The following is a 54,437-nucleotide window of genomic DNA, read 5'->3' on the forward strand; positions in this document are numbered from 1 at the left end:
GCGCAAACCACCGCATCAACTACGATGCAAACCCTCGACCTCTAGATCAAAGTGCTACGAAAGCCGGGGGCAGCGCAGTTGCGTTCGCGCGGCGGCGGCCGTCATCGCCGTTTCTGCGGAATGACTCTGTGCCTTCGTCAGCGCGCCAATGAATTTTCGTCGGCCGGCGCGAAGGGTCGCCCGATCGGCGCTGCGTCGTGCCGGTCAAGCACGGCAGAATGCGACCAAAGGCCGGAACCGGCCGAGGCTGTGTGAAAACGCTTCGCCGTCGGCACTCATCTAAATAAAATCATGGCACCCGTTCTCAGCGAGGTGCCCATGAAGCGATTCATCGAAGGCGAGGATCGGCAGCAGGTTGCGCTGCTGCCGGAATGTTTGGATGACTATATCGGCGAAGACAACCCGGTGCGCGTCGTCGACGTCTTCGTCGAGGAATTGGATCTTCAAGCACTCGGCTTCAAAGGAGCAGATCCAGCCGCCACCGGCCGGCCCGCGTACCACCCCGCAGTGCTGCTCAAGCTCTACATCTATGGCTACCTGAACCGCATCCAGTCCAGCCGGCGCCTGGAACGCGAGGCTCAGCGCAACGTCGAGCTGATGTGGCTCACCGGCCGGCTCGCTCCGGACTTCAAGACCATCGCCGACTTCCGCCACAACAACGGCGTTGGCATCCGCAATGTCTGCAAGCGCTTCATCGCCATGTGCCGTGAACTCAAGCTGTTCACGCAGGCCATCGTTGCCATCGACGGCAGCAAGTTCAAGGCGGTGAACAGCCGGGACCGCAACGTCACGCCTGGGAAGATCGACAAGCGCCAGCAGCAAATCGAGCAGAGCATCCAGCGCTACCTCGACGCACTGGAGACGGCGGACCGTACACAACCCTCAGAGGTCGAAGCCAAGACCGAGCGACTGCAAGACAAGATCAGGAAGCTGCGCGATCAGATGCACCAGCTCGACGAAGCCAAGGAGCAGTTGAAGCACGAGCCTGATGGGCAGCGTTCAACCACCGATCCCGACGCGCGCTCGATGATCTCGCAGGCGAAGGGTTCTGGCTTGGTGGGCTACAACGTCCAGACGGCGGTCGATGCGAAGAACCACTTGATCGTGGCGCACGAGGTCACGAACGTCGGCAACGACCGCGCACAGCTCAACAGGATGGCGCGTGCTGCGCGCGAGGCGATGGACAAGCCCAGACTTCAAGCCTTCGCCGACCGGGGCTACTTCAATGGCACGGAACTCAAGGCCTGTGAGGACGACGGCATCACGGCCTTCGTGCCCAAGCCGATGACATCGAACGCCAAGGCCGCGGGTCGCTTCGACAAGACCGAATTCGTCTACATCGCGAAGGACGACGAATACCAATGCCCCGCGTGTCAACGCCGAAGTAAATCTGACCCACTTTCATCGTAGTCGCCGAAGTAAATCTGACCCACTCGGGTCCTTCTGCTTGCGCTGCTCGGGCGCGTAGGGCGAAGCCCGAAGCGGCCGAGCAGCGCGGCGTCGGTCATGCCGCCGCCATCCTCCTTGCTGCCTGGCCGGCCTTGCGCTTGTCCTTCAGCCTGAAGCTCTCGCCGGTGATCTGCACGATGTGGGCGTGGTGCAGCAATCGGTCAAGCATTGCCGCCGTCAGCGTCTGGTCGTCCGCGAAGGCGCCCGCCCACTGCGTGAACGGCAGGTTGCTCGTGAGCACCATCGAGCCGCGTTCGTATCGCTTGGCCACAACGTTGAAGAACAAGTTGGCCTCGTCCCGCCCGAAGGGCAAGTAGCCGATCTCGTCGACCACGAGCAGCTTGGGGCCGAGGACCGCCCGGTTGAAGTATTCCTTCAAACGGTTCTGTGCCTTGGCCGCTGCCAGCTGCATCATCAAGTCGGCCGCCGTGATGAAGCGCGCCTTATGCCCCGCCATGACGGCCCGCTGGCACAGCGCCAGCGCGATGTGCGTCTTGCCCACGCCGCTGGGCCCAAGCATCACCACGTTCTCGGCACGCTCGATGAAGGCCAGGTGGCCCAACTCGATGATCTGCGCCTTCGGTGCACCCCCCGGCTGTGCCCAATCGAACTGCTCGAGCGTCTTGATCGTCGGCATCGTTGCCAGGCGCATCAGCACCGTGCGCTTGCGCTCCTCCCTTGCCACTTGCTCGCTGGCCAGAACCTTTTCCAGGAAGTCGGCGAAGCTGGCGCCATCGCGTGCAGCATCCTGTGCAAGGGCGGGCCATTCGCTTCCCAGCCGTGCGAACTTCAGTTGCTCGCACAGCTCAGCAATGCGGTCGTGCTGCAGATCCATCACACCACCTCCAGCAGGGCGTCGTACACCGCCAGAGGATGCTGCAGGCTCTCCACTGGCAAGACCACGCGCTGGCGCACAGGTGCCGGCGCCTTAAGGGCTGGCGCGGCCAACATAACCGCGCGTTCCTCGGCCAGTCGCAACGCTGGCACCGCTTTGGTGGTGGCGTGTACGCGGGCGTTGGCGACTTCGTCGAGCCAGCGGCGCACGTGGACGTTGGCTAAGTGCGCGTCTAGTCGGAGGCCATTGGCTTCAAGCGTTGCCGCTAGCGGCACCAGGAAGCTTCCCTTGAGGTAGGAGTTGAATCGCTCGACCTTGCCCTTCGTCTTGGCGCGATAGGGGCGGCACAGCCGAGGCTTGAAGCCGCAGCTCTGCGCAAGCTCGCGCAGTTCGGCGTTCCAGCGATGTTGACCCTCGCCGTAAGCGTCACGCTCGATGACGACGGCCTTCGTGTTGTCGAAGAGCACGTGTTCGGGCACGCCGCCGAAGTAATCGAACGCCTCGCGCAGCCCTGTGCAGAGGGTGGCGACGTCCTCGCCCGAGCAGGCCACGAACTTCACGTAGCTCGCTCGGCTGTAGCCCAGGGTGGCGACCATCGCGAGCAACGGGTCGCGGCCACGGCGAACGTAGGTGAAGTCGGCCTGCATCTGCTGGCCTGGTGGCGTCTCGAACCGCACCAGCGGCTCAGGCTCGCTCTTCTTCAGTGGCGCCAGCCAGGCCTTGAGTTGGCTGATGCCGCCTGTGTAGCCGCGTTCCTGGATCTCGCGCAGCAGCACGGTGGCCGGAATCCATCTGGGCCTGGCTTGCCCGATACGTTCATGCAGATAGGTCTTGTAGTCGTCGAGCTTGCATGCACGCGGGTCACGCGGCCCGTACCGCTGCGCGGCCTCGTCTCGCAGGTACCTGCGCACTGTATTGCGCGAGCAATCCAACTGCCTCGCGATCGCTCTGACACTCTCGCCCCTTCGGGCCATCACTCGTATCTCCACTGCTTGCTCCTGAGTCAACATCAGCAGCCTCACAAAGGCTGCCATCGTGTCCCAGGTGGGTCACTTTTATTTCGGCGCAGTGGGTTAGTTTTACATCGGCGCTAACACCCGCGGGCGAACGAGCGATCTACAGGTTCAGCACGCTGGAGAAGAGCGACAACAAGCTGCACGTCTATTGGTCCAGTGCTTGCCCTGGTTGCGCCATGAGAGACCAGTGCACGACCAGCAGCTACCGCCGCATCCGACGCTGGGAACACGAAGCGGTGCTTGATCGGGTGCAGCAACGCCTTGACCGCAAGCCCGACGCCATGACCTTGCGACGACGCACCGTGGAGCACGTGTTCGGCACGCTGAAACACTGGATGGGATCAACCCACTTCCTGACCAGGACTCTGGCGCATGTGAGCACCGAGATGAGCTTGGATGTGCTGGCCTACAACCTCAAGCGGGTAATGAAGGTGCTGGGATTCGGCAGGACGATGAAGGCGATGCAATTGGCTGGGGCATGAGCCCTTGTAATCGCACTCCCGCCGAGTAAATCGGCCTGCCCTTGCGGCACTGGCCTGATGCCCGCGTTCTGTCTCTACTGCGCGTAGTCGAGCGGCCGACCTCGGCATACTCATGTGCCGAGTGCGTTTCCACACAGCCTCGGCCAAAGGCGGACGTCGGCGACAGACTGCTTTCGGCTAGGCGACCTGAGTACGAATTTTGTATAAGTCGCGAGCGTCTGAAGCAATAAAGCGTCTGGCAGGTTCGTCGGTTGTCCAGCCTGCTGTTTCTTGCTTAAGGTCAGGCCACGAGAGGTGAGAAGGCGCCGAGGTACGGTTTGATGGCGGCGACGACAGCGATGCGCGCATCAGTTCGCGCAAGGCGAACCACAAGCTCGACGAGCTCTCCTGCTTTTAGTCCCAATGCATTTCCGATCTGGTTCGGCAGAGACTTGCGGTTGTAGAGGCGCAGCAATCCTCGGTAATCTGTCGCATTGAGCACAGTCTGAAATTCCCCGTCGAACTGAGCGTACAGGGCAGAAATGTCGATGCCCTGGGCGAGTTGTTGCAAAGCGGAGGAGAGGGCAGGCACTCCACGGGCCGATGCATCAAAGCAATTGAGCTTGAATTTCACCTCCGCGATGACCCGCAAAGAGACCTGGGTGTCGAGTTCCGTTTTCAACTGCTTGAAGACCTGGGCGGCGGCCTGATTGAAATCGGCTTCGACGTCGCGAGCCAAGCGGGCGCTGACGAGTGCCAGAACCTCCTGTGTGCAGAAGAGGTTCTCAACCTCCGCAACGTCCAACGTGTAGATGTTGTCGGCCTGCAGCGATGCGATTTCTGGCGCCGTGCGCCGGTCACGATCGATGAGGCCGTAGACTTGCAGATGGTGAAGCTGAGTATTTGAACGCAAAGCTCGAACAGCTTGGATAACTTGGTCGCAGCTGCCGCGAGGGATGACCAAGAATCCTGCGAGTATCTCGCGGTAGAGCGAGACGTCGTGACTGCCATTCACACCCTCGACGAAGACAACAGGCTTTCGACTGCCGAGCACTTCAATCAAGAGATCGTCCGGGAGGTCGTCCTTGTCCTCGATGAGCTCCCAGTCCCAAGATGTTCCATCGAAAGACTTGAGCCAGACGCGCTGTGCGCCTTCCTGGGCTACGGCAAAGTCGACATCGTGAGTGAGGTACACGAACAGGCAATCGGGGCGCAGTCTCTCAATCTCGGCCCACAGAGGGGCTTGCACCGACTTGTGTAGGTGCAACTCGGGCTCGTCGATGACGACGATGCTGTCCCTGGGAGCGGCAAGACACTGCCCGATGAGATAGAAAATGACGCGTTCGCCATCGCTCATTTCAGATGAGTTGTAGATCTGGCTCGCGTCATCGCGGACTTGGGTCTGGATTCGTAATCCGCCGACCACGAGTTCGCGGTGAGGAAGAATCCGCTCCCATGTCTGCTTCACCTTGTCCATCCTAGTAGGCGGTGGCTCAATCTTGGTGGCTGATTGGCGCTGGGCGACCTTGTATTTGGCGTTCTCCTCAGTTTCATCTGAGAACAGAAAGACCATCAACTTCTGGTAGTCGTTTAGGAACGCCGTAGCAGGTTTGTCTTGCCATCGGAAGTACTTGTTTTGTTTCGCGTCTGGATTGCCGAAGATCAAGTCCTGCTCCGCTAGATCGATAGACATCGGCGTCGTCGTGTTGGGCATAGACAGCGACTTCTGCGCGGAGATTCTGAACACGCGGGCTTGGTCAGGCGAAGTCATGTCAAGCCAGGTTCCGAGGCGAGTTTTGCCTGAGCCATTGGCGCCAACAAAAAGCAGGTTCCGACTGGTCGTGATCTTCTGATCGGCTGCGCCGCGGCGCGGAAGGGTGATAGATCGCGTGACTGGAATGGTTGACATCGAATGTGCCGCGTTTAGGTTGATCGTCTAGGGCCGGCCAGCGCGAAGAGACCGCGGTTCGGTTCGCGGTTCGCGGCACAGTGCCTTCCTCGAGCGTAATCTATGCCCAGGGAGAATGGCCCCTGAGCCTTCCGGTGGCTTTGCCCCGACCAACTCGGGTGGACGAGTAGCGGCTGCTTTCGAGCAGCATGTTTCTTGACGCGAAGGGCTGCAGTGGGCCCAGCTGAGACATTGGGCCTCGCGCAAAGCAGCCGGTCGTGAGCCCACGGGTCGATGCAAAAGCGCGACACACGCGTGGATCCAATGGCTTGAAATCGAAACTTGCGAAAGTTCAACGGCGCGCTACGCGAAGGTCGGATGGCGCCAACTGCGCAATTGAAGGATGGTCCCCGGGGGTCAGACACTGAAGTCCATTGGTGTTCCGCAGCTTCGCCTTGTCCACCTAGCCGGGCACCTTTTCGAGTCCCTGCACGACCAGTGAAGTGAAAGGGTAGGGCTTGCGCATGCTGCGCGGTGCCGTCGCGCTCACTTCATCAACACCTTGAAGACGGCATCGAGGTTCTTGATCGCCGTCACGCCTAGTCGCTGCGGCTGGCCGGGAGCCCGCGGCCACGTCCGACGAAGGCATTACCAGCGAATACCGAGGCGCAGAAAAAGTCGCGAAAGTACGAAAAGAGGACCCACCCAGAGGTACTGGACGTCTTCGAAGAAGGAAGGTTTCCTGCCCTCGATCTTGTGCCCCACGAACTGGAAGACCCATGCCACCACGAAAATGCCGGCGGACAGCGGCGAAACAAGGTTTCCCATCGCGTGGACGGCCGCCAGCAGCAGGGCGGTGCCGCCCAGCATGGTCGCGAAGAAAACCGGTGAGCGCAGCGTGGCGTAGTAAACCAGGCTCGCCGCGACGAAACCGTACGCCACCCAGGCGTGCAGCGCGAACAGCAGCCCCACGAGGCTCAGCATGATGGCGGGGATCGCCACGTAGTGGATGAGTTCGTTGGTGGGATGCCGATGGCTCTCGCCATAGTGGGCCAGCAACCTGTCGACCTTGCGATCGGAACTGGCCATCGGGGCTTCGGCGGCGTGCGTCATGGGTCTCCGGATCGCCTGTCTGCGGCGAATCCCGCCATGGTGCACCCGTGCCCCTGCACTTGCAAGTGCTACTGGAACAATAGCAAATGGACGGCGCTGCCGCCGATTCTCAGCCGAGCAGCGCCTGCGCGAATTCGCGTGCGTTGAAGGTTTCGAGGTCTTCGAGCTTCTCGCCCACGCCGATGAAGTAGACCGGGATCGGCCGCTCGCGTGCAATGGCGCAGAGCACACCGCCCTTAGCCGTGCCGTCGAGCTTGGTCACGACCAGGCCCGTAAGGCCCAACGCCTCGTCGAAGGCCCTGACCTGCGCCAGCGCGTTCTGTCCGGTGTTGCCGTCGATCACCAGCAGCACCTCGTGCGGCGCGCTGGTGTCGGCCTTGGTGACGACGCGCTTGATCTTGCGGAGTTCGTCCATCAGGTGGATCTGCGTCGGCAGCCGGCCCGCGGTGTCGACCAGCACCACGTCCTTGCCGCGCGCCTTGCCCGCGGTAACGGCGTCGAAGCTCACGGCCGAGGGATCGCCGCCTTCCTGGCTCACGATTTCGACGGTGTTGCGGTCGGCCCAGACCAGCAGTTGCTCGCGCGCGGCGGCGCGAAAGGTGTCGGCCGCGGCCAGCAGCACCGACGCACCCTCGTTCGCGAGGTGCTTGGTGAGCTTGCCGATCGAGGTGGTCTTGCCGGCGCCGTTCACGCCCGCGACCATGATCACCGTCGGCGTGAACTGGCCGATGACGAGCGGCTTCTCGAGCGGGCGCAGCAGGTCGGCAATGGCGTCGGCCAGCAGCCGCTTCACTTGCGCTGCGTCGGTGGCCATCTGCCGCTTGACGCGGCCGCGCAGGTCGTCGAGCAGGTATTCGGTGGCCTTGACGCCGGCGTCTGCCATCAGCAGGGCCGATTCGAGCTCTTCGTACAGCGCCTCGTCGATCTGCGCGTTGACGAACACCGCCTGGATGCCGGTGCCGGTCTTGCGCAGGCCGGTCTTTAGCTTGTCGAGCCAGCCTTTGCGCTCGGCGGTGACGATGGCCTCTGCGACGGGTGCAGGCACCGGAGCCGGTACCGGGACTGGTGCGGGTGCGGGTGCAGGCACTGGGGCCGGGACTGGTGTCGGTGCAGGTGCAGGTGCAGGAACAGGGGCTGGTTCCGGAACTTGCACAGGAACTGGCACCGCGGGTGGCGGCGGGACTGGTGCCGGCTGCGGTTCCGGCTCGGCCACAGGCGCCGCCGGCTCCTCCACGGCAGGTTTCGAGCCGAACCAGCTCGAAGGAGAGAACACCGAACGCGCGGGGGGCGGCGCGGGCGCTGGCGGCGGCTCGGGCGCCGGCAACGGCTCGGCGGCCGGGGCATCGGTGGGTGGTTTTTTCTTGAAGAAACTGAACATCGGGCGCTTTTTACAATCCGACCCATTCTATGAAACACCCCTCGCCACGTCGTGTTGCGTCTGGTGCGGTGCTGGCGATGGCGCTTTCGGCGCTCTGGGCCATGCCTGCACTGGCGCAAAGCCCTCCGGTTTCCGCCGCCTCTCCCTCCAACGCCGCCGCCGCGGCATCCACTCCCCGGCAGTTCACCCTTGCCAACGGCATGACGCTGCTGGTGCAGCCCGATCGCCGCGCGCCCACGGCGGTGCAGATGCTGTGGGTCCGCGTCGGGTCCGTCGACGAGGTCGACGGCACCTCGGGCGTGGCGCATGTGCTCGAGCACATGATGTTCAAGGGCACCAAGGCGATCAAGCCGGGCGAGTTCTCGCGCCGGGTCGCGGCGCTGGGTGGGCAGGAGAATGCGTTCACCTCGCGCGACGCCACCGGCTACTACCAGCAGATTCCCGTGGAGAGCCTCGAGCAGATCATGAAGCTCGAGTCGGACCGCTTCGCCAACAACCAGTGGCCCGACGACGAGTTCAAGCGCGAGATCGAGGTGGTCAAGGAAGAGCGCCGCCTGCGCACCGAAGACCAGCCGCGCGCGCTGCTCGGCGAGCAGCAGAATGCGGCGGTCTTCATGGCCTCGCCCTACCACCGGCCCATCGTCGGCTGGATGAGCGACCTCGACGCGATGACGCCCGACGACGCGCGCGCGTTCTTCCGCCGCTGGTACGTGCCCGCCAATGCCGCCCTGGTGGTGGCCGGCGACGTCGACGTCGACAAGGTGCGCACGCTGGCCGAGAAGTACTACGGCAGCATCCCCGCGCGCGCCGTGCCCCCGCGCAAGCCGCGCACCGAACCCGAACAGCGCGGCATGCGGCGCATCGAGTTCAAGGCGCCGGCCGAGCAGGCCTACGTATCGCTCGCGTTCCGCATCCCGAAGCTCGAGGACATCGAGACCACCGACGGCGACGTGTGGTCGCTCGAGGTGTTGTCGGCCGTGCTCGACGGCTACACCGGCTCGCGGCTCGACCGCGCGCTGACGCAGGGCACCGATCGCGTGGCCGATTCCGTCGGGGCCTATTCGGGCCTGGTCGGCCGCGGGCCGCAGCTCTTCACGCTCGTGGGCGTGCCGGCACATGGCAAAACGCCCGAAGCGGTCGAGGCGGCGCTCCGGGCCGAAGTGGCGCGCGTCGCGAAAGACGGCGTGGGCGATGCCGAGCTCGCGCGCGTCAAGACGCAATGGGTGGCGAGCCAGACCTACAAGCGCGACTCGGTCATGGCGCAGGCGCGCGAACTCGGCAGCAATTGGGTGCAGGGCCTGCCGCTGGACGCCAGCGCGCAGATCATCGCGAAGCTGCAGGCCGTGACGCCTGCCCAGGTGCAGGCCGTGGCCGCAAAGTACTTCGGCGACGACCAGCTCACGGTCGCCACCCTGCGCCCGCTGCCGCTCGAAGCCAAACCCCGCGGCCGCGGCTTCGCGGCACCGCACGGCGAAATGCGCTGAAAGGCGTCGAACCCCGATGAACCGTATCAAGACTCTCCTGCGCACCGCGCTGTTCGGCGCCATTGCAGCCGTCGCAGCGATGAACGCCGCCCACGCGGCACTTCCGATCGAGCACTGGACGCTCCCGAGCGGCGCTCGGATTTACCTCGTCTCCACCCACGCGCTGCCGATCGTCGATGTGCAGATCGACTTCGACGCCGGTAGCCGGCGCGATCCGGCGGCGCAGGCCGGCCTTGCGAGCACGACCGCGACCATGGTCGAGAAGGGCGTGGCCGCCGGCCGCAACGGCGAGCCGGCGCTCGACGAAAACGCGCTCGGCGAGGCCTGGGCCGACCTGGGTGCGCAGTTCGACACCAGCGTCGGCAACGACCGGGCGAGCTATTCGCTGCGCACGCTGGCGGAGCCGGCCCTGCTCTCCAAGGCGGTGGCGCTCGCTGCGCGCGAGATCGGTGAGCCGGCCTTTCCCGACGATGTCTGGCGGCGCGAGCGCGAGCGCATCGGTGCGGCGCTGCGCGAGGCCAACACCAAGCCCGCGACCATCGCGGGCCGCGCGTTCTCGCAGGCCGTGTATGGCAGCCATCCTTACGGGCAAGAGGTCACCGAGGCCACGCTTGCGCGCATCGACACCGAAGCCATGCGCCAGCGCTACCGGCAACTCATCGTGCCGTGCCGCGCCAAGCTCAGCATCGTCGGCGCGGTGACGCGCGCCGAGGCCGAGGCCGTGGCCACCACCTTGCTCTCGCGGCTGCCCGGGCCCGAGGCCTGCACGCCGCTGCCCGCGATCGCGCCGGTCGAGGCGCTCGCAGCACCGAAGGACGAGCGCATCCCGTTCTCGTCGGCCCAGGCCCATGTGTTCATCGGCCAGCCCGGCTATCCGCGCAACGACCCGGACCATTTCGCGCTCACGCTCGGCAACTACGTGCTCGGTGGCGGCGGCTTCGTCTCGCGGCTGACCGACGAGGTGCGCGAGAAACGCGGCCTGGCCTACAGCGTCTACAGCGGCTTTGCGCCGGGACTCGGCGCGGGCGCGTTCCGCGTCGGCTTCCAGACGCGGCCCGACCAGGCCGAAGACGCGGTGAAGGTCGCGCGCGAGGTGCTGGCGAAGTTCGTGGCCGAGGGCCCGACCGCCAGTGAGCTGCAGGCCGCGAAGGACAACCTCATCGGCGGCTTTCCGCTGCTGCTCGACAGCAACCGCAAGCTCCTCGGTAACGTCGCCAACATCGCCTGGCACGATCTGCCGCTGGACTACCTCGACACCTGGACTGCGCGCATGAAAGCCGTCACGGCCGCCGACATTCGCGCCGCATTCACGCGCAAGCTGCAGCCCGCGCGCATGGTGACGGTGGTGGTGGGCGGCAGCCGCTGAAGAGGCCCGGCACGCGGCCCTTCAGCGCAGCGCGTGCGCGCCGCTGCGGGCCGCTTCACGCACCGCTGCCTTGAGACGCTCGAGCAGCGCCGGCGCCGCGCGCGCCTGTTGCCAGTAAAGCGGCACCTGCAGCGCCGAGCCGGGCACCAGCTCGACGAGCGCGCCGCTGCGCAGGGCATCGGCCACCATGCTGGCCGGATGCATGCCCCAGCCCATGCCGGCCAGTGCGGCGTCGACGAAGCCGTGCGCCGACGGGAGCCAATGCCGCGGCGTCTCGACGCTGCGGTGGCAGACGCGCCGCACCCAGCGCGCCTGCAGCCGGTCCTTGCGGTCGAACACCAGGCTCGGCGCATTCGCGAGTGTGCGCGCGCCCACGCCCTTGGCGAAGTGGCGGCTGACGAACTCGGGGCTTGCGGCCGCCACGTAGTGCATGGTGCCGAGCGGCTCGCTGTTGCAGCCGGCCACGGGCTGCGCGAGCGCGGTGACGGCCGCCAGCACGGCGCCGCTGCGCAGCCGCTCGGCGGTGTGGTCCTGGTCGTCCACGGTCAGGTCGAGCAGTGCCGATGCCTCCTGCCGCGCGAAGGCCGCGGCCGCCGCCATGAACCAGGTTGCCAGGCTGTCGGCGTTGACGGCCACGCGCACCGTGACGCGCTCTCCGGCTTTGCCGCCCATGCCGAGCGCGGGCAGGGCGTCGCGCAGTTCGTGCTCGAGCATGCCCACGCGCTCGACGTGGCGGCAGAGTTGCTGCCCGGCCTCGGTCGCGACACATGGCGCACCGCGCACCAGCAGCGCGCCGCCCGTGCGTTCTTCGAGCAGCTTCACGCGCTGGGAGACTGCCGAGGGCGTGACGTTCAGCGACCGCGCGGCGCGCTCGAAGCTGCCTTCGCGGACCACGGCGGCCAGGGCATGGAGGGCGGCGTAGTCGAGCATCGGTCGGGAGGGAGTTAGAAAAACTGAAGAAGGCTTAGGAAGTTTAGTTTGAATTAATCGGTGCACGGCGGCAAGCTCGGCGCCATGCCGTTCGAACAAGTCACTGCCGCCTTCGCCAACGGGCTCTTCCTGAGCCTTGCGCTCATCGTCGCCATCGGCGCGCAGAACGCCTATGTACTGCGCCAGGGTCTGCGGCGGGAGCATGTGAGCGCCGTGGTGGTGTTCTGCGCGGCGAGCGATGCGGTGCTGATTGCAGCAGGAGTGGCCGGCATGGCGCAGGCGCTGGAAGGCCGGCCGGCATTCGCCGCCGTGCTCGCGGGCCTTGGCGCGCTGTTCCTTGGCGGCTACGGGCTGCGCGCGCTCTGGCGCTCGCGGCACACGGGCGCGCTGCGCACGGTGGCAGAGGGGCTGCCGCTCTCGCGCGCCGCGGTGCTCGCACAGGCTGCGGGCTTCACCTTGCTGAATCCGCACGTGTACCTCGACACCGTGCTGCTCGTGGGCGGCACCGGGGCCCAGTACGCGGGCCCGCTCAAGGCGTGGTTCGTTGCGGGTTCGGCGCTCGCCAGCGCGCTGTGGTTCTCGGCACTCGGCTTCGGTGCGCGCCGGCTCTCGCCCGTGTTCGCGCGGCCGCGCGCCTGGCAGGTGCTCGACATGCTGATCGGCGGCACCATGCTGCTGCTGGCCGTGGCGTTGGCGCGGCGGGCGATCGCGGGTCTGTAGGGCGGCCCTGCGCGGCGCGTTAAGCTTGCCGCATGCCCCAGAAGAAGAAAGACGCCGCAGCCCCGCGCGCGCCCGCCCGATCGTCGCCAGCGCCTGCGCGGAAGTCCGCGCGGTCGCACGAGGTGCGGATCATCGGCGGCCAATGGAAGCGCACCCGCCTTGCCGTTGCCGACAAACCCGGCCTGCGACCCACGCCCGACCGGGTGCGCGAAACGCTGTTCAATTGGCTCGCGAGCCTGGTCGGTGTCGGCGGTGGCGAGCTGCCGGGCTGGCACTGCGTCGACGCCTTCGCCGGCACCGGTGCGCTCGGCTTCGAAGCGGCCTCGCGCGGCGCCGCGAGCGTGCTGCTGTGCGAACAGGATGCGGCGCTGGTGGCGCAGCTGCAGGCGACGAAGGCCAAGCTGTCGGCCGAGGCCGTGCGCATCGAGCGCGGCAACGGCGCCAGCGCGCTCGAGCGTGCGCCTGCTGGCACCCTTGACGCGGTGTTCCTCGACCCGCCGTTCGAGAGCACGGCGCTCTACGAACCCGCGCTGCGGGCCGCGGCGCGCGCGGTGAAAGCCGGCGGCGCGATCTACCTCGAGGCACCGCAGCGCTGGAGCGCCGAAGCGCTTGCCGCGCTCGGTCTCGTCGAATTTCGTTACCTGAAAGCGGGCGCGGTGCACGCGCACCTGCTGCGGCACGCCGCGCAGGCGGCTGCATAATCCGCCGACCAAGCCGCACCGGCTGCATGAGGAAAAAGCAACCATGGCCAGCAACGTGATCGCGGTTTATCCCGGCACCTTCGACCCCATCACCCTCGGCCACGAGGACGTGGTGCGGCGCGCAACCCAACTTTTTTCGAGTGTCATCGTCGCTGTCGCGGCGGGCCACCACAAGAAGACGCTGTTCTCGCTGCAGGAGCGCATCGGGATGGCGCGCGATGCGGTCGAGCCCTATGGCGGCATCGTCACCGTCGAGAGCTTTTCCGGCCTGCTGCGCGACTTTGTCGTGGCGCGCGGCGGCAAGGCCATGGTGCGCGGCCTGCGCGCGGTGACCGACTTCGACTACGAGTTCCAGCTCGCCGGCATGAACCGCTCGCTGATGCCCGACGTGGAGACCGTGTTCCTCACGCCGAGCGACAAGTACCAGTTCATCTCGAGCACATTCGTGCGCGAGATCGCGATGCTCGGCGGTGAAGTCCACAAGTTCGTCTCGGACGACGTGGAGAAGCAGCTCGCCGAGAAGGTCCGCAGCCTCGGGCGTGAATGAGCACCGCACCAAAGATGCGCCAGTGAGCAGTAGCCGATCGCCCGTACCGCGCCTGCATGCGCTGGGCGATGCGGCGCTGCTGTGCGAACTGCCCGCACCGGCCACCCTGGCGCAGCAGCAGCGCATCTGGGCGCTCGGCGCCGAGGTGCAGCAGTGGCCCGGCGTGGGCGAGGTGCTGCCGGGCATGAACAACCTCACGCTGACCTTCGATCCCACCGTGACGGCCATCGATGCGCTGATGGCGCGCGTGGCCGATGTGTGGCCCAGGCTCTCGGCCACTGCGGTGGAGGGCCGGACGGTGGAGATTCCCGTGGCCTACGGCGGCGAGCACGGGCCCGACCTGGCGGACGTCGCGGCGCACACGGGGCTCACGCCGGCCGAAGTGGTGCGGCGCCACAGCGGTGCCGACTATGTGGTCTACCTGCTCGGCTTTTTGCCGGGCTTTGCCTTCATGGGTGGGCTGCCGCCCGAGCTCGCCACGCCGCGCCGGGCCGAGCCGCGCACGGCGGTACCTGCACGCTCGGTCGGCATCGGCGGCGAGCAGACGGGCATCTACCCGCTGGTGTCGCCGGGCGGCTGGCAGCTGATCGGCCGCACCGCGCTCGAACTCTTCGACCCGTCGGCCGAGCCGCCCACGCTGCTGCGCCCGGGCGACCGCGTGCGCTTCATCGTCGAGAGCCTGCAGACATGATCGTCGTGCAGAAGCCGGGCATGCTCGCCTCGGTGCAGGACCTCGGGCGCCATGGGCACCGCCAGCTCGGCATCTGCCCCGGCGGCGCGCTCGACGTGCTCGCGCTCACGCTCGCGAACCGGCTGGTGGGCAATGCCGATGCCGCCGCAGGCCTCGAGATCACCATGGGCGGCTGCGAGATCCGCTTCGAATCCGACACGCGCATCGCGCTCGCGGGCGACGGCTTCGGTGCCAGGCTCGACGGCACGCCGCTGTGGCCATGCTGGAGCGTGCCGGTGGCAGCGGGCCAGACCTTGACCCTCGCGGGCGCCAATCCAGCCGGCGCGAAGAAGGCGGGCCTGCGCAGCTGGCTCGCGGTGGCCGGCGGCATCGACGTGCCGCCGGTGCTCGGCTCGCGCAGCACCGACCTGAAAGCCGGCTTCGGCGGCCACCAGGGCCGTGCGCTGCGCAAGGGCGACCGGCTCGGGCTCGGCGCCTCGCCGCTCACAGCCGCGCAGCGCGCGCGGCGCCCGTTCGGGTTGCGCGGCCCGGTGTGGGGCGACGACGAAGAAGAACAAGAGGGCACCGAAACCATCGCGCTGCGCGTGCTGCCGGGCCCGGAGTTCGACCAGTTCACCGCGGCCGCGCAGGCGTTGCTCTGGCGCGAGCGCTGGCGCATCACGCCGCAGAGCAACCGCATGGGCAGCCGGCTCGCAGGCGCCGAGCTCCAGCGCCAGCGCAACATCGACATGCTCTCGTCGGGCGTGATCCCCGGCACCATCCAGGTGCCGCCCTCGGGCCAGCCGATCATCCTGATGGGCGACGCGCAGACCACCGGCGGCTATCCGCGCATCGGCGTGGTGATCCGTGCCGACCTCTGGAAGCTCGCGCAGGCGCCACTTGCCGGCCGGCTGCGGCTGGTGCAGGTCGACCTGACCGCTGCGCTCGAAGCCTGGGCCGGCCAGCAGCGCTACCTCGCGCAGGTGGCGCAAGGGCTTGCGGCGGCGGGCTGGCCATCGTCGGCATAGACTGTGCGAGCGCAAGCGCATGGCCGGTGCCGTGGCGCCCCGCGCCTCGAAGCAAAGGAAGGGATCCCATGCAAATCGACCTGAATGCCGACCTCGGCGAAGGCGCGGGCAGCGACGAAGCGCTGCTCGGGCTTGTGAGTTCCGCCAACATCGCCTGCGGCTGGCATGCGGGCGATGCCAAGACCATGCAGCAGTGCGTGCGCTGGGCGTTGGCACACGGCGTGGCCATCGGCGCCCATCCGAGCTTTCCCGATCGCGAGAACTTCGGCCGCAGCACCATGCACCTGCCGCCCGACGAGATCGTCGCCAACGTGCTCTACCAGGTTGGCGCGCTGGCCGCGATCGTCAAGGCCGAGGGCGGCCGGCTCTCGCACGTCAAGGCGCACGGCCAGCTCTACAACCAGGCGGTGAAGGAACCCGAACTCGCCGACGCGCTGTGCGAGGCCGTGCGGCGCTTCGATCCCGCGCTGAAGTTCTTCGGCCTTGCGGGCAGCGGCATGATCGACGCCGCGCGGCGCGCCGGCCTGACCCCGGTCGAAGAAGTGTTCGCCGACCGCGGCTACATGCCCGACGGCAGCCTGGTGCCGCGCAGCCAGCCCGGGGCGCTGATCGAGGACGAGGAACAGTCGCTCGCGCAGACGCTCTCGCTGGTGCGCGACCGCAAGGTGACGGCCATCGACGGCAGCAGCGTGCCGGTCAATGCCCAGACGGTCTGCCTGCATGGCGACGGGGTCCATGCGCTGGCCTTTGCGCGCCGCATTCGCGAGCGGCTCGCGCAAGAGGGCATCGCCGTGCGCGCGGGATGAGACGCCCCCCGAAGCGCCTGCGGCGCCTCCCCCCACTGGGGGGCGCACCCAGTGGCCGGGCGGAGCCCGTTCCACGGGTGCGCTGGCTTGGACCCTGTTGCGTTTCATGTGCCGTACGTGTGCGCTGCGCGCAGTGAATCACTGAGGAGGCATCCGTGGCGCAGCGAAACAACGTCCTGCTGACCGGCTTCGATCCCTTCGACCGCGAAGCGCTGAATCCTTCCTGGGAGGCCGTGCACGCGCTCGACGGCTGGCAGTGCGGCCAGGCCACGGTGCATGCGCGGCGCATGCCCTGCGCGTTCGGCGCGGCCATCGAAGCGCTGGCGGCTGCGATGGACGAACTGCGCCCGCGCCTGGTGCTGTGCATTGGCCAGGCCGGCGGCCGTGCCGAGATCACGCCCGAGCGCGTGGCCATCAATGTCGACGACGGCCGCATCGCCGACAACGCCGGCCGCCAGCCGATCGACCTGCCGGTGGTGCCCGGCGCACCTGCGGCGTATTTCTCGACCCTGCCGATCAAGGCGATCGTGCGCGACCTGCGCGCGGCGGGCATTCCGGCCTCGGTATCGAACACCGCCGGCACCTTTGTCTGCAACCACCTCTTCTACGGCCTGATGCACCGCATCGCCACGCAGCCGGTGCCGGGGCTGCGCGGCGGGTTCATCCACATTCCGTACCTGCCCGAACAGGCGGCGCGCTTTCCCGGCGCGCCGAGCATGTCGCTCGCCACCATGGTCGCGGCGCTGCGCGTGGCGGTAGCGACCGCGCTGGCCGTGGAGCAGGACGTGCGCGAGACCGGCGGTCAGCTCCACTGAGCCAGCCACGCGGCGAGTGCCGCGTTGACGAACGCGGGCTTCTCCATCGTGAGCATGTGGCCGCACTGCGGCACCCACACCAACTGCGCATGCGGCACCAGCGCGGCCATCTCGCGCGTGCACTCGGGCGGTGTGAGCCGGTCGGTGTCGCCGCACATCAGCAGCACCGGCATGCGCAGCGAAGGCAGGTGCTGCCGCGCGTCGGGACGCCGCATGACCGCGCGGTTCTGGTGCACCAGCTGCTGCGCCCCGGCGTCGAGCACGATCTCCAGATAGCGCTGCACCAGCGCCTCGTCGGCCGCCTGCGCGGGATGGAAGGCGAACACGGTGTTGGGTTCGATCACGTCGCGCAGCTCGCCGCGCTCGAACAACGCGATCGCGCCCTGGCGCAGCTCGGCCATTTCGAGCGTCTCGGGCCGCGCGTTGGTGCCCAGGAGCGCCAGGCCTGCGATGCGTTCGGGCGCCTGGCGCGCGGCTTCCATTGCGACCATGCCGCCCATCGAGGCGCCGCAGAGCACGAGCGCCCCGTCGTTCTCGCGCAGCACGGCGGCGGCCATCGACTCGATGGTGTCGTGGCGCATATGGGCGTCGCTCACGCGCGCTGCGAGCACGGCGGGCAGGACCGGAAGCTGGGCTTCCCAGAGGCGCTCGTCGCAGGCGAGGCCGGGCAGCAGGACGAGTTGGGGCATGCGGCGGATTTTGCGCCATCGTCGCCCGTGTGTGCGCCGAGCGCGCCGGTGGCGGCGCCGCAACACACGGCGCGGCCGGCGGCCTGAACGTCACGCAGGCCATGGACAATGGACCTCCCATGCCCACCACCGCACCCGAAGCCGCCACTTCCACCGAATTCATCCTGATCCGCCACGGCGAAACCGCCTGGAACCGCGAACTGCGCTTCCAGGGCCATGCCGACGTGCCGCTCAACGACATCGGCCACGAGCAGGCGCGGCGCCTGGGCCTGCGGCTCGCGGGCGAAGTCGCGCAGCACCTCGTCAGCAGCGACCTGCTGCGCGCCCAGCAGACGGCGGCCCCGGCGGCGCTGCAGTTGTCGCTGCCGGTGGTCACGTCCGTCGGTCTGCGCGAGCAGCATTTCGGTGTCGTCGAAGGCATGCGGGCCGAGGAGATCCAGGCGCAGCATCCGGATGCCTGGGCGCAATGGCTGGAGTTCCGCGAGGACCATGCCATGCCGCAGGGCGAGTCGGCGCGCGAATTCCATGCGCGAATCGTCGCCGCGCTCGGCAGCCTTGCGGCCGCGCACCGCGGCCAGCGGGTGGTGGTGGTCACGCATGGCGGCGTGCTCGACATGGTGTGGCGCACCGCACGTGGGCAGAGCCTGAGCGGACCGCGCCAGAGCGACATACCGAACGCCGGCTTCAACCGCATCCGCATGGCCGATCCCGCGCGCCCCGACGCGATCGAGATCGTCGACTGGGCCGACACGCGGCATCTCGCCGACCTGCCGCCGCAGCCGGTCTACGACCAGACCCGGCACCTGGCCACGCGCTAAGGCGCGTTCAGCCGCAGTCGGCCAAAGCCGGCAGTCCGAGGCGCGCATACACCGCGCCTGACTGGCGTCGCAATCGCAGCGATTCCGGCTGGCCATTGCGCTGCTGCTGCAGGATCCCCTGCGCGGCCGTGAGCGTGGCGCGGCTGCCGGCGCGCACCAGCGCATCGAGGTACAGCTGCTCGAACAGGTCGCGCTGCGCATGGCTGCCGCCGATCTCGAGCAGGCGTGGCAGTGCACTGCCGAGGCCTTCGATCGCAGCCGCGAACTCCCCGCGTGCGTGGGCGAGCAGGCCGTGCGCCGCCGGCACGCACACCTGTGCCCAGGCCGTGCGCGTGGAAGGCGGCGCGCGCAGCGCATGCACCTCGATGCTGCCGAGCAGCGCATCGGCTTCAGTTCGGCCCGCGCGTGCGAGGCCGTAGAGGTACTGCAAGTCGAGAAAGGGCAGCACGTGGTCGGCCTGGCGCTGCAACAGGTGCGCCGCCACGTCGTGCCATCGCGCTCCCACGTCGATGCCCGCCAGTTCCAGCCGGGCGAGCAGCGAGACGGCGCCGATCTGGTCTTGCGAATAGTCCTTCGCCACGCCCCAGACCTCGCGGTCGTACAGCGCGAGCGCCTCGGCGTCGCGGTCGAGCTCGATGAGGAACAGCGCCACATGCCACCAGTTGTGCGTGACCATGAACGAGTTGAGCCCGGTCCAGGTGTCGGCCACGCCCTGCATGAAGGCCAGCCCCTCGGCGAGCCGGCCTTCGGTGAGCATCACATGCGCGAGTGCATGGTGCGCCCAGGGCTCCTTGCGGCACATGGCGATGGCGCGGCGTGCGCTCGCCTCGGCCTCGCGCATCAGGTGGCATTGCTCGTAGCCGAAGGCGGCCATGCCGTGCACCTGGGGCACGTCGGCCGCGGCGGGCAGCGCAGCGAGCGCGAGCCGCAGCATGCCGGGGCAGTCGCCGGTGTTGAAGCAATGGTATTGCCCGAGCTTCAGCGACACGAGGTCGCGCGGATGCGCGCGGGCCTGTTCTTCGTGCAGCGCGATGGCTTGTGCGATGTCGCCCTCGGCCCAGGCTTCGATGGCAGCGATGTAGCGCCGCTCGCGCGGCGTGGCGCGTGCCGAGCCGGCCGATGCACGCGCCAGGAAAGGGTGCGCATGCGCCGCGGCATCGCGCGATTCGGCGAACAGGTGCAGCGTGGCGCAGTAGGCCTGAACGATCGGGCTCATGTCGTGCTCGGCCAGTGCGAGCAGGTTGGCGGCGCGCGCCTCGGTCGCGACGAAGCCCATCACGAAGTCTTCGACCAGCGGCAGGCTCGCGGCATCGTCGAGCGTGAGCGGATTGCCGAAGCTGTCGGCGTGCGAGTGGGCGGTGGGCATGGCCGGATGGTGCCATGCCCCGCCTCAGCCTTCAAACGCCGGCCTGTTGGTGGCGGTATTCCTGCGTCTTGCCGCCGTAGCCATAGGCCGCGCCGCGCGCGTCGATCACGTGGATGTACGACACCTCGTGCAGATCGGGCCGCAGCCGCTGCATGGCGGCATGCACCTCGCGCAGGTAGCGCGCCTTCTCGGCCTTGGTGTTGGTCTCGTCGGTGACGCTGATGTCGAGATGGAACGCCGACCGACCCAGCGACGCCAGCGGCTGCCCGCCGATGAACCAGGCATCGGCCGGGATGTACTGCACCGTGATGGCGATCACCGGCAATTGCTTGCCGAGCACGCTCTGGGTCAGTTCGGCGACCGCATCGACGGTCTTGCGGGTGAGCTGGGCATCGGGCTCGCCCGAAAGGTGGACAACGATATGCGGCATCTGGAACTCCTTGGTTGATTCGATGGGTTCATTGTGGGCAGTCGCTGTTCATCGGAAAAGCGGGAAGATATGATGGTATCCATCGACAATGCCGATGGGTAGAAAAGATGCAGAACTTCGATCTCGAGCAGCTTCGGACGCTGGCCGCCGTGGTGGAGGCTGGCAGCCTCACGGCGGCCGCGCCACGCGTGTTCCTCTCGCAGTCGTCGGTCAGCGAGCAGATCCGCAAGCTCGAGGAGCGCGCGGGCCAGTCATTGCTCACGCGCAGCAAGGCGGGCGTGGCACCGACCGAGGCGGGGCTGCGGCTGCTGGGCTATGCGCGGCGCATCCTCGCGCTCAGCGACGAGGCCTTTCGCGACCTGCGCGGCGAGACCCTGCAGGGCGAGCTGCGGCTCGCCGTGACCGACTATTTCCGCCCCGGCGACCTCACGCGGCTGCTCGGCCGCCTCGGCGAGAGCTATCCGAAGGTGCGCCTGCACGTCAGCATCCTGAAGAGCGACGCGCTCCGGGCGGCCTATGCCGGCGGGGAGTTCGACGTGGCGCTCGGCATGCACATCGCCGGCACGCCCGCGGGTCCGGGGGCGGCGAAGCCACCGGTGATCCGGCGCGAATCGCTCGCATGGCTGGGCGCCACGGGCCTGCGGCGCGTGCGCGGCGAACCGCTGCGTCTGCTGGCGCTGCCGGACAATTGTTCGTTGCACCAGTTCACGGTGGCACTGCTGCGGCGGCGCCGCGTGCCCTATGTGCTGGCGCATGTGGCGTCGGGCGTGGCGGGGCTGCAGTCGGCATTGGCGGCGGGCCTTGGCGTGGCCTGCCTGAACGAATCGGCGGCTTGTGAGGGCGTGGCCCCGCTGGCGCCGCCGCACGGCCTGCCGGCCTTGCCGCGCGTCACGTTCCAGCTGCTGCCCGGCCGCCGGGGCGAGACTGCGTTCGTGACGCGGGCGCGCGAGATGCTCGCAAGCCAGCTTGCCTGACGGCGCTGCCGCTCAGCGCGCGGGCGGCAGCGGCCAGGGCCGCTGGGCATCGCAGACCTGCTCGAACGCACGCGACACGCGCAGCACGCCGAGGTCGTCGAAGCGATGGCCGGCAATCTGAAGGCCGATCGGCAGCCCGCTCGCCGCGTAGCCGCAGTTCACCGACGACGCCGGCTGCTCCGACATGTTGAACGGCACCGTGAAGCCGATGTGTTCGAGCGGCCGCAGCGGGTCGTTGGTGGGCGAGGGCGCTTCCGCGGCCGCGGGCATGTTCGGCGACACCGGCGAGATCACGTAGTCGAAGCGCGCACAGGCCTGCACCGCGGCGACGCGCGTTGCATGGAACTGGCTGAAGCCGCGAAACACATGCTCCCCGCTGAACTCGGCGGCGCTCTCGGCCCATTCGCGAATGTAGGGCAGCACCTTGGCGCGCTGGTCGGCGCGCAGGGCCTTCATGTCCACGAGCGAGCGCATGCGCCAGAAATGGTCCATGCCGTCGAGCATCGCCTGCGACATGAACGGCTGCATCGGCTCGACGATGGCACCGGCATTTTCAAACAGCCGCGCCGCATGCTCGACCGCCGCCTGGATCTCGGGGTCGACGGCCAGCCCGCATCCGGCATCGAGCAGCAGCCCGACATGCAGGCCGCGCAGATGGTCGGGCGAGACGTCGAAGGCGGCCCAGTCGACGGCTTCGGGCGGAAGACTCATGCTGTCGCGTGCGTCGGGACGCGAGAGCACCTGCATCATCAGTGCCGCGTCGCCGACGCTGCGGGTCATGGGCCCTGCGGCCCGGCCCATGTACGGCGGGTCGATCGGAATGCGACCGAGGCTGGGCTTGAGTGTGAAGATGCCGCACCAGCTGGCCGGCAGGCGCAGCGAGCCGCCGATGTCGGTGCCCAGATGCAGCGGACCGTAGCCGGCGGCCGCCGCGGCGCCGGCGCCGGCGCTCGAACCGCCCGGCGTGCTGCCGAGGTCCCACGGGTTGCGCGCGAGCGTGTGGAAGCTCGACAGCCCCGAGGACAGCATGCCGTAGTCCGGCATGGTGGTCTTGCTCACGATCACCGCGCCGGCTTCCTTGAGCCGCGCGGCTGGCGGTGCGTCGGCGGCTGCGGGCTGCAGGTCGGTGGCGGCCGTGCCGGCCGGCATCGGGTCGCCGCGCGTCGCGATGTTTTCCTTGATGGTGGCTGGCACGCCATCGAGCGGCCCGAGTGGCTCGCCACGCAGCCAGCGCGACTCGGAGGCGCGCGCCTGTTCGAGCGCCGCCTCGGGGCGGAACAGCCAGGTCGCCTGCAGATGCGGCTCCCAGCGCTCGATGTGGGCGATCACGGCCTGCGTGACCTCGACCGGTGACAGCGCCTTGCCGCGGTAGGCGGCGGAGAGTTCCTGTGCCGAGAGTTCGTTCAACCGGGAAGAGCGGGAAGCCACGCCGGTGCTCATCCCCACGACAGCGCCGAAAGGTCGTTGACGAAGATCGGGTTCTCCTTCCAGAGCCCCTTCACGTTCTTCTTGGCCACGGTCGGGAACTGCGGCTGGTACAGGAAGCCGTTGACCGCGTCGGCGGCCAGCATCTTCTGCGCCTCGCCGAGCAGCTTGTTGCGCTCCGCCGCATTGCCGGTGCTCTTGATCTTGTCGAACAGCGCATTGAAGGCCTTCGACTGGTAGCCCCAGTAGTAGTCGGCCTTGGCATAGTTGCCGAGGTCGAAGGGCTCGACGTGCGAGACGATCGAGAGGTCGTAGTCCTTGTTGCCGTAGGTGCCGCTGAGCCACTGGGCCCACTCGACGTTCTGCACCTTGACGCGAATGCCGACCTTGGCGAGCTGCGCCACGATCACTTCGCCGCCCTGGCGCGCATACGGCGGCGGCGGCAGGGTCAAGGTGAGTTCGAGCGGCGTCTTCACGCCCGCTTCGGCGAGCAGCTTCTTGGCCTTTTCCACGTCGTGCGGGTTCACGCCGGTGGTGTCGACGTAGCCCGCCGCGCCGGGCACGTAGTGGCTGCCGATCGGCACGCCGAAACCATCGGCCGCGCCTTCGATCACGGCCTTGCGGTCGATCGCCGCCAGGATCGCGCGGCGCACGCGCACGTCGTCGAGCGGCTTCCTGGCATTGTTGATCGACAGGATGGTCTTGGCGCGCGAGCCCGCGAGGATGGTCTGGAACTGCGGGTTCATCTTGAACTGCGGCACCACGCGCGTGCCGATGCGGGTGAACACGTCGACGTCGCCGGCCAGCAGCGCGGCCGCCTGCGCCGCGGCGTCGGCGATGAAGCGGAAGGTCACCTTGTTGATCTTCGCAGTGGCGGGGCTGCGGAAGCCTTCCCATTTGCTCAGAGTGACCGTTGAACCCCGGGCCCAGTTGTCGAGCTTGTAGGGGCCGGTGCCCACGGGCTTGGTGGCATTGGCGTCAGCGCTCTTGGGCTCGACGATGACCGAGGTGGCCTGGCCCAGCACGAAGGGCAGGTCGGGGTCGATCTCCTTGTTGATGACGACCACCGTGTGCTCGTCGACCGCCTGGGTGCTCAGGTTCTGGAACGTGCGCTTGTCCTTGTTGGTGCTCTTCTCGCCGCCGGCGCGGTCGAACGAGAACTTCACGCTGCTCGCATTGAACGGCTCGCCGTTCTGGAACTTGACGCCGCGCCGCAGCTTGAAAGTGTAGGTCTTGAGGTCGGGCGACACCTCCCAGCTCTCGGCCAGCAGCGGGGTGACGCTGCCGTCGACGTTGATCTTGGTCAGCGTCTCGAGGATGTTGTAGTGCACGATCTCCGCGATCGCGGCTGCGGCCCCGGCGGTCGGGTCGAGGCCCGGCGGCTCGAGCGCCATGCCGATCACGATGGCGTCCTTCCGTCCCTGCGCCATGCCGGCAACGGGGGAGGCCAGCGCCACGGTGGCGCCAGCGGTGGCAAGGAGGGTGCGACGGTTCAACATACGTTGTGATCTCCGGAATGACGATGAAATGCACGCAGCACGAAAGATGCCAGGCGCGGCGGGCTCATTCTCTCGCAGCGAAGGCGAAGCCGATGACCGCGCCGGGTGGTTTTTCCTCGGGACGTTCCCGGATGCGGCTTCGGCCGGACCGGTTCAGGCCGCGAGCACGGTGCCGCCGGCGGGTGCGCGCGGCACGGCATCGAGCAACGTGCGCGTGTACGGATGCTGCGCATGGCGAAAGAGCTCGCCGGGCGGACCCTGCTCGACGATCTGCCCCTTCCACACCACGCAGACCTCGTCGCAGAGGTGGTTGACCACCGCGAGGTCGTGGCTGATGAGCAGGTAGCTGATGCCGAACTGCTGCTGCAGGTCCTGCATGAGATTGAGCACCTGCGCCTGCACCGACACGTCGAGCGCACTCACCGGCTCGTCGGCCACGATGAGCTTCGGACGCGTGATGAGCGCGCGCGCGATCGCGATGCGCTGGCGCTGGCCGCCCGAGAACTCGTGCGGGTACTTGTCCATGTCGGTGCTGCGCAGGCCCACCGCGGCGAGCGCCTCCGCCGCGCGCTCGCGCTGCTCGGCGCGGCCGGTCTCGGCCAGCGCCTCGAGCGGTTCGGCCACGACGCGCGCCACCGTCTGGCGCGGGTCGAGCGAGCCGTAGGGGTCCTGGAACACCATCTGGAAATCGCGCCGCGCGGTTCGCAGCTCGCGCTTCGGCAGCCGGTGCAGGTCGCGGCCCAGCATGTGCACGCTGCCCGAGGTGGGCGTGTCGAGCGCCATCACGAGGCGCGCGATGGTCGACTTGCCCGAGCCGGATTCGCCGACGATGCCGAGGCTGCGGCCCGCCGCCACCTCGAAGCTCACGCCGTTGAGCGCCTTCACGAGCGGTGGGGCTCCGAACAGGCTCTCGCGCGGCAGCGCGTAGTGGCGCACGAGGTCTTTCACCTCGAGCAGCAGCGGTGCGGTCGACGCTTCGTTGGTCTGGTTCATGGTGCGAGTGCGCCTTCCGCGGCGATCTCGGGCAGGCGGATGCAGCGCACGGCATGTTCGTGCCGCAACATCGCGGGCGGCGGGCGGATCGCGTGGCAGGCGTCGACGGTGTAGTGGCAGCGGCCCGCGAACGGGCAGCCGGGCGGCAGGTCGACGAGTTCGGGCACGCTGCCGCGGATGGTCGCGAGGCGCACGCCGCGCGGCGCACCGAGCGCCGGGCGTGCGGCGAACAGGCCCTGGGTGTACGGATGCGCGCGCGCGGCGAACACGGCCTCGGTCGGGCCGCTCTCGACCACGCTGCCGCCGTACATCACGAGCATCTTCGACACGCTCTGTGCAATCACGCCGAGGTCGTGCGAGATCAGGATCAGCGCCATGCCGCGTTCCGCGACCAGTTCCTGGATCAAGGCGAGGATCTGCTTCTGGATCGTGACGTCGAGCGCGGTGGTGGGCTCGTCGGCGATCAGCAGGTCGGGACCGCAGGCCAGTGCCATCGCGATGCCGATGCGCTGGCGCTGGCCCCCCGAGAACTGGTGCGGATAGGCATCGAGCCGCGACGCCGCATCGGGAATGCCCACGCGCTCGAGCAGCGCCAGCGCCTCCTTGCGGGCGTCGGCCCGAGACAGACCGCGGTGCAGCCGCAGCGGCTCGCCGACCTGGCGCACGATGGTGTGTACCGGATTCAGCGCTGTCATCGGCTCCTGGAAGATCATGCCGATGCGGTTGCCGCGGATGCGGCACATGGTTTTTTCGTCTTGTCCGACGAGCTCGGTGCCGTCGAAGCGGATGCTGCCGCTGACCCGTGCGGTCGATGGCAGCAGCCCCATCAGCGACTGCACCGTGATCGACTTGCCGCAGCCCGATTCGCCCACGATGCCCATCGTCTCGCCGCGCTCGAGCGTGAAGTCGATGCCGCGCACGGCCTCGGCGGGGCCGCGCTGCGTCTGCAGTTCGATGTGCAGGTCCTTGACTTGGAGAAGTGGCATGCCGGTCACCGGGCGCGCGCGAGGCGCGGGTCAAGCAGGTCGCGCAGGCCGTCACCGAGCAGGTTGAGGCCGAGCACCGCCAGCACGATCGCCATGCCCGGGAACACCGCGAGCAACGGCGACTGGAACATCATCGTCTGCGCCTCGCTCAGCATGCGGCCCCACGAAGGCTGCGGCGGCTGCGTGCCCAGGCCCAGGAACGACAGTGCCGCCTCGGCCAGGATCGCGATCGCGAAGCGGATGGTGATCTGCACGATCAGCACGGCCGAGATGTTCGGCAGCACGTGCTGCATCGTGATGGCGAACGGGCCCTTGCCGCAGGCGCGTGCCGCGGCCACGTACTCGCGCGACCAGATGGCGTTGGCCGATGCGCGCGTGATGCGCGCGAAGGTCGGGATGTTGTAGATGCCGATCGCGATGATCGCGTTGACGATGCCGGCGCCGAACACGGCCGTCATCATGATGGCCGACAGGATGGCCGGAAACGCGAGCGTGAAATCGGTCAGCCGCATGATCGTTTCCTCGACCCAGCCGCGCCGTGCCGCGGCCAGGAGCCCGAGCGCGGTGCCGATCACGAGCCCGATGCCGACCGCGATCACGCCCACGAGGATCGAGGCGCGCGCGCCCACGAGCAGCAGCGAGGCCACGTCGCGGCCATAGGCCTCGGTGCCGAGCCAGTGCGTGCCCGACGGCGGCTGCAGCTTGTTGGCCATGTCGATCTCGTAGGGCGAGAAGGGCGTCCAAACCAGCGAGAGGGCGGCCGCGACGAGCAGCAGCAGCGTGAGCACGCCGCCTATGACGAAGCTGCGGTGCCGCAGTGCGCGGCGCCAGAATCCGGGGACCTTGAGCGCCGCTGCGCTCGGGACTGTGGTGGCGCTCATATATCGCTGGCCTTGATGCGCGGGTCGATCACGGCATACAGCACGTCGACCACGAAATTCACGATAACCACCATGGCCGCGAGCAGCATCACGCAGTTGCGCACCACGATCAGGTCGCGGTTGCCGATGGCCTCGAAGATGAGCCGCCCGAGGCCGGGCAGGTAGAACACCTTCTCGATCACGATGGTGCCGGCGAGCAGTTCGGCGAACTGCATGCCCATGACCGTGACGACCGGGATCATGGCGTTGCGCAGCACATGGGTCCAGAGTGCCGCGCGCTGCGAGACGCCCTTGGCGCGTGCGGTGCGCACGAAGTCCTCGCGCATCACCTCGAGCACCGCCGACCGCGTGATGCGCGCGAGGATCGCCGCTTGCACCACAGCCAGCGACAGCGCCGGCAGCAGCAGCGACTTGAAGCCCGCGAAGATGCCTTCGCTCCAGCCGCCAAAGCCGCCCGCCGAGAACCACTGGAGCTGGACCGAGAACACCAGGATCAGCAGGATCGCGAACCAGAAGTTGGGAATGGCGACGCCCACCTGCGTCAGGCCCATGAGCCCCACGTCGCCGAGCTTGTTGTGGCGCGCCGCCGCGGTCACGCCGACCAGCAGCGCGAGCACGGTGGTGAAGGCCATCGCCAGCAGCGCGAGCGGCACGGTGAGCGCGAGCCGTTCGAGGATCAAGTCGAGCACCGGCGAGCTGTAGGCATAGCTGTCGCCGAGTTCGCCGGTCAGCAGACCGGCGATCCAGTGCCAGTAGCGGGTCCAGGCGGGCTGGTCGAGGCCGAGCTTGGCAGCGAGCGCAGCCACCGCCTCGGGCGCGGCGTCGGGTCCCATGAGCAGCTGCGCGGCATTGCCGGGCAGGATCTCCAGGACGAGGAAAACGATGACGGAGGCGCCGATCAGCGTGCCGATCAGCGTGGCGAGGCGCTTGAGAATGAACAGGCTCATGGGACGGGGCGCAGCATAACCCGACTCACGCAATAGGCGTGCCTTGTTCGCGATAATCGGGCATGGCTCTCATGATCACCGACGAATGCATCAACTGCGATGTCTGCGAGCCCGAGTGCCCGAACGATGCGATCTACATGGGCGCCGAGTTCTACGAGATCGATCCGCGCAAATGCACCGAGTGCGTGGGCCACTTCGACGAGCCGCAGTGCGTGCAGGTGTGCCCGGTCGCGTGCATCCCCATCCATCCCGAGCATGTGGAGAGCCGCGAGACGCTGTGGCAGAAGTTCGAGCGCCTCGCCGCGGCGAAAGCTGCGGCAGCGACGGCTGCCGGTGAATCGACGCCGCCGGCGCATTCAACGAACCCCTGACCCACTCGGCGGTCTTCGCTTCTTTTTCTTGCTGCCATCGGGCGAAGAGGCCTGCTTTCCCGCCGGCACGCCGCCGCCGAACCGCGCGCTCGACCCGCGCGGTTCCAGCGCGAGCTTGCGCTCGCGCGCGTCGGCGAGCCGTTCGGAGGCTGCGAGCCTGCGTTCGGCGACGGCTGCCTGGCGGGCTTCGCGCGCTGCGCGTTGGTCGCGCTCGTAGGCGCCCCGCTCCAGGGCCAGGCGGCTGCGCTCGAGCTGGTCGGCGCGCGCTTCGTTCCTGCGGGTGGCCGCCTCCGCGGCGCGGCGATCCTCGTCGCTGCGCGCATCGTCCACTTTCAGGCGTTGTCCGCCTGCGCAGGGCTGGTCGCCGTAGGTGTTGCCGCAGCGGTAGGCCGTCGAGCCCTGGGCCCATGCGGGGGCGCCGGAGACACCGCATGCGATCGAAAGAATCGCGGCCGTGGCGAAGGCTGCGCCAGCGCGCCCTCTTCGGGGTCTGCTTCTGCTTTCTGCATTTTTCTGCATTGTTTTCCTCTCCCTTTTCTTCTTTCTTCTCCCGCACTCTCGGGGCCGGCTTGTCAGGTGGCGGCGGGCGCGCCTCCATCGCCGGGTTCGCGCCGTGGCGGCTTGGGCCGCGGCGGTTTGCTCGTGTGGATCAGGAGCGTGGCCTTCTCCATCTCGCCCGCCACCAGGGCAGGGGCGGCATGCAGCGTGCGCACGATCGCGTCCTCGATGGCGTCGCGATGCTCCTTGAGTGGCTTCCTGAGCACCCAGTTGACCACCTCCGACTTCACGCCGGGGTGCCCGATGCCCAGGCGCAGGCGCCAGTAGTCGCCGGTGCCGAGCTGGGCGTGGATGTCGCGCAGCCCGTTGTGGCCTGCATGGCTGCCGCCGAACTTGAGCTTGGCCTGGCCAGGCACCACGTCGAGCTCGTCGTGGACCACGAGGATCTCCTCGGGCGCGATCTTGAAGAAGCGTGCGAGCGCGGCCACCGACTTGCCCGACAGGTTCATGAAGGTCTGCGGCTCGAGCAGCCAGACGCTTTGCCCGTTGATGTTCGCGCGGGCCGCCAGCCCGTGGTAGCTGCGCTCCGGCACGAGGTGGAGCTTCCAGTCGCGCGCGAGCGCATCGATCCACCAGAACCCTGCGTTGTGTCGGGTGGCTTCGTATTCGGGCCCCGGATTGCCGAGGCCGACAAACAGCTTGATCATGGCGTTGAATTATCCGGCCGCGCCAAAGCAAAAGGCCCGCACGAAGCGGGCCTTTGGCACTTTGGCGGCAGCGTCGAGGAATTACTTCTTCTTCGCGGTCTTGGCAGCGGGCTTGCCGGCGGGAGCAGCAGCAGCGCCTTCGGCGGGAGCTTCGCCTTCAACGGCGGGCACGGGCTCTTCGGCGACCAGCGGCGGCACGGCCGACACGATGACCGGGTTCGTCTTGCCGTGGCTCACGAACTTCACGCCGCGGGGCAGCTTGATGTCGCTCACGTGCAGCGTGGCTTGCTTCTTCAGGCCGGACAGGTCGACCTCGATGAACTCGGGCAGGTCCTTGGGCATGCAGCTGACTTCGAGTTCGGTCATCACGTGCGTCACGAGGTTGTGCTCGAGCTTGACGGCGTCGGACTCTTCCTCACCCTTGTAGTGCAGCGGCACCTTCATGTGCAGGCGGGTCTTGGCATCGACGCGCTGGAAGTCGATGTGCTGCACCAGCTGGCGGAACGGGTGGTATTGCACGTCGCGCAGCAGCACCTTGGTGGTGGCGCCGGCGAGCTCCATCTCGAGGACGGACGAATGGAACGCTTCCTTCTTGAGGGCGTGCCACAGCGCGTTGTGATCGAGCTCGATCAGTTGCGGCTGGGCTTCGCCACCGTAGACGATGCCGGGCGTCTTGCCCGTAACGCGGAGACGGCGGCTCGCACCCGTGCCCTGCTTTGCGCGCTCAAAAGCGACGAATTTCATAACAACTCCTGTGGGAGCCCACCGCGACCAGTGCGACTCCGGTTCAACAAGGGCGCCGTTCCTCAAAGTGGAGGGCACCCGCTTTTTGCCCGGTCAGAACAGGTTGTCCTGGTCCGAGAACAAACTCATCACCGACTCGCCCTTGGCAATGCGCTGGATCGTCTCGGCGATCAGCGGTGCCACGGAAAGCTGGCGGATCTTTCCGCAGGCGAGGGCGCCGTCGGAAAGGGGAATGGTGTTGGTCACGACCACTTCGTCGATCGCCGACTGCGTGATGCGCTCGATGGCCGGGCCCGAGAAGATCGGGTGCGTGCAATAGGCATAGACGCTCTTGGCGCCGCGCTCCTTGAGCACCTCGGCCGCCTTCACCAGCGTGCCCGCGGTGTCGATCATGTCGTCCATGATCACGCAGTTGCGGCCGTCGATCTCGCCGATCACGTTCATCACTTCGCTGACGTTGGCCTTGGGGCGGCGCTTGTCGATGATGGCCAGATCGCAGTTGAGCTGCTTGGCGATCGCACGCGCACGCACCACGCCGCCGACGTCGGGCGAGACCACGATCAGGTCTTCGTAGTTGCGCTGGCGCAGGTCGCCCAGCAGCACCGGCGACGCATAGATGTTGTCGACCGGGATGTCGAAGAAGCCCTGGATCTGGTCGGCGTGCAGGTCCATCGTGAGCACGCGCTCCACGCCCACCGTTTCGAGCAGGTTGGCCACCACCTTGGCCGAGATCGGCACGCGGCTCGAACGCGGGCGGCGGTCTTGGCGGGCATAGCCGTAGTAGGGAATCACGGCGCTGATCCGCCCGGCCGAAGCGCGCTTGAGCGCGTCGACCATGATCAGCAGTTCCATGAGGTTCTCGTTGGTCGGCGCGCAGGTCGATTGCACGACGAAGACATCGCGGGCGCGGACGTTCTGGTTGATCTCGACCGTCACCTCGCCGTCGGAGAAGCGGCCCACGCGCGCGGCACCGAGCGAGGTGCCGAGGTTGTGCGCGATTTCTGCGGCGAGGCCAGGATTGGCGTTGCCGGTGAAAACCATGAAATCAGGGTGATTGGCCTGCATGAGCGCGTCCCGGCAGTGCGATTGGCTAAGAGGAAGCCACCAAAGAGTTCAAGTGTGGCGGCTCGAGAGCCGTCGATTATTGCAGCCGGTAGGCTGCAGAAGAAACACTGCGGCCCTCGGGCCGCAGTTTGCAAGGCGCCGCGGTGGGTGAGACCGCAGCCCGAAAGATTTGGCAGGGGAGAAAGGATTCGAACCTTTGCATGCTGGAATCAAAATCCAGTGCCTTAACCAACTTGGCGACTCCCCTACACAGGTTGATGGCTTGCGCCACCCACCGATATATGTCGCATCGGACCGATGAAGATCCGATTATCTTTCAGGTCGCCCATCCCTTGAGGGGGTGAACGGCCAGATTGCTGCACTGACGAACCTGCCAGCCCGTGGGGGCCTCGGCCAGTTGCGCTTCGTGCGGCGCTTGCGGCATTTTCGCGAACACCGAACTTCCGGAGCCGGTCATCCGGGCATGGAGTCCTTGGGTGCCGAGCCATTCGATGGCATCGGAAACCGCGGGACAAAGCCGCTGGGCAACCGGCTGCAGGTCGTTGTGGCCGAAGTCGAAGACCGCATCACCGAGCCGGTGATCAGGGTCTGGAGCTTCAAGCTGTTCGCTATCTGCAGCAAAGCCCGAGATTATAGCAACAGGAGTTGCGCGTTGAAGATCGGGGGCAGAAAAAATTAACCGGGTGTCGAGTCCTTCGGGAGGCTTGGCCACCGCGAAGCGCGCGGCGGGCAACGACACGGGCCGAATCTGTTCGCCGATTCCCTCGACCCAGGCATTCCGCCCACCCAGGAAGAAAGGCACGTCGGCCCCCAGGCCCAGGCCGATCTCGGCGAGCCGCGACAGGGGAAGGTCCAGCTGCCAGAGCCGGTTCAGCGCCAGCAGGCAGGTCGCGGCATCCGAGGAGCCGCCGCCCATGCCGGCCTGCGCGGGCACCGACTTGGCAACGCCGATGTGCGCACCGAGGCCGGGCGGCGCATAGGCCTGGAGCGCCCGGGCCGCGCGCAGTACCAGGTCGTCGGGCGGCAGCGCGGTCGTCAGGTCTTCGCGGCTGAGCTGGCCGTCGCGGCGCAACTCGACGTGGAGCGTGTCGCACCAGTCGATCAGCATGAAGACCGACTGCAGCAGGTGATAGCCGTCATCGCGCCGGCCGGTGATGTGCAGGAAGAGGTTGAGCTTGGCCGGCGCGGGAAGGTCGTAGATCGCCTTCATGACCGCTCGAATACGATGCGCAGGTCGGCCGTGGGACCCGGTGCTTCGCGCGTGGCCTGCAGGCGACCGTTCGCGACCTGGGAGAGGTCGGCGCGCCAGCCCGGCACCGGCTCGTTGCGGCCCGCGAGCCAGGCGAACAGCGCGCCCACCGGGATGGCCGCGCCGGTGGCCGCCTCGATCAACGCATCGACCGAGTCGAAGCGCCGGACCTCGCTGCCGTTCTTGAGCAGGGCCTCGCCCGGTGCCCAGTGCAACTGGGCCAGCGTGCTGCCGATCGGGCTGGTGAGCGAGAGCTCGCCGGCTTCGGGCGAGCCGCGCAAGTCGAACAGGGCCGAGAAGGTCTGGACCGGCTGGGTGTCGATGCGCAGCGACATGCGCCCGCTCCACGAATCCGAACCCTGCGGAGTGCGCTGGCCGGGCAGCTGCGCGCAGCCGCTCGCCACCAGCAGCGCCGCGGCGCCCGCCGCCAGCAGGCCCCGGCGCCCGGGGTCGGTCGCCATCGTGTTCACGGCTTGACCCGGAGGCGCTTGAGCGTTTCCTGCAGCGTCTCGTTCTCGGCGTCGCTCAGCAGGGCTTCCTTCCAGATCGTGACGGCGCGGTCCTTCTGGCCGGCGGTCCACAGCACTTCGCCGAAATGCGCGCCGATCTCGGGATCGGGCCGGGTCTTGTAGGCCGCTTCGAGGATGCGCAGTGCCTCGGCGGTGTTGCCGAGCCTGAATTCGACCCAGCCCAGGCTGTCGGCGATGAACGGATCCTCGGGCGCGAGCTGCACTGCCTTCTGGATCAGCGTGCGCGCCTCATCGAGGCGGATATTGCGATCGGCGAACGAGTAGCCGAGCGCGTTGTACGCATTCTGGTTGTCGGGCTTGAGTTCGATGAGCCGGCGCAGCAGGCGCTCCATCTCGTCGAGGCGGTTGAGCTTCTCGGCGATCATGGCCTGGTCGTAGACAAGGTCGTTGTCCTGGGGCGCTGCGGCGGCGGCCTGGACGAGCAGGTCGTAGGCGGCCTGGTATTGCTTGGCCTCGCGCAGCAGCTGCACTTCGGCGAGGAGCTTCTGCTTTTTTTCGTCGGCATTGCGCTCGGGCAGGGCGCGAATGATCTCGCGGGCCTGCGGCAGCTTGCCCTGGCGCGCGAGAAGGCCGGCACGGCGCGTCTGCGCGATCGTGAGGTCTTCGGTGCTTTCGATGCGCGAGAGCCAGTGTTCGGCGCCGTTGAAATCCTTGCGCCGCTCGGCCAGCTGCGAGAGAACGAGGTAGGCCTGCGTCGTGCCGCGCTGGCGTTCGTCTTCTTCCTTCTGGCTTGCCGAGAGCTCGACATAGCGCTTCAGCGAGGTCTCGGCCGCCGCGTCCTGCCGCGCCTGGGCCTGCAGGCTGCCGAGCAGCAGCCAAGGCTCGGCCAGCTCGGGCCGCGCCGAGGTCAGCGCCTGCAATTGCGCGGTGGCGTCGGTGTAGCGCCGGTTCTCGACCAGCACGCGCGCATAGGCGATGCGAAGCTCGGGCGAGGCCTTGGGGTTGTTCGCGAGGTGGCGCGTGACGATCGGCTCCGCGAGCGGTTGGCCCGGGCCGATCAATTCGAGCGCAAGCGCGGGCGGCGCGTCGGAGGCGGGGGCGATCTCCTGGCCCCTGAACGCGGCCTCGAGCGCGCCCGACGGATCGCCGGCATTCAGGCGCAACCGGCCGACCGTGGCCCATGCGAGTCCGGCGGTGGAGGGGTTCCGGAGGTCGTCGGCCAGCGCCCGCTCGACCACCGAGGCGGCCAGCTTCTTGTCGGGCGAACGCGCGTAATTGCGAACGATCACCGCCATCAGCAGCGGCCGTTCGATCTGCGGCGTGGCGGCGACCTCTGCGCGCAGCGGCTCGACGCTTTCCTCAATGCGATTGAGCGCGATCAGGATCTGCAGTTCGATGCGGCGCGCATCGCGCGAATTCGGCAGCGCCTCCTGCCATGCGCGCGCGGCCGCAAGCGCCGCATCGCCCGAGCGCGACTGCAGCGCGATTTCCACCGCACGCTGGAACAGCTTGCCGTCGCGCAGCCGCCTGGCCGCATCGAGCACCAGCGCATAGCCCGAGCCCGGGTCGCCGCTGCGCGCGGTCATTTCGCCCATCAGGATCTCGTAGAACAGCTCGGCCGTCAGCGCAGAAGGCTGTGCAGCGGCGGCTTCGCTGGCGGGCTTGGCAGTGGCGGGCCGCGTGGCCGGACTTGCCGGCGACGGCATGGGCCGTTCGATGATGGGCGCGGGGCTGTCGGGCGCGGCGGGATCGGAGGTTTGCGCCTGGACGGCACATGCCAACAGCACGAGAGATGCGGCCGCCGCAAGGCGGTGTCGGCGGGGCGATGGAATCATCGAACCATAATAATCCAAGCTTTTGAGCGAGCATCGCGTGGGGCTTCGTCGAAGCCCGGAGTCTTCATTTCATGCCAGAGCTTCCCGAAGTCGAAGTGACCCGGCGCGGATTCGCCGAGCGCATTGCCGGCGCGCGCATCGATGCGGTGCGCATCGGCAAGCCGCTGCGTTGGGCGCTGATGGTCGAGCCCGGCACGCTGATCGGGCGCCAGGTGCTCGCGGTGCGCCGGCGTGGCAAATACCTGCTGGTCGACCTGGACCGCGGCCTGCTGCTGCTGCACCTGGGCATGTCGGGCAGCCTGCGCTTCGATGCGGTGCTGCCTTCGCCCGGCGCACACGACCACTTCGATCTCGTCACCGACCGCGGCACCCTGCGGCTCAACGATCCGCGCCGGTTCGGTGCGGTGGTGTACGTCGAGGACGAGGCCGCGCCCTGGGCCGTCAAGCTGCTCGGCGGGCTCGGCATGGAGCCGCTGGGCGATGCCTTCGATCTCGATGCCTTTCACGCCGGGCTGCGCAAGCGGCGCACCGCGGTGAAGCAGGTGCTGCTCGCGGGCGACGTGGTGGTCGGCGTCGGCAACATCTATGCGTCGGAGGCGCTGTTCCAGGCCGGCATCCGGCCGACTTTGCCGGCCGAGCGCATCAGCCGGCCGAGGGCGGCCCGCCTCCATGCCGCGGTGCGCGAGATCCTCGCGAGGGCGGTCGAGAAGGGCGGCAGCACGCTGCGCGATTTTTCGAACGTGGACGGACAGAACGGCTACTTCCAGCTCGAGGCCGCGGTCTACGGAAGGGCGGGCGAGCCATGTCGGGTCTGTGCAACGCCGATCCGGCAACTGCGCCAGGGGCAGCGTTCCACTTACTATTGTCCGAAGTGCCAGAAATAGGGCCTTCGGTGCAGTTCCTGGCGGCCTTGTCGGCGGCACGTGGTGACCTGCGGTGCTATATTTGTAAATAATCTTTTACATTTCCCCTTGAGCCGCTCTTTCAATCAACAACTCGACCAGCACGGTGCCTGGCGGAGCAATTTTGCGCATCGCCTCCAGTGGCTGTCGCGCTGGTTGAACGAGAACGAGCTGCTCGACCAAGCCGTGGCCGAGCGCCTGCGCGGGCTCGAGCTGCAGATCCGCACCAGCAAGGTGATGGTGGCCTTCGTCGCGGAGTTCTCGCGCGGCAAGTCGGAGCTCATCAACGCGATCTTCTTTGCGGGCTACGGCCGCCGCATCATGCCGGCGAGCGCCGGCCGCACGACCATGTGCCCGACCGAGCTCGGCTACGACGCCGCGGTGGCGCCCAAGCTGCGGCTGCTTCCGATCGAAACCCGCCTCGAGCCCCACTCGCTCACGCATTGGCGCGAGAAGCCGGCACGCTGGAACGAGATCGCGATCGACATGGGCGATGCCGACCAGCTGGCGCAGGCCATGGGCAAGGTGGCCGAGGTGCGCTGGGTCGTCAAGGACGAGGCTCGCGCGCTGGGCTTCTGGAGCGACGAGACGCCCGACGACAACCCGGTGCAGGACGCCGAAGGCCGGGTCGAGATTCCGCGCTGGCGCCACGCCATCCTGAACATGCCGCATCCGCTGCTCGAGCAGGGGCTGGTGATCCTCGATACCCCGGGCCTGAATGCGATCGGCGCCGAACCCGAACTCACGGTCAGCCTGATTCCGCAGGCGCATGCGGTGGTCTTCATCCTCGGCGCCGAGACCGGCGTGACGCGGTCCGACCTTGCCATCTGGCGCGAACACCTGGTCACCGAAAACGAAGGCAGCGACACGCGATTCGTGGTGCTCAACAAGATCGACACGCTGTGGGACGCGCTGAGTACGCCCGCGCAGATCGAGATGCAGATCGAGCGGCAGCGCGAAGTCGCGGCCAAATTCCTCGAGGTGCCGCTGGCGCAGGTGCTGCCGGTGTCGGCACAGAAGGGCCTGCAGGCCAAGATCCAGCGCGATGCGCGGCTGCTCGGCGCAAGCCGCCTGCCGGCGCTCGAGACGCTGCTCGGCGAAGGCGTGCTCGGCCGGCGCGAGACCATGCTGCGGCTCGCGGTCGATGGCGGCATGGTGGCATTGCGCACCGAGGCCGAGCGCATCCTGAAGGTGCGCCAGCGCGACCTGTCGGAGCAGGCGCTCGAACTGCAGGGCCTGCGCGGCAAGAACGTCTCGGTGATCCGCCACATGCGTGCGCGCATCGACCAGGAGCAGGCCGATTTCGAGGGCAGCCACACGCGCATCCTCGCGTTGCGTTCGGTGCAGGGCAAGCTGCTGCGCGAGGTGTATGCGGTGCTCGGCCGCACCGCGCTCAAGGCCGACATGGTGCGGCTCTCGGCCGCGCTCAGGGGCTCGGGCGTCAAGCTCAACGTGCGCAAGGTGTATGGCGAAACCTTCGACGCGCTGCGCAACAACCTGCGCGAGGTGCAAGCCACCACGGCCGAGATCCAGTCGATGCTCCACGCCACCTTCCGCCAGCTCAATGCCGAGCAGGGCTTTGCGCTGCAGGCGCCGGCCGAGCCCGACCTCTCCGGCTTCGAGCAGGAGCTGAGCCAGATCGAGCGCAGCCATGTGCACTACCTGGGCGTGGGCAACCTGTTGAAGCTCGCGCAGGCCGACTTCTGCGACAAGCTGGTGCGTGCACTCGCCAGCCGGCTGCGGCTCGTCAACGAGGCGGCGATGGCCGAGGTCGAGCGCTGGAGCAAGGGCGCGAGCGCCCAGATCGACGCGCAGCTGCGGGAGCGCCGCCGCAACTTCCGCAAGCGCATCGAAGCCATCGAGCGCATCCAGAATGCGGCCGGCAGCCTCGACGAGCGGCTGCTCGAACTTGCCGCGCAGGAGCGCGGATTGACCGAGCTGCAGCAGCGGTTGCATGAATTCACCTCGATGGTCACGCAACAGGCAAGGCCTGCCGTGCCGGCGCCTGTCGGCGAACTGCGTGCGGCCTGAACGCGAGCGGGGCGGCGGCGCGGTGCCGCTGCAGCGGCTTCCACCCGATTTCGCCGCGCGCATCGTGGCCTGGCAGCGCAGCCACGGCCGCAGCGAGCTGCCCTGGCAGAACACGCGCGATCCCTACCGCGTCTGGCTGTCGGAGGTGATGCTCCAGCAGACGCAGGTGTCGACGGTGCTCGGCTACTTCGCGCGTTTTCTCGCGCGGTTTCCGAGCGTGCGCGAGCTTGCCGCAGGCACCGAGGACGAGGTCTTCGGGCTTTGGAGCGGCCTGGGCTATTACAGCCGCGCACGCAACATGCACCGCTGCGCGCAGGAGGTGGTGGCGCGCTGCGGCGGCGAGTTTCCGCGTACCGCCGCCGAACTCATGACCCTGCCCGGCATCGGCCGCTCCACCGCCGCGGCCATCGCGGCCTTCTGCTACGGCGAACGCGTCGCGATCCTCGATGGCAACGTCAAGCGCGTGCTGACGCGCGTGCTCGGCTTCGGCGGCGACCTGTCGTCGGCCGCCCAGGAGCGTGCACTCTGGGCGCTAGCCACACAACTGCTGCCACCGGCGGAAGAGACGGAAGCGATCGCGGGCTATACGCAGGGGCTGATGGACCTGGGCGCCACGGTCTGCCTGCCGCGCAAGCCGTGTTGCATGATTTGCCCGGTGAATGGCGACTGCGTTGCGCGCCGCGAAGGCGAGCCGGAGCGCTATCCCGTCAAGACCCGCAAGCTCAAGCGCAGCGCGCAGGCGCTTTGGGTGCTGCTCGCACGCGATGCCGAAGATCGCGTCTGGCTCGAGAAGCGGCCGGCGAAAGGCATCTGGGCCGGCCTCTTCTGCCTGCCGGTGTTCGACAGTCGCGAAGCGCTGCTCGCGGCGCTGCCCGAATCGGCCTGGGGCCAGGCCGAAGACCTGGCGCCCTTCGTGCATGTGCTCACCCACAAGGACCTGCACCTGCATCCGGTGCTGCTGCAGGGCGCGCAGCCCATGGGCGACGCCGCGCGCTGGGTGGACGCCGCCGAATGGACCGGGCTCGGGCTGCCGGCGCCGGTGCGCAAGCTGCTGCTGCAAGCGCAAGCGGGCCAGCCCTCGCTGGTTTAGACCGCGTCGAGTTCGCGATGGCGCTTGAGTGCGCCCCAGCGCGCTCCGAAAGCGCGCGCCAGCTGCTCGACCAGGAACACCGAGCGGTGCTGGCCGCCGGTGCAGCCGATCGCGATCGTCACATAGCTGCGGTGATCGCGCGCCATCGCATCGAGCCAGCGCGAGAGAAACTGCTCGATGTCGTCGTACATGCGCGCCACGTCGTCGTGCTCGCGCAGCCAGTCGATCACCGGCGTGTCGCGGCCCGTGAGCGGGCGCAGCGTGGGCACGTAGTGCGGATTGGGCAGCATGCGCACGTCGAACACGAAGTCGGCGTCCAGCGGCACGCCGCGCTTGAAGGCGAACGATTCAAACACCAGCGTCAGCGCGCTCTCCGGCGCCGAGATCAGGGCCTTGATATAGCTCTGCAACTGGGCCGGCCGGATCAGGCTGGTGTCGATCACGTCGGCCCCGTCGCGCAGGTCGGCCAGCAACTCGCGCTCGAGCTCGATGGCCTGTGTCAGCACGCGCTCCTGCTCCGGCAGGTTGGTGCGGGGCTCCTGGCGCGAAAGCGGGTGGCGCCGGCGGGTTTCCGAATAGCGGCGCAGCAGCGCGTCGGTGGTGGCGTCGAGGAACAGCGAACGCAGCGAAACGCCATCGTTTCGCAGCGCCTCGAGCTGCTGCGGCACGATTGGCAGCGAGACGCCGCTGCGCACGTCCATGGCGATCGCCACGCGCGTGGCCTGTTGCTCGTGCTGCAGTGCGATGAAGGGCGTCAGCAGTTCGGGCGGCAGGTTGTCGACGCAGTAGTAGCCCGCGTCTTCGAGCGCATGCAGCGCGACCGACTTGCCCGACCCCGACATGCCGGTGATGAGCACCAGGTCGAGGTTCATGGCACCGCCGCCGAGGTCTTGTGGCCCAGCATCTCGCGGGCATGCGCGAGCGAGGTTTGCGACATCTTCTCGCCGCCGAGCATGCGCGCGATCTCGCGTGCGCGGCTGTCGTCGTCGAGCCGCGAGACGCCGCTCTCGGTGCGTGGGCCGGGTTCGGTGCCGCCGCCCGCCACCTGGCGCTTGGCCACCACCAGGTGGTGGTCGGCGCAGGCCGCGACCTGCGGCAGGTGGGTGACTGCCAGCACCTGGCGGTCGCGCCCGAGCTGGTTCATGAGTCGACCGACCGTTTCGGCGACCGCGCCGCCGACGCCGGCATCGACCTCGTCGAAGATCAGCGTCTGCGCGCCGCCGAGCTGGCTGGTGGTGACGGCAATGGCCAGCGCGATGCGCGAGAGTTCGCCGCCCGAGGCGACCTTGCCGATCGGACGCGGCGTGCTGCCGGGATGGCCGCTCACAAGAAAGGCGACTTCTTCGAGCCCCGCGCGACCGGGCTGTGCGAGTGGCTGCAGCGCGACCTCGAAGCGGCCGCCCTGCATGCCGAGCCCCTGCATCGCCTGCGTGACGGCGTCGGAAAGCCGCGGTGCCGCCTGCTTGCGGGCCTTGGCAAGCGCCTTGGCTTCCTTCATGTAGGCCTGCTGCGCGGCCTGCTCGGCGCGCTCGAGGCCGTCGAGATCGCTTTGCGCATCGAGCGCCTGCAGCTCGGCCTGCCAGCCCGCCAGCAGCGCCGGAAGGTCGTCGGGCGTGCGCTTGTAGCGGCGCGCGAGCGACATCCACAGGCCCATGCGCTCGTCGAGTTCGGCAAGGCGCTGCGGGTCGACCTCGGCATTGCGCAGGTAGCCGTGCAGCGAATGGGCGGCATCGGACGCCTGCGCCACGCTCGACGCGAGCACCTCGCCGAGCGCCTGGAATTGGGGCTCGATGTGCGCGCAGTTCTGCAGCAGCGTCACCGCGCGCGACAGCGCGGCGAGCGCGCCGCCGTCGTCATCTTCAAGCGCCTGGCTGGCGCCCTGCGCTGCATCGATGAGCGCTTGTGCATTGGAGATGCGCGCGTGGTTGGTCGACAGCTCTTCCCACTCGCCCTCGGCCGGTGCCAGCTTCGCCACTTCGGCGATCTGCCACTGCAGCCGCTCGCGCTCGCGCTGCAGGGAATCCTGTGCCGAGCGCGCATGGTCGAGCGCCGAAAGCGCCTGGCGCCAGGCCTGCCAGGCGGCGTCGAGTGCGTCGGTGCGCGCGCCGGCATAGGCGTCGAGCAGGCCGCGCACCGCGTCGGGCCGCGTCAGGCTCTGCCAGGCATGCTGGCCGTGGATGTCGAGCAGCCGGTCGCCGAGTTCGCGCAGCTGCGTGGCCGTGGCCGGGCTGCCGTTGATCCAGCCGCGGCTGCGGCCCTGCAGGTCGACCGTGCGGCGCAGCAGCAGGGCGTCGCCCGATTCGAATCCGCCCTCGTCGAGCCAGGCGTCGAAAGCCGGATCGGGATCGAACTCGGCGCTCACGTCGAGCCGTTCGGCGCCCTCGCGCACCGCGCCCGCGTCGGCGCGGTTGCCGAGTGCGAGCTGAAGGGCGTCGATCAGTATCGATTTGCCGGCGCCAGTTTCACCCGTCAGCACCGTGAAACCCGACGACAGGTCGAGTTCGAGTGATCGCACGATCACGAAGTCGCGCAGGGCGATGCGTCGCAGCGCCATTCAGGAGCCCCCTTCGTTCCAATGCAGTTTCTTGCGCAGCGTGTCGAAATAGCTCCAGCCCCGCGGGTGCAGGAAGCGCACCCGGTAGTCGGAGCGGCGGACAACCACGCGGTCGCCGATCGCGAGGGATGCGAGCGACTGCATGTCGAAATTGGCGCTCGCGTCGCGGCCCGACACGAGCTCGATCACGATCTCGTCGGCGTCCGGCAGCAGCACCGGCCGGTTCGACAGCGTGTGCGGCGCGATCGGCACCAGCACCCAGCCCGGTACCGCGGGATGCAACAGCGGGCCGCCGGCCGAGAGCGCGTACGCCGTTGACCCCGTGGGCGTGGCGATGATCAGGCCGTCGGCGCGCTGGTTGGCCACGAAATGCCGGCCGACCGACACGCGCAGTTCGACCATGCCCGAGGTGGCGCCGCGGTTGACCACCACGTCGTTCATGGCCAGCGCCTCGAACACCGAGGCGCCGTCGCGCATGACGTGCGCATGCATGAGGCTGCGGTGGTCTTCCTCGTACTCGCCCGCGAGCATCGGAATCAGCGTGGCCTGGTAGTTGTCGAGCGGGATGTCGGTGATGAAGCCGAGCCGGCCGCGGTTGATGCCGATCAGCGGAATGCCGTAGCAGCCGAGCTGCCTGCCGATGCCCAGCATGGTGCCGTCGCCGCCCACCACCAGGCCGAGGTCGCAGCGCTGCCCGATCTCCTCGACGCTCAGCGGCTCGTAGCGGCCGCCGACCCGGGCCTCCGACCCGGCTTCTTCGGCCGCCGATTTCTCGACGAACACGGTGCATCCTTGCGATTCCAGGAAAGCGCCGATATCTTCCATCACGCCATCGCGCGCATCGGCCTGTGCCCTGGCACCGGAAGCCTGGTACTTGCCGATCAATGCGACGTGACGAAAGCGGGAAGTCATCTACAAATTACAACACTAAAATCTTGCAATGCTGGACGACCGCGCCAAGTTGCTGCTCAAGACGCTGGTAGAGCGCTACATCGCCGAAGGCCAACCGGTCGGGTCGCGGACTTTGTCACGTTCGTCGGGGCTCGATCTCTCGCCGGCGACCATCCGCAACGTCATGTCGGACCTCGAGGCGCTGGGGCTCATCGCGAGTCCGCACACCTCCGCCGGCCGGATACCCACCGCCCGCGGCTACCGGCTTTTCGTCGACACCATGCTGACCGCCCAGCGCGAGAAGATGGACGCGCCGAGCCTCGCGCCCGACCAGCCCCAGAAGGTGATCGCCAACGCCGCGAGCCTGCTGTCGAACCTCTCGCAATTCGTCGGCGTGGTCATGGCGCCGCGGCGCGCGTCGGTGTTCAAGCAGATCGAGTTTCTGCGGCTGTCGGAACGGCAACTGCTCGTGATCATCGTCTCGCCCGACGGCGAGGTGCAGAACCGCGTGATCGTGCCCGAGGCCGACTATTCGCAGTCCCAGCTGGTCGAAGCCTCGAACTACATCAATGCCCACTATGCGGGCCTGACCATCGAGCAGGTGCGCGACCGGCTCCAATCCGAGGTTGAGAAACTGCGCGGCGAGATCGCGGCGCTGATGCAGGCGGCGGTCAAGGTCAGCTCCGAGGTGTTAACCGAAGCCCAGGAAGACGACGTGGTGATCTCAGGCGAGCGCAACCTGCTCTCGGTGTCCGATTTCTCGAGCGACATGGGACAGCTGCGGCGCGCTTTCGAGCTGTTCGAGCAGAAGGCGCAGCTGATGCGCCTGCTCGACGTGTCGAGCAAGGCCGAGGGCGTGCGCATCTTCATAGGCGGCGAAAGCCATATCGTGCCGATCGAGGAGCTCTCGATCGTCAGTGCCAACTACGAGGTCGACGGGCAGGTCGTGGGGACGCTCGGCGTCATCGGCCCGACGCGCATGCCGTACGAACGCATGATCCAGATCGTGGACATCACCTCGCGGCTCGTCAGCAATGCGCTGAGCCACCGCAAGTAGAAGAAGAGCGCCGCCGCGGTGGCCGCGAATAGAATCGTGGCCGCGTGGGCCGTTAGCTCAGTTGGTTAGAGCAGCGGACTCATAATCCGTTGGTCGATGGTTCAAGCCCATCACGGCCTACCACTCGCAACATTTTTGAGCTCCTCCAGGGGAGGCCAAAAATGCGTGCTATACTAGCAAGCTGTGCGGCTGTAGCTCAGTTGGATAGAGTACTTGGCTACGAACCAAGGGGTCGTGGGTTCAATTCCTGCCAGCCGCACCACTCTCTGTAAAAGCCAGGACGTGAAAACGTCCTGGCTTTTTTTTGCCTGCCGCATGGCTGCGTTCAGAAAAGGAACGACAGCTGCGGGTCGGGCCTGAGGCCTGGCGGCAGCGTGACATCGTCGGCCTTCCTGCCGATCCCCGTCGCAAACCAGCGGAAGGTGTTGGTCCGTTGGCCGTCTCGCCCGGTGGTCCGCACGAACAGGTAGCCCGAGGTGGCGTTGCCCGACTCATCGACGGGGATCCCGGCGGCCCTGAGCGCTGCAACTTCGGCCCGGGTGCTCGTGTCGTACGGCAACTGGAGCGTGATGGTCGCGTTGTGAATGATCTGATTGAGCATTGCGTCCCGCAAGGTTCGTTAGGGCTCAGAGCTTCCGTCCCGTCCAACTCAGCCGTAGTTCGGCGGGCGAAGCAAGATTGTGAACTTTTTCACGTATTCCTGAAAATGTTAATGCTTCTGCGTCGCCGTAACCATTGGTTCTCATGGCATAGGCTGTTCGGCACCCGCTGCGCTGCCCGGCGCTAAAGTCGAACATTTCATTGATTCAGGGCAAGGCGAACATGGGCCTCCAGAGAAACCGGCGTGCGCGCCAGATCCTCCTGTGCTTCCTGTGCGGTGTGGCCGCCGCTCCGGCCTTGGCAGCAAAGATCAGCTGCGTCCCGGGTGCCGCGAGCAGCGGCGCAGGAGCGCCTTTCAATGCGGTCCGGAGAATCTCGATCGACGAGCATTCGCGCACCGTCAACATGGACGTGGTGCGTGCGCGCACGAAGGACACGGAGACCATGGGCAAGATGCGCGGCGACCTGCTGAGCATGGACGAGACCCAGTCTGGCGAGCCGGTCTACGTCTTCAATGCGATTCCGGCGGCGGGCGCCGAGGCCATGAGCCTGTTCCGGCTCTTCAAGACCAGCGAATGGCGGCTGATCGGCGCGGTCGTGAGCTTCGCCCACAAGGTGCCGGCGCTTCGCAGCGTCGAGCCGGGCGTGGTCTTCGACTGCAAGCGTTCGGGCATGGGTTGAGACAATCCGGGATGGGCTGGCAGCGTTGTTGCGCCCGCATTTTTTGTTGAATTCAGAGGTTGTGCCTTGAGCAAAGCATTCACGAAGGAAACCGACGCCCAAGACGACGAGGACGGTGGCGACGGTGCCATGCCCGCGTTGCCGAGCGGCAGCAAGAACTACATCACGCCAGCCGGCTATGCCCGCTTGCGCGAGGAACTGCTGCAGCTCATGGACGAGGAGCGGCCGAAGGTGGTCGAGGCCGTGCATTGGGCCGCGAAGAACGGCGACCGCTCCGAGAACGGTGACTACCTCTACGGCAAGAAGCGCCTGCGCGAGATCGATCGCCGGATCCGTTTCCTTTCCAAGCGCCTCGAGATCGCCGAAGTGACCGACCCATCGGTGCACCACGGCAGCGACCAGGTCTTCTTCGGCGCCACGGTGCGCTATGTGGACGAGACCGGCGACGAGCGCAGCGTCACGATCCTCGGCATCGACGAAGCGGACAGCGCCCAGTCGCAAGTCAGCTGGATCTCGCCGATCGCACGGGCCTTGCTCAAGTCTCGCGAAGGCGATGTGGTGAAGCTCGTCACGCCCGGCGGTGCGCACGAGGTCGAAGTGCTGTCGGTGAGTTATCCCACGCCGGGTGCCGGCCCCGCAACGCGGTAGCGTCGGAGGCGTCTTTTTCTCAGGGCGCGGGAACGGTTCGCGAGGCGGTCAGCACCGAAGCCGTGCGACGCGCGGCGCGCAGCACGGCGTCGAGGTGCGTGCGGTCGCGCACCGCGATCACGAAGCGCAGGTCGGTCGAGTCCTGCGGTGTTTCGTCGGCCATTTCGACGTGGGTGATGTCGGCCTCGGCATCGGCGAGCGTGGCGGCCACCCGCGCGAGCACGCCCTTGTCGTTGCGCACCGTGATGACCACGCCGGTCTCGAAGGCGCGGGTGGGCTCGTCGGACCACTCGACCGCGAAGAAACGCTCGCTGTCCTTGTGCCGCAGTCGCTGGCCGACGCCGCAGGCGTCGGTGTGGACGACCAGGCCTTCGCCGTGGCCCAGGTAGCCGACGATGTCGTCGCCCGGAATTGGCCGGCAGCACAGCGCGAAGCGCACCGACGAATTCTCGCTGCCGTCGAGCGTGACGGCGCCCTGTGAAATGGTTTCGTGCGAGATGAAGCGCTCGCGGCTCAGCAGCAGGGCGTCGGGGCGCTCGCCGAGCTCGGACAGCATGGCCACGAGCCGCTTGGCGACAATGCTGGCGATGCGCTTGCCCAGGCCGATGTCGGTCAGCAACTCGGCGCGCGTGCGGTTGCCCGTGAAGCGCAGCAGCTTTTCCCACAGCGCCTGGTGCTCCGCATCGTCGGCCGGCAGCTTGCTGAGGCCTTCGGCCCGTAGCGCCTGCGCGAGCAGCTTCTCGCCCAGGCCTTCGGATTCGGCATGCGCGAGCGTTTTCAGGTAATGGCGGATCTTGGAGCGCGCGCGCCCCGTGCGCACGAAGCCGAGCCATGCGGGGTTGGGCGTCGACACCGGCGCGGTGATCACCTCGACCACATCGCCGTTCTTGAGCTCGGTGCGAAGCGGCACCTGGTCGCCGTTGATGCGCGCCGCGGAGGTGTGGTCGCCGATGTTGCTGTGGATGGCGTAGGCGAAGTCGACCACCGTGGCGCCGCGCGGCAGCGCGAGGATCTGGCTCTTGGGCGTGAAGACGTAGACGGCGTCGGGGAACAGGTCGACCTTGACGTGGTCCCAGAACTCGGCGGCATCGCGGGTTTCGTCCTGGATGTCGAGCAGCGACTGCAGCCACTTGGTGCCGAGGCGGTCGTTGCTGGCCGCGTTGGGCTCGGCGGCCTTGTAGAGCCAGTGCGCGGCCACGCCCGACTCGGCCACCACGTGCATGGCTTCGGTGCGCAGCTGGAACTCGACGTTCACGCCCGCCGGACCGACGAGCGTGGTGTGCAGCGACTGGTAGCCGTTGAGTTTGGCGATCGCGATGTGGTCCTTGAACTTGCCCGGCAACGGCTTGTACATCTGATGCAGGATGCCCAGGCCGGTGTAGCAGGCGATCACGTTGGGCACGATCAGGCGGAAGCCGTAAATGTCGGTCACCTGGGCGAAGCTCAGGTGCTTTTCTTCCATCTTGCGGTAGATGGAATAGAGCGTTTTCTCGCGTCCGGCGATGCGCACCGTCATGTTGGCGTTGCCGAAGGCGGTCTCGACCTCGCGCTGCACCTTCTGGATCAGGTCGCGCCGGCGCCCGCGTGCCTTGGCCACAGCCTTGGACAGCGTGGCGTAGCGCCAGGGCTTGAGGTGGCGGAACGACAGTTCCTGCAGCTCGCGGTAGGTCTGGTTCAGGCCCAGCCGGTGCGCGATGGGCGCATAGATCTCGAGCGTCTCGCGCGAGATGCGGGCCCACTTCTCGCGCGGTGCGTCGGCCAGCGTGCGCATGTTGTGCGTGCGGTCGGCCAGCTTGACCAGGATGACCCGCACATCTCGCGCCATGGCCAGCAGCATCTTGCGGAACGACTCGGCCTGGTTCTCCTCGCGGGTGTTGAACTGCAACTTGTCGAGCTTGGTCAGGCCATCGACCAGTTCGGCCACGGGGGCGCCGAAGCGCTCGATCAGTTCGGGCTTGGTGACGCCGCAGTCCTCGATGGCGTCGTGCAGCAGGGCGGCCATGAGCGCCTGTGCGTCGAGCTTCCATTCGGCGCATTGCGCCGCCACGGCGATCGGGTGGGTGATGTACGGTTCGCCGCTGTTGCGCAACTGGCCCAGGTGGGCCTCGTCGGCAAAGCGGTAGGCGCGGCGAACCAGTTCGGTGTCTTCGGGGCTCAGGTAGTCGAGCCTGGCGGTCAGCGCGGCAAAGCTCGCGGCAGCCGCATTCAGCGCCGCGGGACTCGGCTTCGGCATGCCCGTCGGGGCATGGGACTGACTTTTGGCGACCGCGCTCATGCCTATCACTTTAGCGTGACCGCTGTATGGACGCGTCCAGACGTAAAAAAAGCACCGCCAAGCGGTGCCTTTTCGTTGCGGGTCTGCGTCAGATCAGCCCGGCACTTTCTTGAGCATCTCGAGGCCGATCTTGCCTTCGGCGATCTCGCGCAGGGCGGTCACGGCGGGCTTGTTCTTGCTCTCGATCTTGGGCGCGTGACCCTGGCTCAGCATGCGTGCGCGGTAGGTGGCGGCCAGGACCAGCTGGAAACGGTTGGGAATCTGGGTCAGGCAGTCTTCGACGGTGATGCGGGCCATGTGGTCTTTCGGTCGGTGAGCAGACAGGAATCAAGGGATGTTCAGTGCGGCGAATGTGTCGGCACGTGCGCGGCGCTGCGCAGAATACCGAAGCCGCTGCGCGTGGACGATCGCCTTGAGATCGAATAGCGCGCGCTCGAATAACTCGTTGATTATAACGAAGTCGAATTCCCCGGCCCGGGCCATCTCTTCGGCGGCATTGCGCAGGCGCAGTTCGATGACGGCCGCGCTGTCCTCGCCACGGCGTTCGAGCCGCGAGCGCAGTTCTTCCCAGCTCGGCGGCAGGATGAAGATCATCACCGCGTTGGCGAAGGTCTGGCGGATCTGCAGCGCGCCCTGGAAGTCGATCTCGAGGATCACGTCGGCTCCCTGGGCAATCCGCTCCTCGATGGCTTTCTTGGACGTGCCGTAGCGCTGGCCGTGCACATGGGCCCATTCCACGAAGCCGTCGGTCGCGACCATGGCGTCGAATTCGGCGGGCGACACGAAAAAGTACTCGCGGCCGTGCTTTTCCTGGCCGCGTGGCGACCGGGTGGTGTGCGAGACCGAGGGCTGGACGGCCGAATCGAGCTCCATGAGCGCCTTCACCAGGCTCGATTTGCCGGCACCGCTCGGTGCCGCCACCACAAAGATGTTGCCTGGGTAGTCCATGGGCTCGTTCATTCGATGTTCTGTACCTGTTCGCGCATCTGCTCGATCAGCACCTTCATGTCCACGCCGATGCGCGTGAGCTCCAGCGCCGCCGACTTGGAGCCCAGTGTATTGGCCTCGCGGTGCAGCTCCTGGATCAGGAAGTCGAGCCGCTTGCCGACCTCGCCGCCTTTCTTGAGCAGGCGCTCGATCTCGTCGAGGTGCGAATTGAGCCGCGTGAGCTCTTCCGCCACGTCGATGCGGATCGCGAATGCGGTCGCCTCGGTCAGCGCGCGGTCCTGGGCGGCTTCGGGCAGGGTGCCACCGGTCAGGCCCATCGCTTCCTGCCAGCGCTCGAGAAAGCGCGTGCGCTGCTGCTCGACCAGTTGCGGCACCAGCGGCCCGGCCTGCTCGACCAGCGTGCGCAGCTGCGCCAGATGGGCCTCGAGCATCTTCGCGAGGCGGGTGCCTTCGCGCTGGCGGGCCGACATGAGTGCCTCGAGCGCCTTGCCGGCCACCGTGAGCAGGTCGGGCCCCCAGTCGCCGCGCGTGGCACCATCGCCGCCCGCCAGCCGCAGCACGTCGGCCACGCTGAGTTCGCGCGCGCCGGGCAGCCAGGCCCGGATGCCGTCCTGCACGCCGTTGAGCCGCTGAAGCAGCTTCACCGAGGGTTCGACGACGCCCGCCTGGGCGTTGCTTTCGATCGCCGCGCGCACTTCGACCTTGCCGCGCTTGAGCTTGCCCGTGAGCAGCTCGCGCAGCGCGGTTTCATGTTGCCGCAGTTCCTCGGGCAGCTTGAAGCTGAGGTCGAGGAAGCGGCTGTTGACCGAGCGGATTTCGACCCCGAGCCGCCCCGCGGCACCAGGCCCCGCTTCGGCTCCGGAGTGGCTGCCGGCGGTCCCGTTTTGGCCGCTGGCATAGCCGGTCATGCTGTAAACTGGCATTGCGCCTCACTGTGGTTTTGCTTGCAAGCACCGAGGCGTCGGCACGGCGTTCGCTTGCCGCACCATCGCCTTCGGGCGAAACTCCCGGATTATGTCAAAGGTCAAGCCTTCGCCCCTGCTGCCCGATACGGTCATTGGCGGTTACCGCATTGTTCGCCGGCTTTCCGCAGGTGGTTTTGGCGTTGTCTACCTCGCGATCGACCCGGGTGGCCAGCAGGTCGCGATCAAGGAATACCTGCCTTCGTCGCTCGCCACGCGCGGACCCGGCGAGCTTACGCCCGAGGTGGCGCCCGAGAAGCTGTCGCTCTACCGGCTGGGCCTCAAAAGCTTCTTCGAGGAGGGGCGATCGCTCGCGCAGATTTCGCATTCCTCGGTGGTGAGCGTGCTCAATTTCTTCCGCGAAAACGAGACCGTCTACATGGTGATGAACTACCTGGAGGGCGCCACCCTTCAAGACTTCGTCGTCACCGCGCGCGACCTCAAGCGCCCCAAGGTGTTTCGCGAATCGACCATCCGCTCGCTGTTCGACGAGATCCTGCGCGGGCTGCGCATCGTGCACCAGTACAAGATGCTGCACCTCGACATCAAGCCCGCCAACATCTTCGTGACCGACGAGGACCGCGCGGTGCTGATCGACTTTGGCGCTGCGCGCGAGGTGCTCAGCAAGGAGGGCATCTTCATCCGCCCGATGTACACGCCCGGCTTTGCCGCCCCCGAGATGTACCGGCGCGACTCGTCGATGGGCCCCTGGACCGACATCTACGCCATCGGCGCCTGCATCTACGCCTGCATGCAGGGCTACCCGCCCAACGACGCGCCGCGGCGCATCGAGAAAGACCGGCTCACCCTGTCGCTGTCGCGCCTGCGCGGCGTGTACTCCGACAACCTCATGGAAGTGGTCGAGTGGTGCATGTCGCTCGATCCGCTCTCGCGCCCGCAGTCGGTCTTTGCGCTCCAGAAGGAACTGAGCCGCGAAGGCGAGCGGCGCTACACCAAGCTCACCGTCGGCGAGAAGGTGCGGCTTTCCCTCGACAACATCCGCTCCTTCGACAAGAAGGCCCTGCCCAGGGCGGCGGCACCCACCACGCGCCCCGCATGAAATTTTCCGTATTCCAGGTCAGCCGCAAGGGCGGCCGCCTCAAGAACGAAGACCGCATGGGCTACTGCTACACGCGGGAGTCGGGGCTCTTCGTGCTGGCCGACGGCATGGGCGGCCATCCCGAGGGCGAGGTCGCGGCGCAGCTCGCGTTGCAGACCATCGCCGCGCTCTACCAGCGCGAAGCCCGGCCGGTGGTCAAGGATCCGAAGGCGTTCCTGGCCGAATCGGCCATGACGGCGCACCAGCAGATCATGCGCTACGCCAGCCACAAGGCCATGCTCGACACGCCGCGCACCACCGTGGTGGCTGCACTGCTGCAGAACTCGAGCGCCATCTGGATGCACTGCGGCGATTCGCGCCTGTACGTGGTGCGCGACGGCCGCCTGCTCACGCGCACGCGCGACCATTCGCATGCGGAGCGCCCGCGCGCCGGCGCCGCCAGCGACGCGCCGGTCAACCGCAACCTGCTGCTCACCTGCCTGGGCTCGCCCACCACGCCGCTGTTCGACATCTCGGCGCCGCTGCCGCTGCAGCGCGGCGACCGCATCATGCTGTGCTCGGACGGTGTCTGGGGCGTGCTCGACGATGCCCTCATCGTGCACACCCTGTCGTCCGACAAGCCGGTGTCCGATGCGGCGCCCGACCTGGCCGAGATGGCGCTGCGCAAGGGCGGCGCCCACAGCGACAACGTGACGCTGATCGCGCTCGAATGGGAAATGCCGGCCATCACGGCGGGCGAGGAGCGCGCCGTGTCCACCGACTCGATCAGCGACGGCGTGTTCGCCTCCACCATCCAGGCCGGCATGCCCGCCGACGGCGAGCTCGACGACCTCGACGAGGACGCCATCGAACGCTCGATTGCCGAAATCAACGAGGCCATTCGCCGCTCCGCTGCAAAGAAGACCTGAGCGCGCAGGTGCGGCCATCGCTCCCGGGCGGTGGTCTTTCATCCATTTCTTTTACTGACGCATCCTTCACCCATGACTGCTTTCACACGAAGCGGCGGCCGTGCCGCCGACCAGCTGCGCCCGGTGCGCATCACCCGCGGTTTCACCATCCATGCCGAGGGTTCGGTGCTGATCGAGTTCGGCCAGACGCGCGTGCTGTGCACCGCTTCCGTCGAAGAGCGCGTGCCGCCGCACAAGCGCGGCAGCGGCGAGGGCTGGGTCACGGCCGAGTACGGCATGCTGCCGCGCGCCACCCACACGCGCAGCGACCGCGAGGCCGCGCGCGGCAAGCAGAGCGGCCGCACGCAGGAGATCCAGCGCCTCATCGGCCGCTCGATGCGCGCCGTGTTCGACCTGGCCGCCCTCGGCGAGCGCACCATCCACCTCGACTGCGACGTGCTCCAGGCCGACGGCGGCACGCGCACCGCCGCCATCACCGGCGCCTTCGTCGCGGCGCAGGACGCCGTCAACAAGCTGCTCGCCGCCGGCACGCTGCCCGCTTCGCCGATCCGCGGCCATGTGGCCGCCATCTCCGTCGGCATCGTCGCCGGCACGCCGCTGCTCGACCTCGAATACACCGAAGACTCCGCCTGCGACACCGACATGAACGTCGTCATGACCGGTGCCGGCCACTTCGTCGAAGTGCAGGGCACCGCCGAAGGCGCCGCCTTCTCGCGCGACGAGATGAACCTCCTGCTCGGCCTGGCCGAGAAGGGCATCGGCGAGCTGATTGCAATGCAGCAGCAGGCGCTGCAGCTTTCGTCGCAGTCATGACCATGAAGCTGGTCCTCGCGTCCAACAACGCCGGCAAGCTGGCCGAGCTCCAGCAGCTGTTGGCGGAACTGGCGGTCACGCTCGTGCCGCAGTCGGCGCTCGGCGTGGGCGAGGCCGAGGAACCGTTCCGCACCTTCGTCGAGAACGCCCTGGCCAAGGCGCGCCATGCCAGCGCCGCCACCGGGCTGCCGGCCATCGCCGACGACGCCGGCCTCTGCGTCGATGCCTTCGGCGGGCTGCCGGGCGTCGACACCGCCTTCTATGCCACCCAGTTCGGCCATGCCAAGGGCGACGCCAACAACGTCAAGGCGCTGCTCGAACAGCTCGATGGCGTGGCCAACCGGCGCGCCGCGCTCGTCAGCACGCTCGTCGCGCTGCGCGGGCACGACGATCCCGAGCCGCTCATCGCCGTCGGCCGCGTGGTTGGCGAAATCGCCAAGGCGCCGATCGGCGACAACGGCTTCGGCTTCGATCCCGTCATGTACCTGCCGAGCTTCGGCAAGACTTTTGCGCAGCTGCCGCCCGAAGTGAAGAACGCCAACAGCCACCGCGGTCAGGCGGCCAAGGCCATGCTGGCGCTGATGCGCGAGCGCTGGTTCTGACCGAGCATCCGATGCCTTCGTCTTCTTCCACCGTGGTTCCGATCCAGCCCGCGCCGCAGGCCGGCGCGCCACAGGCCAACGACGTGCTGCACTGGATGCGGCCCGGCCCGCTGCAGCTCGCGGCGCTGCCGCCGCTGTCGCTCTACATCCATCTGCCCTGGTGCCTGCGCAAGTGCCCGTACTGCGACTTCAACTCGCACGAGTGGCGCGCCGCGAGCGCCGCCGAGGTCGACGGCATCCCCGAAGCCGCGTACATCGACGCGCTCGTTGCCGACCTCGACGCCGCGCTGCCGCTCATCTGGGGCCGCAGCGTCCACACCATCTTCATCGGCGGCGGAACCCCGAGCCTCTTTTCGCCGCAAGCCATCGACCGCCTGATCGGCGACGTGCGCGCCCGCCTCAAGCTCGCGCCCGACTGCGAGATCACGCTCGAGGCCAACCCCGGCACCTTTGAGCGCAACCGCTTTCGCGCTTATCGCACCGCCGGCGTCACGCGCCTGTCGGTGGGCGTGCAGAGCTTCAACGACGAACACCTGAAGGCGCTCGGCCGCGTGCACGACCGCGCCCAGGCCATTGCCGCCGCCGAAGAGGCCGCGAGCGCATTCGACACCTTCAACCTCGACCTGATGTACGCGCTGCCGGGCCAGACCCTCGAGGGGCTCGACACCGACCTGTCGCAGGCGCTGGCGCTCGCGCCGCCGCACCTGTCGGTGTATCACCTCACCATCGAGCCCAACACCTGGTTCGCCAAGTTTCCGCCCATGCTGCCCGAGGACGACATGGCCTACGCCATGCTCGACCGCATCACCGAGCGCACAGCCGCGGTGGGCATGCAGCGCTACGAGGTGTCGGCCTATGCAAAGAGCGGCCATGCGTGCGCGCACAACCTCAACTACTGGCAGTTCGGTGACTACCTCGGCATCGGCGCCGGCGCGCACAGCAAGCTCAGCTTCGCGCACCGCATCGTGCGCCAGGTGCGTTTTCGCGAGCCGCGCCTCTACATGGAGAACGCCCGCGCCGGCGCGGCCGTGTCGCAGAGCGACGAGGTCGGCCTGGCCGACCTGCCGTTCGAGTTCATGCTCAATGCGCTGCGGCTGAAGGAGGGCTTCACGCTGCCGCAGTTCAGCGAGCGCACCGGTCTTGCGATGACCAGCATCCAGAAAGGCCTGGAAGAAGCCGAGCGCAAGGGCCTGGTCGCGCGCGACCTGCACCGCGTGTGGCCGACCGAGCGCGGGCTGGATTTTTTGAGCGACCTGCAGTC

General features: G+C 67.7%; 53 protein-coding genes, 3 tRNA genes and 2 pseudogenes (1 of these 58 running past the window's edge). 27 read left to right on the top strand and 31 right to left on the bottom strand.

What is annotated here, in order from left to right; all coding sequences use genetic code 11:
* Positions 1–318: 318 nt before the first annotated feature.
* A pseudogene (locus AC3A6R_RS22535) lies at positions 319–1,380 on the top strand (IS1182 family transposase); the annotation flags it as partial.
* Positions 1,381–1,504: 124 nt separating this feature from the next.
* Here AC3A6R_RS22535 and istB read toward each other — a convergent pair.
* Positions 1,505–2,284, bottom strand: coding sequence for an IS21-like element helper ATPase IstB (istB, locus tag AC3A6R_RS22540; protein WP_487865635.1), 780 nt, complete (start codon positions 2,282–2,284; stop codon positions 1,505–1,507).
* Complete coding sequence (gene istA, locus AC3A6R_RS22545) at positions 2,284–3,294, bottom strand: IS21 family transposase (protein WP_487865700.1); 1,011 nt, start codon at positions 3,292–3,294, stop codon at positions 2,284–2,286. The genes istB and istA overlap by 1 nt, the downstream gene beginning before the upstream one ends.
* Before the next feature lie 86 nt (positions 3,295–3,380).
* Between istA and AC3A6R_RS22550 the strand changes: the two are divergent.
* Positions 3,381–3,782, top strand: a pseudogene (locus AC3A6R_RS22550) (transposase); the annotation flags it as partial.
* A 280-nt stretch (positions 3,783–4,062) separates the two neighbouring features.
* On the opposite strand, the gene AC3A6R_RS22555 reads toward AC3A6R_RS22550, so the two are convergent.
* From AC3A6R_RS22555 to ftsY, 3 genes are all read right to left on the bottom strand, one after another.
* Positions 4,063–5,670, bottom strand: coding sequence for a DUF4435 domain-containing protein (locus AC3A6R_RS22555; RefSeq protein WP_487865636.1), 1,608 nt, complete (start codon positions 5,668–5,670; stop codon positions 4,063–4,065).
* 627 nt (positions 5,671–6,297) lie between these two features.
* The gene (locus AC3A6R_RS22560; protein WP_487865637.1) at positions 6,298–6,762 is read right to left on the bottom strand and encodes an Mpo1 family 2-hydroxy fatty acid dioxygenase; all 465 of its coding nucleotides are present in this window, start codon (positions 6,760–6,762) and stop codon (positions 6,298–6,300) included.
* Positions 6,763–6,871: 109 nt separating this feature from the next.
* A complete protein-coding gene (ftsY, locus tag AC3A6R_RS22565) occupies positions 6,872–8,140 on the bottom strand; it encodes a signal recognition particle-docking protein FtsY (protein ID WP_487865638.1) in 1,269 nt (422 codons plus the stop codon).
* 29 nt (positions 8,141–8,169) lie between these two features.
* Here ftsY and AC3A6R_RS22570 point away from each other — a divergent pair, with 29 nt between their 5' ends.
* Both AC3A6R_RS22570 and AC3A6R_RS22575 read left to right on the top strand, forming a co-directional pair.
* Complete coding sequence (locus AC3A6R_RS22570; RefSeq protein ID WP_487865639.1) at positions 8,170–9,624, top strand: M16 family metallopeptidase; 1,455 nt, start codon at positions 8,170–8,172, stop codon at positions 9,622–9,624.
* Positions 9,625–9,640: 16 nt separating this feature from the next.
* A complete protein-coding gene (locus AC3A6R_RS22575) occupies positions 9,641–10,990 on the top strand; it encodes a M16 family metallopeptidase (RefSeq protein WP_487865640.1) in 1,350 nt (449 codons plus the stop codon).
* Positions 10,991–11,011: 21 nt separating this feature from the next.
* Here the strand turns inward: AC3A6R_RS22575 and AC3A6R_RS22580 are convergent, their stop codons facing one another.
* Positions 11,012–11,920 carry a LysR family transcriptional regulator ArgP gene (locus AC3A6R_RS22580; protein WP_487862886.1) on the bottom strand — a complete coding sequence of 303 codons (909 nt, stop codon included), beginning with the start codon at positions 11,918–11,920 and terminating at the stop codon, positions 11,012–11,014.
* Between the two features lie 84 nt (positions 11,921–12,004).
* Here AC3A6R_RS22580 and AC3A6R_RS22585 point away from each other — a divergent pair, with 84 nt between their 5' ends.
* From AC3A6R_RS22585 to pcp, 7 genes are all read left to right on the top strand, one after another.
* Positions 12,005–12,640: a LysE/ArgO family amino acid transporter gene (locus tag AC3A6R_RS22585; protein WP_487862887.1), complete on the top strand. Its 636-nt coding sequence runs from the start codon at positions 12,005–12,007 to the stop codon at positions 12,638–12,640.
* Between the two features lie 32 nt (positions 12,641–12,672).
* A complete protein-coding gene (locus AC3A6R_RS22590; protein ID WP_487865641.1) occupies positions 12,673–13,341 on the top strand; it encodes an RsmD family RNA methyltransferase in 669 nt (222 codons plus the stop codon).
* 43 nt (positions 13,342–13,384) lie between these two features.
* Positions 13,385–13,888 carry a pantetheine-phosphate adenylyltransferase gene (coaD, locus tag AC3A6R_RS22595; protein WP_487862889.1) on the top strand — a complete coding sequence of 168 codons (504 nt, stop codon included), beginning with the start codon at positions 13,385–13,387 and terminating at the stop codon, positions 13,886–13,888.
* Positions 13,889–13,910: 22 nt separating this feature from the next.
* A complete protein-coding gene (gene pxpB, locus AC3A6R_RS22600) occupies positions 13,911–14,579 on the top strand; it encodes a 5-oxoprolinase subunit PxpB (RefSeq protein WP_487865642.1) in 669 nt (222 codons plus the stop codon).
* The gene (locus AC3A6R_RS22605; protein ID WP_487865643.1) at positions 14,576–15,586 is read left to right on the top strand and encodes a 5-oxoprolinase subunit C family protein; all 1,011 of its coding nucleotides are present in this window, start codon (positions 14,576–14,578) and stop codon (positions 15,584–15,586) included. The genes pxpB and AC3A6R_RS22605 overlap by 4 nt, the downstream gene beginning before the upstream one ends.
* Before the next feature lie 68 nt (positions 15,587–15,654).
* Complete coding sequence (gene pxpA, locus AC3A6R_RS22610; protein ID WP_487865644.1) at positions 15,655–16,392, top strand: 5-oxoprolinase subunit PxpA; 738 nt, start codon at positions 15,655–15,657, stop codon at positions 16,390–16,392.
* Between the two features lie 155 nt (positions 16,393–16,547).
* Entirely contained in the window at positions 16,548–17,207 is a 660-nt protein-coding gene (pcp, locus tag AC3A6R_RS22615) for a pyroglutamyl-peptidase I (RefSeq protein ID WP_487865645.1), read from the top strand.
* Here pcp and AC3A6R_RS22620 read toward each other — a convergent pair.
* Positions 17,195–17,896, bottom strand: a complete 702-nt coding sequence (locus AC3A6R_RS22620) for an alpha/beta fold hydrolase (RefSeq protein WP_487865646.1) — start codon at positions 17,894–17,896, stop codon at positions 17,195–17,197. The genes pcp and AC3A6R_RS22620 overlap by 13 nt on opposite strands.
* A 119-nt stretch (positions 17,897–18,015) precedes the next feature.
* Between AC3A6R_RS22620 and AC3A6R_RS22625 the strand changes: the two genes are divergently transcribed.
* Entirely contained in the window at positions 18,016–18,714 is a 699-nt protein-coding gene (locus tag AC3A6R_RS22625; protein ID WP_487862894.1) for a histidine phosphatase family protein, read from the top strand.
* 7 nt (positions 18,715–18,721) lie between these two features.
* Here the strand turns inward: AC3A6R_RS22625 and AC3A6R_RS22630 are convergent, their stop codons facing one another.
* A complete protein-coding gene (locus AC3A6R_RS22630) occupies positions 18,722–20,080 on the bottom strand; it encodes a tetratricopeptide repeat protein (RefSeq protein WP_487865647.1) in 1,359 nt (452 codons plus the stop codon).
* Positions 20,081–20,111: 31 nt separating this feature from the next.
* A complete protein-coding gene (locus AC3A6R_RS22635) occupies positions 20,112–20,510 on the bottom strand; it encodes a tautomerase family protein (RefSeq protein WP_487862896.1) in 399 nt (132 codons plus the stop codon).
* Between the two features lie 107 nt (positions 20,511–20,617).
* On the opposite strand from AC3A6R_RS22635, the gene AC3A6R_RS22640 reads away from it, so the two are divergent.
* Positions 20,618–21,484 carry a LysR family transcriptional regulator gene (locus AC3A6R_RS22640; RefSeq protein ID WP_487862897.1) on the top strand — a complete coding sequence of 289 codons (867 nt, stop codon included), beginning with the start codon at positions 20,618–20,620 and terminating at the stop codon, positions 21,482–21,484.
* A 12-nt stretch (positions 21,485–21,496) separates the two neighbouring features.
* On the opposite strand, the gene AC3A6R_RS22645 is transcribed toward AC3A6R_RS22640, so the two are convergent.
* The 6 genes from AC3A6R_RS22645 to AC3A6R_RS22670 form a co-directional block, all read right to left on the bottom strand.
* Complete coding sequence (locus AC3A6R_RS22645) at positions 21,497–22,924, bottom strand: amidase (RefSeq protein ID WP_487865648.1); 1,428 nt, start codon at positions 22,922–22,924, stop codon at positions 21,497–21,499.
* Complete coding sequence (locus tag AC3A6R_RS22650) at positions 22,921–24,408, bottom strand: ABC transporter substrate-binding protein (protein WP_487865649.1); 1,488 nt, start codon at positions 24,406–24,408, stop codon at positions 22,921–22,923. The genes AC3A6R_RS22645 and AC3A6R_RS22650 overlap by 4 nt, the downstream gene beginning before the upstream one ends.
* 153 nt (positions 24,409–24,561) lie before the next feature.
* Positions 24,562–25,401 carry an ATP-binding cassette domain-containing protein gene (locus AC3A6R_RS22655; RefSeq protein ID WP_487865650.1) on the bottom strand — a complete coding sequence of 280 codons (840 nt, stop codon included), beginning with the start codon at positions 25,399–25,401 and terminating at the stop codon, positions 24,562–24,564.
* Positions 25,398–26,387 (bottom strand): ABC transporter ATP-binding protein, encoded by a 990-nt coding sequence (locus tag AC3A6R_RS22660; protein ID WP_487865651.1) that lies wholly within the window; start codon positions 26,385–26,387, stop codon positions 25,398–25,400. Before AC3A6R_RS22660 ends, AC3A6R_RS22655 begins: the two co-directional genes overlap by 4 nt.
* A 5-nt stretch (positions 26,388–26,392) precedes the next feature.
* Entirely contained in the window at positions 26,393–27,268 is an 876-nt protein-coding gene (locus tag AC3A6R_RS22665; RefSeq protein WP_487862901.1) for an ABC transporter permease, read from the bottom strand.
* A complete protein-coding gene (locus AC3A6R_RS22670; RefSeq protein ID WP_487862902.1) occupies positions 27,265–28,215 on the bottom strand; it encodes an ABC transporter permease in 951 nt (316 codons plus the stop codon). Before AC3A6R_RS22670 ends, AC3A6R_RS22665 begins: the two co-directional genes overlap by 4 nt.
* Before the next feature lie 62 nt (positions 28,216–28,277).
* Between AC3A6R_RS22670 and AC3A6R_RS22675 the strand changes: the two genes are divergently transcribed.
* Positions 28,278–28,586, top strand: a complete 309-nt coding sequence (locus tag AC3A6R_RS22675; RefSeq protein ID WP_487865652.1) for a YfhL family 4Fe-4S dicluster ferredoxin — start codon at positions 28,278–28,280, stop codon at positions 28,584–28,586.
* On the opposite strand, the gene AC3A6R_RS22680 is transcribed toward AC3A6R_RS22675, so the two are convergent.
* The 8 genes from AC3A6R_RS22680 to AC3A6R_RS22715 all read right to left on the bottom strand — a co-directional run bounded on the left by AC3A6R_RS22680 (position 28,572) and on the right by AC3A6R_RS22715 (position 35,154).
* A complete protein-coding gene (locus AC3A6R_RS22680) occupies positions 28,572–29,105 on the bottom strand; it encodes a hypothetical protein (protein WP_487865653.1) in 534 nt (177 codons plus the stop codon). The two genes, AC3A6R_RS22675 and AC3A6R_RS22680, sit on opposite strands and share 15 nt — an antisense overlap.
* A 53-nt stretch (positions 29,106–29,158) precedes the next feature.
* Positions 29,159–29,791 (bottom strand): aminoacyl-tRNA hydrolase, encoded by a 633-nt coding sequence (gene pth, locus AC3A6R_RS22685; RefSeq protein WP_487865654.1) that lies wholly within the window; start codon positions 29,789–29,791, stop codon positions 29,159–29,161.
* Between the two features lie 81 nt (positions 29,792–29,872).
* Positions 29,873–30,535, bottom strand: a complete 663-nt coding sequence (locus tag AC3A6R_RS22690; protein ID WP_487865655.1) for a 50S ribosomal protein L25/general stress protein Ctc — start codon at positions 30,533–30,535, stop codon at positions 29,873–29,875.
* A gap of 93 nt (positions 30,536–30,628) precedes the next feature.
* Entirely contained in the window at positions 30,629–31,600 is a 972-nt protein-coding gene (locus AC3A6R_RS22695) for a ribose-phosphate pyrophosphokinase (RefSeq protein ID WP_487862739.1), read from the bottom strand.
* Positions 31,601–31,770: 170 nt separating this feature from the next.
* Positions 31,771–31,847: transfer RNA gene (locus tag AC3A6R_RS22700), tRNA-Gln, on the bottom strand.
* A 69-nt stretch (positions 31,848–31,916) separates the two neighbouring features.
* Positions 31,917–32,810, bottom strand: coding sequence for a 4-(cytidine 5'-diphospho)-2-C-methyl-D-erythritol kinase (ispE, locus tag AC3A6R_RS22705; RefSeq protein ID WP_487865656.1), 894 nt, complete (start codon positions 32,808–32,810; stop codon positions 31,917–31,919).
* Complete coding sequence (locus AC3A6R_RS22710; protein WP_487865657.1) at positions 32,807–33,310, bottom strand: lipoprotein insertase outer membrane protein LolB; 504 nt, start codon at positions 33,308–33,310, stop codon at positions 32,807–32,809. The genes ispE and AC3A6R_RS22710 overlap by 4 nt, the downstream gene beginning before the upstream one ends.
* A gap of 5 nt (positions 33,311–33,315) precedes the next feature.
* Positions 33,316–35,154 carry a tetratricopeptide repeat protein gene (locus tag AC3A6R_RS22715; RefSeq protein ID WP_487865658.1) on the bottom strand — a complete coding sequence of 613 codons (1,839 nt, stop codon included), beginning with the start codon at positions 35,152–35,154 and terminating at the stop codon, positions 33,316–33,318.
* Positions 35,155–35,225: 71 nt separating this feature from the next.
* On the opposite strand from AC3A6R_RS22715, the gene mutM reads away from it, so the two are divergent.
* The 3 genes from mutM to mutY all read left to right on the top strand — a co-directional run bounded on the left by mutM (position 35,226) and on the right by mutY (position 39,177).
* Positions 35,226–36,038 (top strand): bifunctional DNA-formamidopyrimidine glycosylase/DNA-(apurinic or apyrimidinic site) lyase, encoded by an 813-nt coding sequence (gene mutM / locus AC3A6R_RS22720; RefSeq protein ID WP_487862736.1) that lies wholly within the window; start codon positions 35,226–35,228, stop codon positions 36,036–36,038.
* 87 nt (positions 36,039–36,125) lie between these two features.
* Positions 36,126–38,087 carry a dynamin family protein gene (locus AC3A6R_RS22725; RefSeq protein ID WP_487865659.1) on the top strand — a complete coding sequence of 654 codons (1,962 nt, stop codon included), beginning with the start codon at positions 36,126–36,128 and terminating at the stop codon, positions 38,085–38,087.
* Positions 38,077–39,177, top strand: a complete 1,101-nt coding sequence (gene mutY / locus AC3A6R_RS22730; RefSeq protein WP_487865660.1) for an A/G-specific adenine glycosylase — start codon at positions 38,077–38,079, stop codon at positions 39,175–39,177. Before AC3A6R_RS22725 ends, mutY begins: the two co-directional genes overlap by 11 nt.
* Here mutY and rapZ read toward each other — a convergent pair.
* From rapZ to AC3A6R_RS22745, 3 genes are read right to left on the bottom strand one after another with little or no spacing between them, the layout of a single operon-like run.
* Positions 39,174–40,049: an RNase adapter RapZ gene (gene rapZ / locus AC3A6R_RS22735; RefSeq protein WP_487865661.1), complete on the bottom strand. Its 876-nt coding sequence runs from the start codon at positions 40,047–40,049 to the stop codon at positions 39,174–39,176. The genes mutY and rapZ overlap by 4 nt on opposite strands.
* On the bottom strand, positions 40,046–41,731 hold the full coding sequence (gene recN / locus AC3A6R_RS22740) for a DNA repair protein RecN (protein WP_487865662.1): 1,686 nt from the start codon (positions 41,729–41,731) through the stop codon (positions 40,046–40,048). Before recN ends, rapZ begins: the two co-directional genes overlap by 4 nt.
* Positions 41,732–42,643: an NAD kinase gene (locus AC3A6R_RS22745; protein ID WP_487862731.1), complete on the bottom strand. Its 912-nt coding sequence runs from the start codon at positions 42,641–42,643 to the stop codon at positions 41,732–41,734.
* A gap of 28 nt (positions 42,644–42,671) precedes the next feature.
* On the opposite strand from AC3A6R_RS22745, the gene hrcA reads away from it, so the two are divergent.
* The 3 genes from hrcA (at position 42,672) to AC3A6R_RS22760 (ending at position 43,941) form a co-directional block, all read left to right on the top strand.
* On the top strand, positions 42,672–43,679 hold the full coding sequence (gene hrcA, locus AC3A6R_RS22750; protein ID WP_487862730.1) for a heat-inducible transcriptional repressor HrcA: 1,008 nt from the start codon (positions 42,672–42,674) through the stop codon (positions 43,677–43,679).
* A gap of 46 nt (positions 43,680–43,725) precedes the next feature.
* A tRNA-Ile gene (locus AC3A6R_RS22755) sits at positions 43,726–43,802 on the top strand.
* Positions 43,803–43,864: 62 nt separating this feature from the next.
* A tRNA-Arg gene (locus tag AC3A6R_RS22760) sits at positions 43,865–43,941 on the top strand.
* Between the two features lie 63 nt (positions 43,942–44,004).
* Here the strand turns inward: AC3A6R_RS22760 and AC3A6R_RS22765 are convergent.
* On the bottom strand, positions 44,005–44,280 hold the full coding sequence (locus tag AC3A6R_RS22765; RefSeq protein WP_487862729.1) for a hypothetical protein: 276 nt from the start codon (positions 44,278–44,280) through the stop codon (positions 44,005–44,007).
* Between the two features lie 221 nt (positions 44,281–44,501).
* Here AC3A6R_RS22765 and AC3A6R_RS22770 point away from each other — a divergent pair, with 221 nt between their 5' ends.
* Positions 44,502–44,960, top strand: a complete 459-nt coding sequence (locus tag AC3A6R_RS22770) for a hypothetical protein (RefSeq protein WP_487862728.1) — start codon at positions 44,502–44,504, stop codon at positions 44,958–44,960.
* Between the two features lie 66 nt (positions 44,961–45,026).
* The gene (gene greB, locus AC3A6R_RS22775; RefSeq protein WP_487862727.1) at positions 45,027–45,608 is read left to right on the top strand and encodes a transcription elongation factor GreB; all 582 of its coding nucleotides are present in this window, start codon (positions 45,027–45,029) and stop codon (positions 45,606–45,608) included.
* Between the two features lie 19 nt (positions 45,609–45,627).
* On the opposite strand, the gene AC3A6R_RS22780 is transcribed toward greB, so the two are convergent.
* From AC3A6R_RS22780 to AC3A6R_RS22795, 4 genes are all read right to left on the bottom strand, one after another.
* The gene (locus AC3A6R_RS22780) at positions 45,628–47,883 is read right to left on the bottom strand and encodes a RelA/SpoT family protein (protein WP_487865663.1); all 2,256 of its coding nucleotides are present in this window, start codon (positions 47,881–47,883) and stop codon (positions 45,628–45,630) included.
* A gap of 93 nt (positions 47,884–47,976) precedes the next feature.
* Positions 47,977–48,180: a DNA-directed RNA polymerase subunit omega gene (gene rpoZ, locus AC3A6R_RS22785; RefSeq protein WP_280813669.1), complete on the bottom strand. Its 204-nt coding sequence runs from the start codon at positions 48,178–48,180 to the stop codon at positions 47,977–47,979.
* A gap of 30 nt (positions 48,181–48,210) precedes the next feature.
* Positions 48,211–48,831, bottom strand: a complete 621-nt coding sequence (gmk, locus tag AC3A6R_RS22790) for a guanylate kinase (protein WP_487865701.1) — start codon at positions 48,829–48,831, stop codon at positions 48,211–48,213.
* A gap of 8 nt (positions 48,832–48,839) precedes the next feature.
* Positions 48,840–49,754 (bottom strand): YicC/YloC family endoribonuclease, encoded by a 915-nt coding sequence (locus tag AC3A6R_RS22795; protein WP_487862725.1) that lies wholly within the window; start codon positions 49,752–49,754, stop codon positions 48,840–48,842.
* 91 nt (positions 49,755–49,845) lie between these two features.
* Between AC3A6R_RS22795 and AC3A6R_RS22800 the strand changes: the two genes are divergently transcribed.
* The 5 genes from AC3A6R_RS22800 to hemW form a co-directional block, all read left to right on the top strand.
* The gene (locus AC3A6R_RS22800) at positions 49,846–50,853 is read left to right on the top strand and encodes a serine/threonine protein kinase (RefSeq protein WP_487862724.1); all 1,008 of its coding nucleotides are present in this window, start codon (positions 49,846–49,848) and stop codon (positions 50,851–50,853) included.
* Positions 50,850–51,761 (top strand): PP2C family protein-serine/threonine phosphatase, encoded by a 912-nt coding sequence (locus AC3A6R_RS22805; protein ID WP_487865664.1) that lies wholly within the window; start codon positions 50,850–50,852, stop codon positions 51,759–51,761. Before AC3A6R_RS22800 ends, AC3A6R_RS22805 begins: the two co-directional genes overlap by 4 nt.
* A gap of 72 nt (positions 51,762–51,833) precedes the next feature.
* Complete coding sequence (gene rph, locus AC3A6R_RS22810) at positions 51,834–52,574, top strand: ribonuclease PH (protein WP_487862722.1); 741 nt, start codon at positions 51,834–51,836, stop codon at positions 52,572–52,574.
* Between the two features lie 2 nt (positions 52,575–52,576).
* Positions 52,577–53,176, top strand: a complete 600-nt coding sequence (rdgB, locus tag AC3A6R_RS22815; RefSeq protein WP_487865665.1) for an RdgB/HAM1 family non-canonical purine NTP pyrophosphatase — start codon at positions 52,577–52,579, stop codon at positions 53,174–53,176.
* Between the two features lie 11 nt (positions 53,177–53,187).
* On the top strand, positions 53,188–54,437 hold the 5' portion of the coding sequence (gene hemW, locus AC3A6R_RS22820) for a radical SAM family heme chaperone HemW (RefSeq protein ID WP_487865666.1). Its footprint extends 22 nt past the window's final position; the window shows 1,250 of its 1,272 coding nt (coding positions 1–1,250); its start codon is at positions 53,188–53,190; its stop codon lies beyond the right edge, outside the window.

This window comes from Variovorax sp. Soil_C_19 (assembly GCF_057657255.1).

Coding starts and splice junctions, on each gene's coding strand:
- AC3A6R_RS22590 (WP_487865641.1), top strand. CDS start 12,673: ATGCCCCAGAAGAAGAAAGACGCCGCAGCCCCGCGCGCGCCCGCCCGA.
- recN (WP_487865662.1), bottom strand. CDS start 41,731: ATGGCGCTGCGACGCATCGCCCTGCGCGACTTCGTGATCGTGCGATCA.
- AC3A6R_RS22795 (WP_487862725.1), bottom strand. CDS start 49,754: ATGCCAGTTTACAGCATGACCGGCTATGCCAGCGGCCAAAACGGGACC.
- AC3A6R_RS22780 (WP_487865663.1), bottom strand. CDS start 47,883: ATGAGCGCGGTCGCCAAAAGTCAGTCCCATGCCCCGACGGGCATGCCG.
- AC3A6R_RS22655 (WP_487865650.1), bottom strand. CDS start 25,401: ATGAACCAGACCAACGAAGCGTCGACCGCACCGCTGCTGCTCGAGGTG.
- AC3A6R_RS22670 (WP_487862902.1), bottom strand. CDS start 28,215: ATGAGCCTGTTCATTCTCAAGCGCCTCGCCACGCTGATCGGCACGCTG.
- AC3A6R_RS22710 (WP_487865657.1), bottom strand. CDS start 33,310: ATGGCGACCGACCCCGGGCGCCGGGGCCTGCTGGCGGCGGGCGCCGCG.
- AC3A6R_RS22770 (WP_487862728.1), top strand. CDS start 44,502: ATGGGCCTCCAGAGAAACCGGCGTGCGCGCCAGATCCTCCTGTGCTTC.
- AC3A6R_RS22715 (WP_487865658.1), bottom strand. CDS start 35,154: ATGATTCCATCGCCCCGCCGACACCGCCTTGCGGCGGCCGCATCTCTC.
- AC3A6R_RS22675 (WP_487865652.1), top strand. CDS start 28,278: ATGGCTCTCATGATCACCGACGAATGCATCAACTGCGATGTCTGCGAG.
- istB (WP_487865635.1), bottom strand. CDS start 2,284: ATGGATCTGCAGCACGACCGCATTGCTGAGCTGTGCGAGCAACTGAAG.
- pxpA (WP_487865644.1), top strand. CDS start 15,655: ATGCAAATCGACCTGAATGCCGACCTCGGCGAAGGCGCGGGCAGCGAC.
- ispE (WP_487865656.1), bottom strand. CDS start 32,810: ATGAAGGCGATCTACGACCTTCCCGCGCCGGCCAAGCTCAACCTCTTC.
- AC3A6R_RS22635 (WP_487862896.1), bottom strand. CDS start 20,510: ATGCCGCATATCGTTGTCCACCTTTCGGGCGAGCCCGATGCCCAGCTC.
- AC3A6R_RS22660 (WP_487865651.1), bottom strand. CDS start 26,387: ATGCCACTTCTCCAAGTCAAGGACCTGCACATCGAACTGCAGACGCAG.
- gmk (WP_487865701.1), bottom strand. CDS start 48,831: ATGGACTACCCAGGCAACATCTTTGTGGTGGCGGCACCGAGCGGTGCC.
- istA (WP_487865700.1), bottom strand. CDS start 3,294: ATGTTGACTCAGGAGCAAGCAGTGGAGATACGAGTGATGGCCCGAAGG.
- AC3A6R_RS22640 (WP_487862897.1), top strand. CDS start 20,618: ATGCAGAACTTCGATCTCGAGCAGCTTCGGACGCTGGCCGCCGTGGTG.
- AC3A6R_RS22690 (WP_487865655.1), bottom strand. CDS start 30,535: ATGAAATTCGTCGCTTTTGAGCGCGCAAAGCAGGGCACGGGTGCGAGC.
- AC3A6R_RS22800 (WP_487862724.1), top strand. CDS start 49,846: ATGTCAAAGGTCAAGCCTTCGCCCCTGCTGCCCGATACGGTCATTGGC.
- AC3A6R_RS22585 (WP_487862887.1), top strand. CDS start 12,005: ATGCCGTTCGAACAAGTCACTGCCGCCTTCGCCAACGGGCTCTTCCTG.
- AC3A6R_RS22745 (WP_487862731.1), bottom strand. CDS start 42,643: ATGACTTCCCGCTTTCGTCACGTCGCATTGATCGGCAAGTACCAGGCT.
- hrcA (WP_487862730.1), top strand. CDS start 42,672: ATGCTGGACGACCGCGCCAAGTTGCTGCTCAAGACGCTGGTAGAGCGC.
- AC3A6R_RS22630 (WP_487865647.1), bottom strand. CDS start 20,080: ATGCCCACCGCCCACTCGCACGCCGACAGCTTCGGCAATCCGCTCACG.
- AC3A6R_RS22625 (WP_487862894.1), top strand. CDS start 18,016: ATGCCCACCACCGCACCCGAAGCCGCCACTTCCACCGAATTCATCCTG.
- AC3A6R_RS22570 (WP_487865639.1), top strand. CDS start 8,170: ATGAAACACCCCTCGCCACGTCGTGTTGCGTCTGGTGCGGTGCTGGCG.
- AC3A6R_RS22620 (WP_487865646.1), bottom strand. CDS start 17,896: ATGCCCCAACTCGTCCTGCTGCCCGGCCTCGCCTGCGACGAGCGCCTC.
- rph (WP_487862722.1), top strand. CDS start 51,834: ATGACTGCTTTCACACGAAGCGGCGGCCGTGCCGCCGACCAGCTGCGC.
- rpoZ (WP_280813669.1), bottom strand. CDS start 48,180: ATGGCCCGCATCACCGTCGAAGACTGCCTGACCCAGATTCCCAACCGT.
- coaD (WP_487862889.1), top strand. CDS start 13,385: ATGGCCAGCAACGTGATCGCGGTTTATCCCGGCACCTTCGACCCCATC.
- AC3A6R_RS22695 (WP_487862739.1), bottom strand. CDS start 31,600: ATGCAGGCCAATCACCCTGATTTCATGGTTTTCACCGGCAACGCCAAT.
- AC3A6R_RS22555 (WP_487865636.1), bottom strand. CDS start 5,670: ATGTCAACCATTCCAGTCACGCGATCTATCACCCTTCCGCGCCGCGGC.
- AC3A6R_RS22575 (WP_487865640.1), top strand. CDS start 9,641: ATGAACCGTATCAAGACTCTCCTGCGCACCGCGCTGTTCGGCGCCATT.
- AC3A6R_RS22680 (WP_487865653.1), bottom strand. CDS start 29,105: ATGCAGAAAAATGCAGAAAGCAGAAGCAGACCCCGAAGAGGGCGCGCT.
- rapZ (WP_487865661.1), bottom strand. CDS start 40,049: ATGAACCTCGACCTGGTGCTCATCACCGGCATGTCGGGGTCGGGCAAG.
- AC3A6R_RS22805 (WP_487865664.1), top strand. CDS start 50,850: ATGAAATTTTCCGTATTCCAGGTCAGCCGCAAGGGCGGCCGCCTCAAG.
- mutM (WP_487862736.1), top strand. CDS start 35,226: ATGCCAGAGCTTCCCGAAGTCGAAGTGACCCGGCGCGGATTCGCCGAG.
- rdgB (WP_487865665.1), top strand. CDS start 52,577: ATGAAGCTGGTCCTCGCGTCCAACAACGCCGGCAAGCTGGCCGAGCTC.
- AC3A6R_RS22605 (WP_487865643.1), top strand. CDS start 14,576: ATGATCGTCGTGCAGAAGCCGGGCATGCTCGCCTCGGTGCAGGACCTC.
- pth (WP_487865654.1), bottom strand. CDS start 29,791: ATGATCAAGCTGTTTGTCGGCCTCGGCAATCCGGGGCCCGAATACGAA.
- AC3A6R_RS22645 (WP_487865648.1), bottom strand. CDS start 22,924: ATGAGCACCGGCGTGGCTTCCCGCTCTTCCCGGTTGAACGAACTCTCG.
- AC3A6R_RS22765 (WP_487862729.1), bottom strand. CDS start 44,280: ATGCTCAATCAGATCATTCACAACGCGACCATCACGCTCCAGTTGCCG.
- AC3A6R_RS22650 (WP_487865649.1), bottom strand. CDS start 24,408: ATGTTGAACCGTCGCACCCTCCTTGCCACCGCTGGCGCCACCGTGGCG.
- ftsY (WP_487865638.1), bottom strand. CDS start 8,140: ATGTTCAGTTTCTTCAAGAAAAAACCACCCACCGATGCCCCGGCCGCC.
- AC3A6R_RS22560 (WP_487865637.1), bottom strand. CDS start 6,762: ATGACGCACGCCGCCGAAGCCCCGATGGCCAGTTCCGATCGCAAGGTC.
- AC3A6R_RS22665 (WP_487862901.1), bottom strand. CDS start 27,268: ATGAGCGCCACCACAGTCCCGAGCGCAGCGGCGCTCAAGGTCCCCGGA.
- AC3A6R_RS22580 (WP_487862886.1), bottom strand. CDS start 11,920: ATGCTCGACTACGCCGCCCTCCATGCCCTGGCCGCCGTGGTCCGCGAA.